The 56,658-nt window shown below is 62.0% G+C and carries 55 protein-coding genes (2 of these 55 only partly in view); 32 read left to right on the plus strand and 23 right to left on the minus strand.

All coding sequences use genetic code 11. The features are described from left to right. The 6 genes from ACR0DA_RS08885 to mdoH form a co-directional block, all read left to right on the plus strand. Positions 1-426: the 3' portion of a thiamine pyrophosphate-binding protein gene (locus ACR0DA_RS08885; protein WP_480753654.1), read on the plus strand. Its footprint begins 1,194 nt before the window's first position; the window shows 426 of its 1,620 coding nt (coding positions 1,195-1,620); its start codon lies beyond the left edge, outside the window; its stop codon occupies positions 424-426. After that, a complete protein-coding gene (locus tag ACR0DA_RS08890; protein WP_170599305.1) occupies positions 413-1,597 on the plus strand; it encodes a CaiB/BaiF CoA transferase family protein in 1,185 nt (394 codons plus the stop codon). The genes ACR0DA_RS08885 and ACR0DA_RS08890 overlap by 14 nt, the downstream gene beginning before the upstream one ends. Before the next feature lie 180 nt (positions 1,598-1,777). Beyond that, positions 1,778-3,148, plus strand: a complete 1,371-nt coding sequence (locus ACR0DA_RS08895; RefSeq protein ID WP_170599303.1) for a tetratricopeptide repeat protein — start codon at positions 1,778-1,780, stop codon at positions 3,146-3,148. A gap of 29 nt (positions 3,149-3,177) precedes the next feature. Continuing rightward, positions 3,178-4,395 (plus strand): OpgC family protein, encoded by a 1,218-nt coding sequence (locus ACR0DA_RS08900; RefSeq protein ID WP_480753656.1) that lies wholly within the window; start codon positions 3,178-3,180, stop codon positions 4,393-4,395. Continuing rightward, a complete protein-coding gene (locus tag ACR0DA_RS08905) occupies positions 4,392-5,891 on the plus strand; it encodes an OpgD/OpgG family glucan biosynthesis protein (protein ID WP_170390553.1) in 1,500 nt (499 codons plus the stop codon). The genes ACR0DA_RS08900 and ACR0DA_RS08905 overlap by 4 nt, the downstream gene beginning before the upstream one ends. Continuing rightward, entirely contained in the window at positions 5,888-7,759 is a 1,872-nt protein-coding gene (gene mdoH / locus ACR0DA_RS08910) for a glucans biosynthesis glucosyltransferase MdoH (protein WP_480753925.1), read from the plus strand. Before ACR0DA_RS08905 ends, mdoH begins: the two co-directional genes overlap by 4 nt. Here the strand turns inward: mdoH and ACR0DA_RS08915 are convergent, their stop codons facing one another. Together ACR0DA_RS08915 and ACR0DA_RS08920 are read right to left on the minus strand one after the other, a co-directional pair. Further along, the gene (locus ACR0DA_RS08915; protein WP_480753657.1) at positions 7,760-8,575 is read right to left on the minus strand and encodes a CE1 family esterase; all 816 of its coding nucleotides are present in this window, start codon (positions 8,573-8,575) and stop codon (positions 7,760-7,762) included. Then, on the minus strand, positions 8,575-9,045 hold the full coding sequence (locus tag ACR0DA_RS08920; protein WP_480753659.1) for a rhodanese-like domain-containing protein: 471 nt from the start codon (positions 9,043-9,045) through the stop codon (positions 8,575-8,577). Before ACR0DA_RS08920 ends, ACR0DA_RS08915 begins: the two co-directional genes overlap by 1 nt. 222 nt (positions 9,046-9,267) lie before the next feature. Here ACR0DA_RS08920 and ACR0DA_RS08925 point away from each other — a divergent pair, with 222 nt between their 5' ends. The 7 genes from ACR0DA_RS08925 to selD are packed head-to-tail and all read left to right on the plus strand — an operon-like array spanning position 9,268 to position 17,374. After that, positions 9,268-12,141 carry a monovalent cation/H+ antiporter subunit A gene (locus ACR0DA_RS08925; RefSeq protein WP_170417877.1) on the plus strand — a complete coding sequence of 958 codons (2,874 nt, stop codon included), beginning with the start codon at positions 9,268-9,270 and terminating at the stop codon, positions 12,139-12,141. Continuing rightward, positions 12,141-12,500 carry a Na+/H+ antiporter subunit C gene (locus tag ACR0DA_RS08930; RefSeq protein ID WP_170337694.1) on the plus strand — a complete coding sequence of 120 codons (360 nt, stop codon included), beginning with the start codon at positions 12,141-12,143 and terminating at the stop codon, positions 12,498-12,500. Before ACR0DA_RS08925 ends, ACR0DA_RS08930 begins: the two co-directional genes overlap by 1 nt. Beyond that, positions 12,497-14,053: a monovalent cation/H+ antiporter subunit D gene (locus tag ACR0DA_RS08935; RefSeq protein WP_170458473.1), complete on the plus strand. Its 1,557-nt coding sequence runs from the start codon at positions 12,497-12,499 to the stop codon at positions 14,051-14,053. Before ACR0DA_RS08930 ends, ACR0DA_RS08935 begins: the two co-directional genes overlap by 4 nt. Next, positions 14,053-14,550 carry a Na+/H+ antiporter subunit E gene (locus ACR0DA_RS08940; protein WP_093962616.1) on the plus strand — a complete coding sequence of 166 codons (498 nt, stop codon included), beginning with the start codon at positions 14,053-14,055 and terminating at the stop codon, positions 14,548-14,550. Before ACR0DA_RS08935 ends, ACR0DA_RS08940 begins: the two co-directional genes overlap by 1 nt. Further along, positions 14,547-14,816 carry a K+/H+ antiporter subunit F gene (locus ACR0DA_RS08945; protein WP_093962617.1) on the plus strand — a complete coding sequence of 90 codons (270 nt, stop codon included), beginning with the start codon at positions 14,547-14,549 and terminating at the stop codon, positions 14,814-14,816. Before ACR0DA_RS08940 ends, ACR0DA_RS08945 begins: the two co-directional genes overlap by 4 nt. Before the next feature lie 7 nt (positions 14,817-14,823). Further along, complete coding sequence (locus ACR0DA_RS08950; RefSeq protein ID WP_093962618.1) at positions 14,824-15,210, plus strand: Na+/H+ antiporter subunit G; 387 nt, start codon at positions 14,824-14,826, stop codon at positions 15,208-15,210. 4 nt (positions 15,211-15,214) lie between these two features. Then, positions 15,215-17,374: a selenide, water dikinase SelD gene (selD, locus tag ACR0DA_RS08955; RefSeq protein WP_480753660.1), complete on the plus strand. Its 2,160-nt coding sequence runs from the start codon at positions 15,215-15,217 to the stop codon at positions 17,372-17,374. Here the strand turns inward: selD and mnmH are convergent. Continuing rightward, entirely contained in the window at positions 17,365-18,417 is a 1,053-nt protein-coding gene (gene mnmH / locus ACR0DA_RS08960; protein ID WP_480753662.1) for a tRNA 2-selenouridine(34) synthase MnmH, read from the minus strand. The genes selD and mnmH overlap by 10 nt on opposite strands. A gap of 51 nt (positions 18,418-18,468) precedes the next feature. Next, on the minus strand, positions 18,469-19,137 hold the full coding sequence (locus tag ACR0DA_RS08965) for an SOS response-associated peptidase (protein ID WP_170599292.1): 669 nt from the start codon (positions 19,135-19,137) through the stop codon (positions 18,469-18,471). A gap of 55 nt (positions 19,138-19,192) precedes the next feature. On the opposite strand from ACR0DA_RS08965, the gene ACR0DA_RS08970 reads away from it, so the two are divergent. Then, positions 19,193-20,845, plus strand: coding sequence for a tetratricopeptide repeat-containing sulfotransferase family protein (locus ACR0DA_RS08970; RefSeq protein WP_480753664.1), 1,653 nt, complete (start codon positions 19,193-19,195; stop codon positions 20,843-20,845). A gap of 63 nt (positions 20,846-20,908) precedes the next feature. Here the strand turns inward: ACR0DA_RS08970 and ACR0DA_RS08975 are convergent, their stop codons facing one another. After that, positions 20,909-22,486, minus strand: coding sequence for a bifunctional metallophosphatase/5'-nucleotidase (locus tag ACR0DA_RS08975; RefSeq protein ID WP_480753666.1), 1,578 nt, complete (start codon positions 22,484-22,486; stop codon positions 20,909-20,911). Between the two features lie 107 nt (positions 22,487-22,593). On the opposite strand from ACR0DA_RS08975, the gene ACR0DA_RS08980 reads away from it, so the two are divergent. Genes ACR0DA_RS08980 through arsC form a run of 4 tightly spaced genes read left to right on the plus strand, consistent with a single transcriptional unit; the run spans position 22,594 to position 24,753 of the window. Further along, entirely contained in the window at positions 22,594-22,932 is a 339-nt protein-coding gene (locus tag ACR0DA_RS08980; protein ID WP_170359235.1) for a DUF952 domain-containing protein, read from the plus strand. Beyond that, the gene (locus ACR0DA_RS08985) at positions 22,929-23,360 is read left to right on the plus strand and encodes a DUF1330 domain-containing protein (protein WP_480753667.1); all 432 of its coding nucleotides are present in this window, start codon (positions 22,929-22,931) and stop codon (positions 23,358-23,360) included. The genes ACR0DA_RS08980 and ACR0DA_RS08985 overlap by 4 nt, the downstream gene beginning before the upstream one ends. Further along, a complete protein-coding gene (locus tag ACR0DA_RS08990) occupies positions 23,357-24,415 on the plus strand; it encodes a quinone-dependent dihydroorotate dehydrogenase (protein ID WP_480753669.1) in 1,059 nt (352 codons plus the stop codon). The genes ACR0DA_RS08985 and ACR0DA_RS08990 overlap by 4 nt, the downstream gene beginning before the upstream one ends. Next, positions 24,412-24,753, plus strand: a complete 342-nt coding sequence (gene arsC / locus ACR0DA_RS08995) for an arsenate reductase (glutaredoxin) (RefSeq protein WP_480753670.1) — start codon at positions 24,412-24,414, stop codon at positions 24,751-24,753. Before ACR0DA_RS08990 ends, arsC begins: the two co-directional genes overlap by 4 nt. Here arsC and ACR0DA_RS09000 read toward each other — a convergent pair. The 3 genes from ACR0DA_RS09000 to ACR0DA_RS09010 are packed head-to-tail and all read right to left on the minus strand — an operon-like array spanning position 24,750 to position 27,011. Then, positions 24,750-26,066 carry an MATE family efflux transporter gene (locus ACR0DA_RS09000; RefSeq protein ID WP_480694958.1) on the minus strand — a complete coding sequence of 439 codons (1,317 nt, stop codon included), beginning with the start codon at positions 26,064-26,066 and terminating at the stop codon, positions 24,750-24,752. The two genes, arsC and ACR0DA_RS09000, sit on opposite strands and share 4 nt — an antisense overlap. Positions 26,067-26,071: 5 nt before the next feature. Beyond that, positions 26,072-26,590, minus strand: a complete 519-nt coding sequence (locus ACR0DA_RS09005; protein ID WP_170337672.1) for a PaaI family thioesterase — start codon at positions 26,588-26,590, stop codon at positions 26,072-26,074. A 1-nt stretch (position 26,591) separates the two neighbouring features. Beyond that, positions 26,592-27,011 (minus strand): PaaI family thioesterase, encoded by a 420-nt coding sequence (locus ACR0DA_RS09010; protein WP_170358398.1) that lies wholly within the window; start codon positions 27,009-27,011, stop codon positions 26,592-26,594. A gap of 113 nt (positions 27,012-27,124) precedes the next feature. Between ACR0DA_RS09010 and ACR0DA_RS09015 the strand changes: the two genes are divergently transcribed. The 7 genes from ACR0DA_RS09015 to ACR0DA_RS09045 all read left to right on the plus strand — a co-directional run bounded on the left by ACR0DA_RS09015 (position 27,125) and on the right by ACR0DA_RS09045 (position 34,497). After that, a complete protein-coding gene (locus ACR0DA_RS09015; protein ID WP_170337669.1) occupies positions 27,125-27,493 on the plus strand; it encodes a MerR family transcriptional regulator in 369 nt (122 codons plus the stop codon). Positions 27,494-27,775: 282 nt separating this feature from the next. Next, entirely contained in the window at positions 27,776-28,177 is a 402-nt protein-coding gene (locus tag ACR0DA_RS09020) for a MerR family transcriptional regulator (protein WP_093962630.1), read from the plus strand. Positions 28,178-28,223: 46 nt separating this feature from the next. Then, on the plus strand, positions 28,224-30,005 hold the full coding sequence (locus tag ACR0DA_RS09025) for an acyl-CoA dehydrogenase C-terminal domain-containing protein (protein ID WP_480753672.1): 1,782 nt from the start codon (positions 28,224-28,226) through the stop codon (positions 30,003-30,005). Positions 30,006-30,061: 56 nt separating this feature from the next. Further along, on the plus strand, positions 30,062-30,274 hold the full coding sequence (locus ACR0DA_RS09030; RefSeq protein ID WP_480753673.1) for a hypothetical protein: 213 nt from the start codon (positions 30,062-30,064) through the stop codon (positions 30,272-30,274). 137 nt (positions 30,275-30,411) lie between these two features. After that, entirely contained in the window at positions 30,412-31,050 is a 639-nt protein-coding gene (locus ACR0DA_RS09035) for a glutathione S-transferase family protein (protein ID WP_170443344.1), read from the plus strand. Positions 31,051-31,060: 10 nt separating this feature from the next. Further along, the gene (locus ACR0DA_RS09040; RefSeq protein WP_170337662.1) at positions 31,061-32,272 is read left to right on the plus strand and encodes an acetyl-CoA C-acetyltransferase; all 1,212 of its coding nucleotides are present in this window, start codon (positions 31,061-31,063) and stop codon (positions 32,270-32,272) included. A gap of 23 nt (positions 32,273-32,295) precedes the next feature. Further along, on the plus strand, positions 32,296-34,497 hold the full coding sequence (locus ACR0DA_RS09045) for a 3-hydroxyacyl-CoA dehydrogenase NAD-binding domain-containing protein (RefSeq protein WP_480753675.1): 2,202 nt from the start codon (positions 32,296-32,298) through the stop codon (positions 34,495-34,497). Positions 34,498-34,552: 55 nt separating this feature from the next. On the opposite strand, the gene ACR0DA_RS09050 is transcribed toward ACR0DA_RS09045, so the two are convergent. The 3 genes from ACR0DA_RS09050 to ACR0DA_RS09060 all read right to left on the minus strand — a co-directional run bounded on the left by ACR0DA_RS09050 (position 34,553) and on the right by ACR0DA_RS09060 (position 37,083). Then, positions 34,553-35,317: a Hint domain-containing protein gene (locus tag ACR0DA_RS09050; RefSeq protein ID WP_480753676.1), complete on the minus strand. Its 765-nt coding sequence runs from the start codon at positions 35,315-35,317 to the stop codon at positions 34,553-34,555. A 186-nt stretch (positions 35,318-35,503) separates the two neighbouring features. After that, complete coding sequence (locus ACR0DA_RS09055; protein ID WP_480753677.1) at positions 35,504-36,151, minus strand: sulfotransferase family 2 domain-containing protein; 648 nt, start codon at positions 36,149-36,151, stop codon at positions 35,504-35,506. After that, entirely contained in the window at positions 36,148-37,083 is a 936-nt protein-coding gene (locus tag ACR0DA_RS09060; protein ID WP_170337656.1) for a DMT family transporter, read from the minus strand. Before ACR0DA_RS09060 ends, ACR0DA_RS09055 begins: the two co-directional genes overlap by 4 nt. Positions 37,084-37,228: 145 nt before the next feature. Between ACR0DA_RS09060 and ACR0DA_RS09065 the strand changes: the two genes are divergently transcribed. After that, on the plus strand, positions 37,229-38,242 hold the full coding sequence (locus ACR0DA_RS09065; protein WP_480753679.1) for a hypothetical protein: 1,014 nt from the start codon (positions 37,229-37,231) through the stop codon (positions 38,240-38,242). 6 nt (positions 38,243-38,248) lie between these two features. On the opposite strand, the gene upp is transcribed toward ACR0DA_RS09065, so the two are convergent. The 6 genes from upp to ACR0DA_RS09095 form a co-directional block, all read right to left on the minus strand. Then, positions 38,249-38,881 (minus strand): uracil phosphoribosyltransferase, encoded by a 633-nt coding sequence (gene upp / locus ACR0DA_RS09070; RefSeq protein ID WP_093962638.1) that lies wholly within the window; start codon positions 38,879-38,881, stop codon positions 38,249-38,251. Next, the gene (locus tag ACR0DA_RS09075) at positions 38,878-39,864 is read right to left on the minus strand and encodes an adenosine deaminase (protein ID WP_480753680.1); all 987 of its coding nucleotides are present in this window, start codon (positions 39,862-39,864) and stop codon (positions 38,878-38,880) included. The genes upp and ACR0DA_RS09075 overlap by 4 nt, the downstream gene beginning before the upstream one ends. Further along, on the minus strand, positions 39,861-41,072 hold the full coding sequence (locus ACR0DA_RS09080; protein WP_480753682.1) for a phosphopentomutase: 1,212 nt from the start codon (positions 41,070-41,072) through the stop codon (positions 39,861-39,863). The genes ACR0DA_RS09075 and ACR0DA_RS09080 overlap by 4 nt, the downstream gene beginning before the upstream one ends. After that, the gene (locus ACR0DA_RS09085) at positions 41,069-42,376 is read right to left on the minus strand and encodes a thymidine phosphorylase (protein ID WP_480753683.1); all 1,308 of its coding nucleotides are present in this window, start codon (positions 42,374-42,376) and stop codon (positions 41,069-41,071) included. The genes ACR0DA_RS09080 and ACR0DA_RS09085 overlap by 4 nt, the downstream gene beginning before the upstream one ends. 11 nt (positions 42,377-42,387) lie before the next feature. After that, positions 42,388-42,771, minus strand: coding sequence for a cytidine deaminase (locus ACR0DA_RS09090; protein ID WP_170337647.1), 384 nt, complete (start codon positions 42,769-42,771; stop codon positions 42,388-42,390). 98 nt (positions 42,772-42,869) lie between these two features. Then, a complete protein-coding gene (locus tag ACR0DA_RS09095; protein ID WP_170592285.1) occupies positions 42,870-43,955 on the minus strand; it encodes a cupin domain-containing protein in 1,086 nt (361 codons plus the stop codon). Between the two features lie 143 nt (positions 43,956-44,098). Between ACR0DA_RS09095 and ACR0DA_RS09100 the strand changes: the two genes are divergently transcribed. From ACR0DA_RS09100 to ACR0DA_RS09115, 4 genes are all read left to right on the plus strand, one after another. After that, a complete protein-coding gene (locus ACR0DA_RS09100; protein WP_480753684.1) occupies positions 44,099-46,372 on the plus strand; it encodes an NADP-dependent malic enzyme in 2,274 nt (757 codons plus the stop codon). Between the two features lie 46 nt (positions 46,373-46,418). Further along, the gene (locus tag ACR0DA_RS09105) at positions 46,419-46,808 is read left to right on the plus strand and encodes a GFA family protein (protein WP_170599280.1); all 390 of its coding nucleotides are present in this window, start codon (positions 46,419-46,421) and stop codon (positions 46,806-46,808) included. A 228-nt stretch (positions 46,809-47,036) separates the two neighbouring features. After that, positions 47,037-48,926, plus strand: a complete 1,890-nt coding sequence (prpE, locus tag ACR0DA_RS09110) for a propionate-CoA ligase PrpE (protein ID WP_480753686.1) — start codon at positions 47,037-47,039, stop codon at positions 48,924-48,926. A 90-nt stretch (positions 48,927-49,016) separates the two neighbouring features. After that, positions 49,017-50,456, plus strand: coding sequence for an amidase family protein (locus ACR0DA_RS09115; protein WP_480753687.1), 1,440 nt, complete (start codon positions 49,017-49,019; stop codon positions 50,454-50,456). 262 nt (positions 50,457-50,718) lie between these two features. Here the strand turns inward: ACR0DA_RS09115 and ACR0DA_RS09120 are convergent, their stop codons facing one another. Further along, positions 50,719-51,480, minus strand: coding sequence for an NAD kinase (locus ACR0DA_RS09120; RefSeq protein ID WP_170337641.1), 762 nt, complete (start codon positions 51,478-51,480; stop codon positions 50,719-50,721). Between the two features lie 168 nt (positions 51,481-51,648). Here ACR0DA_RS09120 and glyA point away from each other — a divergent pair, with 168 nt between their 5' ends. After that, the gene (glyA, locus tag ACR0DA_RS09125; RefSeq protein ID WP_170363029.1) at positions 51,649-52,944 is read left to right on the plus strand and encodes a serine hydroxymethyltransferase; all 1,296 of its coding nucleotides are present in this window, start codon (positions 51,649-51,651) and stop codon (positions 52,942-52,944) included. 72 nt (positions 52,945-53,016) lie between these two features. Here glyA and ACR0DA_RS09130 read toward each other — a convergent pair whose 3' ends face one another. Continuing rightward, complete coding sequence (locus ACR0DA_RS09130) at positions 53,017-53,391, minus strand: hypothetical protein (RefSeq protein ID WP_170363028.1); 375 nt, start codon at positions 53,389-53,391, stop codon at positions 53,017-53,019. Between the two features lie 47 nt (positions 53,392-53,438). On the opposite strand from ACR0DA_RS09130, the gene ACR0DA_RS09135 reads away from it, so the two are divergent. Further along, on the plus strand, positions 53,439-54,242 hold the full coding sequence (locus ACR0DA_RS09135) for an alpha/beta fold hydrolase (RefSeq protein WP_480753688.1): 804 nt from the start codon (positions 53,439-53,441) through the stop codon (positions 54,240-54,242). A 5-nt stretch (positions 54,243-54,247) separates the two neighbouring features. On the opposite strand, the gene ACR0DA_RS09140 is transcribed toward ACR0DA_RS09135, so the two are convergent. The 4 genes from ACR0DA_RS09140 to ACR0DA_RS09155 form a co-directional block, all read right to left on the minus strand. Beyond that, entirely contained in the window at positions 54,248-54,427 is a 180-nt protein-coding gene (locus ACR0DA_RS09140) for a hypothetical protein (protein ID WP_170363027.1), read from the minus strand. An 85-nt stretch (positions 54,428-54,512) separates the two neighbouring features. Continuing rightward, positions 54,513-54,905: a rhodanese-like domain-containing protein gene (locus tag ACR0DA_RS09145; protein WP_170358356.1), complete on the minus strand. Its 393-nt coding sequence runs from the start codon at positions 54,903-54,905 to the stop codon at positions 54,513-54,515. Between the two features lie 74 nt (positions 54,906-54,979). Beyond that, complete coding sequence (locus ACR0DA_RS09150; protein WP_170363025.1) at positions 54,980-56,320, minus strand: HlyD family type I secretion periplasmic adaptor subunit; 1,341 nt, start codon at positions 56,318-56,320, stop codon at positions 54,980-54,982. Between the two features lie 12 nt (positions 56,321-56,332). Continuing rightward, on the minus strand, positions 56,333-56,658 hold the 3' end of the coding sequence (locus ACR0DA_RS09155) for a type I secretion system permease/ATPase (RefSeq protein ID WP_170522848.1). It continues 1,966 nt past the right edge of the window; 326 of the gene's 2,292 nt are visible here — the last part of the coding sequence; its start codon lies beyond the right edge, outside the window — the gene reads right to left on this strand; the stop codon is at positions 56,333-56,335.

Raw genomic sequence — 56,658 nt, forward strand, 5'->3', positions numbered from 1 at the left:
GCGCGCGGCCTAATCCAGTCTTCGGCGCTGTGCACGATGGGTTGCGCCGTTCCGATGGCGATCGGCCTGAAACTGGCCGAACCCGGCCGCCCGGTCATCAGCTTTTCCGGCGATGCCGGGTTCCTGATGGTGGCCGGTGAGTTGTCGACCGCCGCAGAAATGGGCGGAAACCCGATCTTTCTGGTCTTTGTCGATGCCAGCCTGGCACTGATCGAACTGAAACAGCGCCAGCGCCAGATGGGCAACCGGGGCGTCGATTTCGACCGGCATGACTATGCCGCGATGGGCCGGGCGTTCGGCGGCAACGGCCACACCGTGCGCAACCGCGCCGAACTGCGCGCGGCGCTGCAGGCCGCGATGACCGCCGACACGTTCACGGTGATCGCCGCCGAGATCGACCGCGGAGGCTATGATGGCCGCATCTGAAGGGCCGCTGAAGGGCGTCAAGGTTCTGGATCTGTCGCGCATTCTGGCCGGGCCGACCTGCACGCAGCTGCTGGGCGATCTGGGCGCCAGCGTGATCAAGGTGGAAAACCCGGCCACCGGGGGCGACGATACCCGCCAATGGGGGCCGCCCTATGTCACCGACGCGGATGGCAACCCGACCGACCTGAGCGCCTATTTCATGGCCGCGAACCGCAATAAGAAGTCCGTCGCCATCGATATCGCCACGCCGGAGGGGCAGGCACAGATCCGGCGGCTGGCTTCCCACGCCGACATCCTCATCGAGAATTTCAAACCCGGCGGGCTGGCCAAATACGGGCTGGACCATGAAACCCTCTCGCGGGACTTTCCGGGGCTGATCTACTGTTCGATCTCGGGCTACGGCCAGACCGGCCCGAACGCTGCCAAGCCGGGCTATGACCTGATGGCGCAGGGCTATGGCGGGATCATGTCGCTGACGGGCGAACCGGACGGAGCCCCTATGAAAGTGGGCGTGGGCATCGCCGACGTGATGTGCGGCATGTACGCGACCGTCGGCATTCTGGCGGCGCTGCGCCACCGGGATCAGACCGGCGAAGGCCAGCAGATCGACATCGCGCTTGTCGACAGCCAGATTGCATGGCTGATCAACGAAGGCGTGAACTATCTGACCTCGGGCCAGGTTCCACAGCGGCGCGGCAATGGGCACCCCAACATCGTGCCCTACGATGTTTATGAAACCGCCGATGGACACGTCATTCTGGCCGTGGGAAATGACAGCCAGTTCCGGCGCTTCTGCGGTTTTCTGGAGTTGAGCCACCTTCCCGACGATACGCGGTTCGCCACCAACCCGGCCCGGCTGGAACACCGCGATGCATTGAACGCCGTTCTGCGGCCCGCGCTGCAGCAGTTGAAGACCAAGGCCGTCATCGACGGCCTCGAGGCGCTCAAAGTGCCGGTCGGCCCGGTTCAGACGCTGGATCAGGTCTTTGCCTCGGATCAGGTGGCCGCGCGGCAAATGCAAGTGGATATGCCAGCCCGGCCCGGCTCGGTGCGTCTGATCGGGAATCCATTGAAGTTGTCCCGCAGCCCGGTGACCTACCGCTCTGCTCCGCCCGAGTTCGGCGCTGACACGCAAGCGGTTCTGAACGTGGAAAACCCCTTCGAGGATTGAAACACTCTGCCTTTTTCGGCGGCAAGTCGCTGAAACATGTCATTGAATCGGCGATTTTTTTCGCTTTTTGCGAACACAAGCTTTCACCAATTCGAGAGCAGACCCGATACTGTTACGTCCCGTCTGCACACTCTGCTAAGTCCAAGAGTGTGAGTTTTTGCAACCAGATTGGACCCAAGCATGCAGCAAGATGTTTTCGGACAGATGAACACCCTGACCCACCCGGACAGCGCCGAAGCGTGGAATGGTGTTCTGCTTGGTTTCATGGCGCACGCAGCGGTTACACCTCAGCATCTGGGCAAGGTGCTTGAGCTTGAACCGGGCTTTGCGCTTGGACATGCCATCAAGGGGCTGTTCATGGTTCTGTTGGGTCGCAGGGAAATGATGGAGGTCGCCCATCAGGCCGCCGCCGCCGCAAAGAATGCGGCCGCTGAGCAGCCGATTTCGGCCCGCGAGACATTGTATCTTGAGGCCCTGGATCACTGGCTGGCAGGCCAGCCCACCCGCGCCGTGCAAATCTTCGAGGCAATTCTGCGCACTCACCCCGAGGACACGCTGGCCATGAAACTCAGCCACGCGACCCGTTTCGTGTTGGGTGACTCCGCAGGAATGCGACGCTCGATCGAACGGGTTCTGCCAGCCTATGCGCCCGATCACCCCGGTCGTGGATATCTGCTTGGGTGCCATTCGTTTGCGTTGGAAGAAACCGGTGCCTATGAAAAGGCCGAGATCGCAGGGCGGCAGGCTCTGTGGATGGTCTCGGACGATGCGTGGGGCCTACACGCAGTCGCCCACGTGCACGAAATGACGGGCAATGCGCAATCCGGTCTGGACTGGCTGGCCGGGCGCGAGGCTGCCTGGTCCCACTGCAACAACTTCCGGTATCATGTGTGGTGGCACAAAGCGTTGATGCATCTGGATCTGGGTCAGATCGACCAGGTGCTTGATCTGTACGACCACGAGATTCGCCAGGACAAGACAGATGACTATCGCGATATTTCGAATGCGACCTCGCTGTTGTCGCGGCTCGAGCTTGAAGGGGTGGACATTGGCACCCGATGGGAAGAACTGGCCGACCTGAGCGCCGCCCGCACCGAAGACGGCTGTCTGATTTTCGCCGATTTGCATTACCTTCTGGCACTGACTGGTGACAACAGGCCCGACTCGACCGCCAAGTTATTGGCCCGCATTCACAAGGACTCCCAACAGCCCGCAACCGACACGGCACGTCGCATGGCCGACCCGGGCTTGGCCGCCGCCATTGGCCTTGAGGCATTTGGAAAAGGCGATTATCTCCAAGCCTTCGAGCATCTTGCAAATGCGCGAAATTCGATGCAATTGGCCGGCGGCAGTCACGCCCAGAGGGATGTTTTTGAACGCATTACAATCGATTCCGGCCTGCGTGCCGGACGCCTCGATGATGTCGAGCGCATTTTGGACGACCGCAAGGCCAAACGGTCCGGCACCGAAGACAATTACGCCCTCGCGCGCCGCGCTCTAATCAGTTCGGCCCGCGACCAATCCGGTGTGCAAAGCGTACCGGCTGAATAACAAGACGACCACAAAGGACAGAGAAACGAATGGCGACCGCATCGCCCGCTTCTGATTTTGCGCCGGTGGCGGCATCCTCCGCCCCCGCTGCCACAACCCGCGACCCGCGGCTGGATTTCTATCGCGGTATTGCGATGTTCATCATCCTGATCGCGCACATCCCGAACGACCCTTGGGCCAGATGGATCCCGGCCCGTTTCGGATTCTCGGACGCGACTGAAATCTTTGTTTTCTGCTCGGGCATGGCTTCGGCGATCGCCTTTGGCGGCGCGTTCGAACGCAAGGGCTGGTGGATAGGTACCGCCCGGGTCAGCTTCCGCATCTGGCAGGTCTACTGGGCCCATATTTGCCTGTTTTTCTTTGTCGCCATGTCCATGGCGGCACTGGATTTGTCCGGAGCCTTCGACAAAAGCTATGTCTCGGGATTGAACCTGCAGCATTTCTTCAACGACCCGATGCCACAGATGGTGGGGCTGTTCACCCTGACTTATGTGCCGAACTATTTCGACATCCTGCCGATGTACCTGGTCGTTCTGGCAATGATGCCGATGTTCATGGGCCTGTCGCGCCTCAGCATCTGGGCGGTCGGGTTGGTCTCGGTCGCGATCTGGCTGGTGGCGCAGACCGGTATGTTGGCGCTTCCGGCCGAACCGTGGTCGGACCGCCAGTGGTTCTTCAACCCGTTTGGATGGCAGTTGCTGTTTTTCACCGGCTTTGCATTCATGCGGGGCTGGATTCCTGCGCCGCCGGTTTCCAAGACGCTGATCTGGGCCGCGGCATTGTTCCTTGTCCTCTCGGCCCCGTTCGGATCGTGGAAAGTGTTCTTGTGGGTCCAGGCGGCCGCACCGGATCTTGCCGAGAACATCCGAAAGGTCTGGCCCCTGACAAGCGAACTGCGCGAAAAAACCGATTTCGGTCTGTTCCGGTACATGCACTTCCTGTCGCTGGCCTACCTGGGATGGGTGGCTGCTGGGCAACATGGGCATCGCCTGATCGCCACCGGCAACACGATGGGCGCGCAGCTGTGGCGATGGATCCTGAAGCAGATCACCAAAGTGGGCCAGCAGTCCTTGGCGGTTTTTGTATTTTCCATGGCAGCAGCACGACTTATCGGCGTTTTCCTCGACGAATTTGGGCGGGATTTTGCCACCGTTCTGGCCGCAAATCTAATTGGATTTGCATTGATCATCGGCGTGGCTTATCTGGCCGCTTGGTTCAAATCACACCCATGGAAATCGAAGTCATGAAGTTCACGCGTCGTGCATTCCTTGCGTCGACTACGGCGCTGGCCTTCGCCCCGGCCACCTTTGCCACCGGTGGCGAGGTGCCATTCGACCGGGCCGACATCATCGCCCTTGCCCGCGATCTGGCCAGCCGCCCCTACGAGGCGCGCGAAACCGTTCCGCAGGCGTGGCAGGACCTCACTTACGAGCAGTACCGCTCCATCCGTTTCCGGCTGGACCGTGCACTCTGGTACGGGACCGATACGCCGTTCAACGTCGATTTCTTCACCCCCGGCCTCTACTTCCCGCGAACCGTTCAGGTCTCGGCAGTTGAGAACGGGATGACCGCGCCGGTTGCCTTCGACCTTGAGATGTTCGACCGGGCCGAGGATGTCCCCGATCTGCCCGTAGACGAAACGCTGGGTTTTTCGGGTTTCCGGCTGCGCACCGAGATGCATCGCCCTGGCAAGACGGACGAGTTCTGCGTCTTTCAGGGAGCCAGCTATTTCCGTGCCATCGGCCTGCACGAGGTCTATGGTCTGTCGGCCCGTGGTCTTGCACTAAAAACCGGGGATCCCGAGGGCGAAGAATTTCCGGATTTCATCCGATTTTGGCTGGAGCGCCCAAAGCCCGGCCAGCGCAACATGATCGTTCACGCCCTGATGGACAGCCCCAGTGTGACCGGCGCCTATCGGTTCGATATCTCGGCCGGCGCTGACTGCATCATGGAGGTGCAGGCAACCTTGTTTGCTCGGGAAGAACTTCCCCATGTTGGGATCGCTCCGGGGACGTCGATGTTCCTGTTCGATCAGACCAATCACAACCGGTTCGACGATTTCCGTCCGGCCGTGCACGACAGCGACGGGCTGATGATCCGAAACGGGGCGGGAGAAGTGATTTGGCGCCCGCTCGCCAATCCCAAGAGATTGCAGGTGTCCTCATTCGTCGACATGAATCCTCGCGGGTTCGGACTGATGCAGCGCAAACGCGCGTTTTCGGACTATGCCGACCTCGAGGCGCAATACCACAAGCGCCCCGGCCTTTGGGTCGAGCCGATGGGCGATTGGGGTAAAGGTACGGTCACTCTGGTCGAAATTCCGGCCGATCAGGAGATCTACGACAACATTGTCGCCTATTGGCGTCCTGCGGAACCGGTCGCCGCCGGTGCTCAGCTCGACTTGTCGTACCGCCTGATCTGGGGCGAGGAACCTCAGCGGACCGCCATGCCGCGGGTGATCAACACCGCAATGGGCGAGAACACTTTCGGCGAAGGGCGGCTTGCTGTGATCGACTTCGAAGCAAGCGAGTTGTTCGACGATCCGGACGCCCTCAGCGTGTTCGTGCAGTCGCCTCATGCGGAAACCTCGGACGGGGTTCTGCAACGCAACCCGGATACGGGCGGCTTGCGTCTGGCCTTTTCGTTTCAACCCGGCGACCGCGACCACGTCGAATTGCGCGCGCAGCTGAGGCTGGGTGACGAGCCCGCCTCGGAAGTCTGGATGTACAGATGGACAGCATGAACCCGGACCTGAAAATCATGCCGCCCGAAGCACCGCTGGCGATGCCGGAGCAGGACTTTGGCGCCGGGTTTCGGGACGCCCAAGCGCCTGCGGATGCCCGCCGGTCGTCGGCGGGCCTTTGGCGCGCATTGGCGTTTTCCCCGGCCATGGCCGCCTCGGTTGCTTTGTTGTGGGTCATGGCGGACTGGTTCGACGCCGAAGGGATAAACGTGGTCGAAGCCATCCTGTTGGCATTGATTTCGTTCAATTTCTTCTGGATTTCCTTCACGGTCTGCACAGTCCTACTGGGCATGGTCTCTCTGGCCCGGCAAGAGCGTCCGGTACGGCAAGGTCGTGCGCAGCCACTGCGGGTCGCTTTGCTGATGCCCGTCTACAACGAAGTGCCGTGGAACGTGTTGGGCAATGCCCGCACGATGCTGGAAGAACTGCGCGCCCGAGGGGGCAAGCATCACTATGCGATGTTCATCCTGTCCGACACCCGCGATCCGGAAATCGCGGCCCAGGAACAGGCCAGCATCGAGGCGCTGCGTACCACGCTCGCCCCGGGGCTTGAGCTATATTATCGACGCAGGGAACAGAATACGGACCGCAAGGTCGGCAATATCGCTGATTGGGTCAGCCGCTGGGGTGGCGCATGGGATGCAATGCTGGTTCTGGACGCCGACAGCCTGATGACCGGGCGTGCGATCGCGCGGCTGACCGACGCGCTGGCCCGCGATCCCGGCGCCGGCCTGATCCAAAGCTATCCGCAACTGATCGGTGCCCAGTCCGTCTTTGCACGGATGCAGCAGTTCGCCAATGGTGTTTACGGCATCGCATTTGCAGAGGGCCTGTCCCGTTGGTGTGGCCAGGAAGGCAACTATTGGGGCCACAACGCCATCATCCGCACCAAGGCATTTGCGACCTGTGCGGGTCTGCCCAAGCTGCGCTCGCTCTCGGGCCAGGAACAACTGATCATGAGCCACGACTTCGTCGAGGCCGGGTTGCTGCGCCGCGCCGGTTGGGGCGTTCGCTTTCTGCCGCGCATCCGAGGCTCGTACGAGGAAACACCGCCGACACTGATCGACCACGCCCTACGCGACCGCCGCTGGTGCCAGGGCAACTTGCAGCATCTGCGTCTGCTGGGGTCAATCGGCTTTCGGGCCGTGTCGCGGTTTCATCTGTTCCACGGTGCCGTCGGATACTTGATGTCACCCTTGTGGTTCGCACTGCTGGTCATGTGGGCGTTGATCGGTCAAGGCAAGGATGCTTCGGTGCTGCACTATTTCAGCCCGGACAATCCGATGTTCCCCCAGTGGCCGGAAATGACCGAAACGCGGCATGTTCTGATCATACTTGTCATGTACGCGATGCTGCTGGCCCCCAAGATTCTGGGTGCACTGGCATTGCCCCTCAGCGGTGTTCGCTATGAAGATTTCGGCGGCCGGACCCGGTTTCTTGCGTCATTCCTGTTCGAGGTCGTGCTGTCGATCCTGTACGCACCGATCCTGATGGTGCAGCAGATGATCGCCGTGTTCCGCACCGTTCTCGGTGTGCAAAAAGGCTGGACCCCGCAGGCACGGGATGGCGGCACTTATGGGCTGCGGACGCTGATTGTGTGTCACGCGCTCGAAACCATCAGCGGCTTCGCGCTGAGCGCGGGTATCCTGGCCGGGTTGGTCTCGGTCTGGTTGGCTCCGATCGCCATCAGCCTAACCTTTGCGGTACCGCTCTCCGCACTCAGCGGCGTATCTGCGGCAGCAGCGCGTCGCATGGTCGGCATGCCCGAGGATTTCCACGAGCCCGCCATCACGCGGGCGGCACGTTCGCATCGCAACGAGTTGAAACGCCTGATCGAGGGCAAAGGAACCATGACCCCGGCGGAATGATCACCCGCCGGGCAACCCTTCGTACCAATCCAGCATCATGTCGGCCCAGCCCCGCGGAACTGTATGACCGCCGGGAAACAGAGCGAACTCCAATGCGCTGCCGTCAGCACAGGCGGTCCACTTGCGGCGCATGAATTGGCCTGTCGTTGAATACCCGTCCGGACGGTTGTCGGCGCATTCGTTGGCCTGCCGCCAGATTTCAAGCCCGGCGAAGATGTCGCCCTGAAGGAACCGACCGCCGCCCAGTGCGCGCCCCTCCAGCGGCACCACGTTGTCTGTCCAGCCATGTGTGTGGAACAGGCGCACGGGCCCCGCACAACTTTCGGGATGCGGGCGCCAGAATCCGCCTGAGACCGGCACATAGGCCGAGAATGCCTCGGGATCGGCGCAGGCCAGATAGTTCACCATGAAGCCGCCGGCCGAGAATCCTCCCAGCACCACGCGATGGTCATCGATCCCGAACCGTTGGACCGCATCCGCAACAACCTCCTTCAGGAACGCGGCTTCGTCTCGCCCGTCCCACCCCGGATAGAAGTTCCAGCTCTTTCGCCCGTTGCGCTCGCCCCCCTCGGGTGCCATGACCGCATATCCCCGCGCCAGCAAGGGTTCGACCATGCCGCGGTTTTTCATGGTTCCCTGCGCGCTACCGCCATACCCGTGCAGGAACACGACCAACGGCGGGTTGGAGTCTTCCGGCAGCTCGATGCGATAGCTTCCGGTTTTAGCCTCGCAAACACCCTGATCCTGCCCACACGCGGCCAATGTCGGAGTTGCGGCGGTTGCGATCAACACAGCCAACAGATCCCTGAGCCTCATCACGCCCCCTCCGAATACGCCTGCACCGGCAGCCCGGCCCGCACCCAGCCCGGACCTGCGGCTGACCCCAGCATCCCTTCGGGCACGTCAAGAATGTTGCCGTAGCCTGCCTCGGTCAACCTGTTGCCAAGCCGCGCTGACCGCACACCACGGGCGCAGATCACGGCAATCGGCCGCCCCTTGTCACCGCCAGACAGGCGATCCAACGCATCCAGAAAGTCTTCACGGCGCATGTCCAGCGGTTGGGCGCCCTGCCCGATGCCTGAGGCACGCCATTCGCGCGGGGTTCGGATGTCGAGCAACAGGATGTCCCCGGCAACAGCCTTTTCGTGCGCCTGAGCGACGGTCAACGTACCGCCAGAAAAGTCTTCGGGGATCAGACGGTATTCACGGATCGCAAAACCCGCGAGAACAGCGGCCGCGCCCCCAAGGAACACGCCTCTGCGGCTGAGCTTGGTTGTGATCGCCAATGTGCACCCTCCGGTTTCTCCAAGCCGGTTTTATCACGGGTCCGCCTCCGACGCTGCGCCGAAAAGCCGGGTACGGATCAAGTTCGCGTCATTTTCGCGCAGGCTTTGGCCAAAAATTCGCGGGGAGTAGTGCAAGGTGAAAAACTTGCAATAGCTGGACAGTCAATAAATTATCCTTACAAAATCAACAGCACCCTGACCGCTCAGCCCGGAGTATCGCAGTTGTCCCTATTCCTTATCGCGGCCCTTCCCTTCCTCGGAGCTGTCTTTCCCGCCCTGCTGATCCGCGCCGGGCGCAACGCAGCCGCGTCGGCAGCGGGATTGACCACGTTTCTGGCCTTGATGGGGCTGCTGATTCATATCCCGGACGTCATGAACGGCACGGTGGTCACCGCGCGGTTCGACTGGATTCCAGGGCTGGGGTTGAATGCCAATTTCATGCTGGACGGGCTGGGATTTCTGTTCGCGCTGCTGATCCTTGGCATTGGTCTGCTGATCATCCTGTACGCGCGGTTCTACCTGTCGCGTGAAGACCCAATGGGGCAATTCTATACCTATCTCCTGCTGTTCCAGGGCGCGATGGTCGGTATCGTTCTGTCCGACAACATACTGCTTTTGCTGGTTTTCTGGGAATTGACCTCGCTCAGTTCGTTCTTGCTCATCGGCTATTGGAAACACCTGCCCGAAGGCCGCCAAGGCGCGCGGATGGCGCTGGCGGTCACCGGGTCCGGCGGGCTGGCGATGATCGCGGGGATGCTGATCCTGGGCAATATCGTCGGGTCCTATGACCTGAGCGTGATCCTCCAGAACCGGGAACTGATCCAGTCTTCGCCCTACTACCTGCCAGCGTTAATACTGATCCTGCTGGGGTGTTTCACCAAGTCGGCCCAGTTCCCGTTCCATTTCTGGCTGCCGCATGCCATGGCCGCGCCAACGCCGGTTTCGGCCTATCTGCACTCGGCCACGATGGTGAAGGCTGGCCTGTTTCTGATGGCGCGCATGTGGCCGGTTCTGGCCGGAACCGAGGCGTGGTTCTACATCGTCGCCACCACCGGCCTGGTGACCATGCTGATCGGCGCGGTGATCGCGCTGTTCAAGGATGACCTAAAGGCGTTGCTGGCCTTTTCGACGGTGTCGCATCTGGGGCTGGTCACGATGCTGCTGGGCTTTGGCACCAAGATCGCGGTCGTGGCCGCCATCTTTCACATCATCAACCACGCCACCTTCAAGGCCGCCCTGTTCATGACCGCCGGGATCGTGGACCACGAAACCGGCACCCGGGACATCAAGCGCCTGGGCGGCCTGCGCCATTTGATGCCGATCACCTTTTCGATTGGAACAATCGCCGCATTGTCCATGGCAGGGATTCCACCTTTGAACGGATTCCTGTCGAAGGAAATGATGCTGGAAGAAACCGTGCACACGGTCTGGCGAAACTCGCACTATCTGGTGCCAGCCCTTGCCCTGGTAGCCGCGATCTTCTCTGCCGCATATTCCTTCCGGTTCGTGTCCCACGTCTTCCTGGGCCCTGAACGCGAGGATTACCCTGCGCACCCGCATGACCCGCCGGTGGGGCTGTGGCTGGCTCCGGCATTCCTGGTCGTGCTGGTCGTGCTGATCGGCCTGAACTCGGCCGCCATCGTCGGCCCCTTGGTTGCGGTTGTGTCTTCCGCGGTGATCGGCGGCGAGAAGCTGCCCTATTACTCACTGAAGCTGTGGCACGGGTTCACGCCTGCCTTGTACATGTCGATCGTCGCAACTTTTGGCGGCCTCTTCCTGTTGGCTTTGCACCGCCGCGGCGAGCAGGTCTGGAATATCCTGCCCCGCCCCGAGGCCAAGACCATCTTCGACGCCGTGATCGGCGGATTGACCGCCGCCAGCCGGTGGATCACGGACGAGCTGCACAACGGTGTCATCAGCCGCTATGCGATCATCCTGATCGCCTTTACGGTCGGCCTTGGATACTATGCCTATTCGACCGGCACGATTGGCGTGGAAACGCGGGTTCCGCTGCCGGCTCCAATCATTCCGATCATCGGCTGGCTGTGCCTGATCGTGGCGACGATGGGCATCATGTGGTTCCACCGGAACCGTTTGCTGTCGCTTGTTTTGATCGGTGTCGTCGGCCTGATCGTGTCGATGGCCTTCAACTATCTGTCCGCGCCTGATCTAGCCCTGACGCAGATCTCGGTCGAAGTCGTCACGATGATCCTGCTGCTGCTGTCGCTGAACTTCCTGCCGACCGAGACCCCATGGGACAGCAGCGCGGCGCGGCGCTGGCGAGACGCGGCCATTTCGGTGGTTGCCGGCATCGGCGCCGGGGGCTTGATCTATGCGCTCATGCTGCGCGATTTCGCCTTCCCGACGATTTCGGAGTTCCACCTGGCCAATTCCTACAAGGGTGGCGGAGGCACCAACGTGGTCAACGTGATCCTGGTGGACTTCCGGGGATTTGATACCTTCGGCGAGATCATCGTGCTGGGGATCGCGGCCTTGATCATCTTTGCCCTGACCGAGGCCGTGCTGGGCACCAGTGTCCGCGCCTACCTGCTGAACCGCAAACCGCACTGGCCCCAGTCAGGTGACTCACACCCGCTGATGATGGTTGTTGCCACACGTGTGATGATGCCGATCGCCCTTATGGTGGGCGCCTACATCTTCTTCCGGGGGCACAACCAGCCCGGAGGCGGGTTCATCGCCGGTCTGGTGGTCGCGATCGCCTTCCTGATGCAGTACATGGCCAGTGGCTATACCTGGGCGATCGAGCGGCAGCGGTTCTACTACCATGGCACAATCGGCTGGGGCGTTTTGATCGCTGCAGCCACGGGTTTGGGCGCCTGGTTCAACGAGCGGCCCTTCCTGACCAGCGATTTCGGCTATCTGCATTGGCCACCGCTGGAAGAGTTCGAATGGGCCACGGCCATGCTGTTCGACACAGGCGTGTTCCTGGCCGTTCTGGGCGCCGTGATGCTGGCTCTGGACAGCCTGTCGCGCTTTGCGTGGCGGCCGGGCATGGCACAGGAATTCCCGATGGACATCAACCCGTTGCGGGATGATCTGGCCGAAGAGCAAGAAAAAGCGAAGGAGCAGGGCTGATGGAAGCACTCGTCGCATCGGCCGTTGGCGTTCTGACCGCCGCAGGGATCTTTCTGATCCTGCGCCGTCGGACCTTTCCGGTCATCCTGGGCCTGTCTCTGCTGACCTATGCGGTCAACGTGTTCCTGTTCGCCACGGGACGGCTGGCCGTGAACGCGCCTGCAGTTCTGAACAAATACGAAGAGGTTCCCTACACCGACCCGCTGCCGCAGGCGCTGGTGCTGACGGCCATCGTGATCTCGTTCGGGATGACGGCGGTGATCGTGATGATCGCGTTGGGCGCCTACCTGTCTTCGAAGGATGACCATATAGACATGGCCGCGCAGGACAGCGTGGATGACGCAGGAGAAGACGCATGAACCACTGGATCGTTGCGCCGATCGTCCTGCCCGCGATCCTGGCCCCCTTCATCATCATGGTTCTGCGGTACCATCTGGACCTGCAGCGTATCTTTTCGGTCGCCGGTGTGGTGGGCCTGCTCGGCATCGCGCTGACCATCACTGCGCAGGCGGCGGGCGGCGAAATTCATGTCTACGAGCTGGGTGATTGGCCGGCTCCGTTTGGCATTGTTCTGGTCCTTGACCGGTTGTCCGCGATGATGGTGTTGCTGACGGCGTTGCTGGCCTTGCCTGTCGTGCTGTACGCCATCGCGTCCGGATGGGACGAACGCGGCAATCACTTTCACCCGTTGTTCCAATTCCAGCTGATGGGTGTCTGCGGCGCCTTCCTGACCGGCGACGCGTTCAACCTGTTCGTGTTTTTTGAGGTCTTGCTGATCGCCTCCTACGGCTTGATGACCCATGGCGGCGGCGCGGTACGCCTGAAGGCCGGGGTGCAATACGTCACCTACAACCTCTTGGGGTCAACTCTGTTCCTGTTTGCATTGGGCACGATCTATTCGGTTACCGGTACCCTGAACATGGCCGACCTCGCCGTGCGCGTCGCGGAAATTCCGGCCGAAGACACCGCCCTGTTGCGCGTGGGTGCGGTTCTTCTGCTGCTGGTCTTCTGCATCAAGGCCGCTGTCCTGCCGCTGCATTTCTGGCTGCCGGCCAGCTATGCCAACGCGCCACTGCCAGTGGCCGCGCTGTTTGCGATCATGACCAAGGTGGGAGCCTATTCGATCCTGCGGGTCTATACTTTGGCATTCGGCCCGGATGTTGCCGTCACCGAAGGACTGGTTGGTGACTGGCTACAACCTGCCGCGCTGTTGACCCTTGCCATCGGCTCGATCGGTATTCTGGGCACGCGGCACATCGCGCGCATGGTTGCGTTTTGCGCCATCGCCTCGATGGGAACGCTGCTGGTGGCTATTTCCTTGTTCACCGAGACGGCCACAGCCGCCGCTCTGTATTACGTCTACCATTCAACACTTGCGACCGCGCTGCTGTTCCTGGTGGCCGATCTGGTGATGGAACGTCGAGGAGGGGCCATTGCGCCCCGCCCGCCGATGCCGCAAAGCGGGCTAATCTCGGCGCTATTCTTCGTAGGAGCCATAGCGATGGCGGGCATGCCGCCGCTGTCGGGGTTCATCGGTAAGCTTCTGGTGCTGGATGCGTCTTGGTATGCGCCGGATGCCACCGCAGTCTGGGCGGTCGTTCTGATCGGATCCTTTGTCACCATCGTGGGTCTGGCTCGCGCTGGGTCCCTGATCTTCTGGAAAAGCTATGACGCCAGCACCCAGATCGAACCGGAACCCGAAACCGAGGCCACCAACGATGATGAACCCCCGCACCGGCCCGCGCCTGAACCGCAGCCGGGGCTGGCGTTCACCTCGGTGTTCGGAGTGGTTCTGGGCCTCGTCCTGCTGACCCTGTTCGCCGGACCCTCGCTGGACTACACTCGCAAGACCGCCGCGCAACTGTTCGCGCCGGAACAGTACATCTCGGCCGTATTGGGAAGGGAAGACTGATGAAACTGCTGCGCCGGATATTTCCCCACCCTCATCTGAGCTTCCTGCTGACTCTGGTCTGGGTGTTGTTGGCCAACGCGCCCTCGCTGAACTCGTTGGTGTTTGGGTTGCTTCTGGGGATCATCATTCCCTTCATCACACAACCCTACTGGCCCGACCGGCCCGTCCTGCGGAACTGGCCCATGGTCGTTGAGTACATGATCGTGGTTCTGTGGGACATCGTGGTGGCCAACGTGACCGTGGCCCGCATCATCCTGTTCAAACGCGACGCGGACAGACAACCGAACTGGATCTCGATCCCGCTGGAACTGCGCACACCCGAAGCGATCACGGTACTGGCTGGAACCATCACCATGACTCCGGGCACCGTCAGTTGCGACCTCTCGGCCCAAGGGCATTGTCTGCTGGTCCATTGCCTGGACGCTCCGGATCCGGGCGCGGTACGAGACCAGATCAAGCAGCGTTACGAGCGCCGCCTGAAGGAGATTTTCGAATGATCGAATATGCAATCTATTTTGCCTTTGCCTGCTTTGGGGCCGCGATCATGATGTGCCTGTGGCGGATCATCACCGCCGACGGTGTGGGAACGCGAGTGCTCGCCCTTGATACGATGGTGATCAACACCATCGCCCTGATGATCCTGTACGGCCTGCATCTGGGCACCGAGATCTTTTTCGAAGCCGCTATGATCATTGCCATGCTGGGCTTTGTTTCGACCGTGGCCTATGCGCGCTTTATGCTGCGCGGCAACATCATCGAGTGAGGCCGCCATGGAATTCATCTTCGAGCTTCTGATTGCATTTTTCCTGATCGTTTCAGGGATTTTCGGCTTTGTCGGGTCTTTTGGCATGATCAAGCTGAAGGATCCGATGTCGCGGCTGCACGCCCCGACCAAAGCCACCACGCTGGGCGTGGGCGGTGTGTTGCTGGCCTCGATCTTTCATTCGATCCTGATCGAACAGCGCCTTTCCATGCATGAACTGCTGATCACGCTGTTCCTGTTTCTGACGGCTCCGATCACGGCTCTGTTCATTGCCAAGTGGCACATTCACCGCCATGAAGCCCCCGAGGATCTGCCGGACGCGGGCGAAGACAAGCTTTGGGCCACCCACGCGGTCGAGCAGGTCGAAGACGTCCCGGATCACAGCGCGAACTGACTTCATGAAGACACCTTCGTTGCCACTTACCCGCGATCTGGTTCTGGTGGGCGGAGGTCATACGCACGCGCTTTTCCTTCGGAAATGGGGGATGAACCCCCTACCCGGCGCGCGGTTGACCGTGATCAATCCTGGCCCGACCGCGCCCTATTCCGGGATGTTGCCCGGATATGTCGCGGGGCACTATGCCCGCCGCGACCTGGACATCGATCTGATCCGGCTGGCACGGTTTGCAGGGGCCCGGATCATTCTGGGTGCCGCGATCGGCCTGGACCTGAACCGGCGGCTGGTGAATGTGGCGGTTCACCCGGATGTCGCTTTCGATGTCGCCTCGATCAATGTCGGAATAACATCGAACATGCCGTCTTTGCCCGGGTTCACGGAACATGCCATCCCGGCAAAACCTCTTGGTCCCTTTGCCTCAAAATGGGCTCAGTACCTGGAGACAACCGACCCTGCTTCGGCGGCGGTCATTGGCGGCGGCGTCGCGGGCGTTGAACTGGCGATGGCCATGGCTCATGCCCTGCGCGCCAAGGGTAGGCAATCAACGGTCACTCTGATCGACAAGGCGCAAATCTTGACCGCGATAAACCCCAAAGCCGCCCAGACCATTCGGCGGACGATGGAACAGCTTGGCATCGACTGCATCGAACAGGCCGAAATTGCGCAGATCACACCAAAAGGCGTGCAACTGACCGATGGGCGTCACATCACGGCTGATTTCACAACCGGCGCGGCGGGCGCCCGTCCCTATGACTGGATCGGCCAGACCGGACTGGACCTGCACGACGGCTTTATCCGAGTGAACGGGTATTTGCAGTCCAGCGATCCATCGGTCTTCGCAGTCGGCGACTGCGCTCATCTGGATGACACGCCGCGCCCCAAGGCCGGTGTCTTTGCCGTGCGAGAGGCTCCTGTTCTCTTCAACAACCTGCGCGCAGCTCTCGGCGCTGGAACCATGCGCCGGTACAAGCCGCAGAAGGATTACCTGAAGCTGGTCTCGCTGGGGGAACGCTCGGCACTGGCCGAGCGCTTTGGGACGTCATTCAGCGGACCTGTGATGTGGCGGTGGAAAAACCATATCGACCAGAAGTTCATGCGTCGCTTTCGTGAGCTGCCCCAGATGCCAGGCCCCGCGCTTCCCCGTCATCATGCGGATGGCCTGCGCGATGCTCTGGGCGACAAGCCCATGTGCGGCGGTTGCGGCGCCAAGGTAGGTCGCGGCGCCTTGCAGGCCGCGCTGTCCGCAGTACAGAGATCCGATCGTCCGGATATCACGCCCCTGTCCGGGGATGATGCCGCAATGCTGACCTTTGGAGGCGTCCGGCAGGTGCTGACGTCAGATCATTTGCGCAGCTTCGTTCCGGACCCTGTTCTGATGACCCGCATCGCGGCCATTCACGCACTGGGGGACATCTGGGCGATGGGTGCGACCCCACAGGCCGCGACGGCCACACTGATCCTGCCGCGCATGTCCTCCCAGCTGCAACACCGCACCATGGCTGAAATCATGCAAACCGCGACCGAAGTCATGCGCGGCGCCGGGGCTGAGATCGTCGGCGGCCATAGCTCGATGGGCGATGAGCTTACCATCGGCTTCACCATCACAGGTTTGTGCCAGTCTGATCCGATCACCCTGTCCGGCGGGCGGCCCGGTGATGTGTTGATCCTGACCAAACCGATTGGCAGCGGCGTCCTGATGGCCGCGGAAATGGTAGGGCAAGCCAACGGCGAGTGGGTAGTGGCCGCCTATGACCACATGACGCGGCCGCAGGGTGACGCCGCACGCATTCTGGCCCAGGCCCAAGCCATGACTGACGTCACCGGGTTCGGACTGGCCGGGCATCTTGTTGGCCTGTGCGAGGCATCCAACTGTGGCGCAGTCCTGAACATGGACGCAGTCCCGGTCATGGAGGGCGCGCTCGAGCTTAGCCAGCAAGGTGTCCGGTCCAGCTTGTTCAACGACAATCGTTCCATCGCGCCCGAAGTTCCAATCGGCGGCAAAGCCGATCTGCTGTTCGATCCTCAGACCGCGGGTGGGTTGCTGGCTGCCGTTTCGGCCGACGACGCACGAAATATCTGCGACCATTTGCGTGCCGCTGGTTACCCGGCTGCAGTCATCGGTGTATTGAGCGACACACCCGGCCTGCGCCTTCAGAGCTGAGCTACAATCCCTTCGATTTCCGACGCGACCTGATCCAGCCCGTCCGTGGTCAAGGACACGGCATGCACGCGCGCAATCACATCAAACTGGTGGTTTTTCCGCGACTTTTCGTAAGCCGGGTCATAGTGCTGCTCCATCAAGGCACGCGTCAGAGCTTTCTTGTTGCCCTCGGCAATCTGAGCCATCCACGCATCCACGACATCATGCCCCCGGTGAAACCGCAGCGGCGACAGGCGGTCCTGCAAACGCTCGGCATCAGACAGGATGTCGTCATAGGCAGCGACCAGATAGTCCGTTCGCGCCTCGATATCTGCCGTGACAAGTATTCGCGGCGCTTGGCCAAGGCTCTGCCAGACCGCTGGGGGCAAAATCAACGAACCGATTTTTGACGACTCGGCCTCGACCAACACGGGCCGTGCCGGATCAAGGGCGCACATGGCCGAGGCCAAGGCAGATTCGAACGCTTTCTGGCTGGGTTGTCCGCCGGGTTGCTCGCCCAGCAGCGAACCGCGGTGATTGGCCAACGCTTCGAGATCCAGAACCTGCACCCCACGTGTTTGCAACTGGGCCAGAAGTTCCGTTTTTGCAGTGCCGGTGTAGCCGTCCAACGCCACCAGCTTGAACGGCAGCGGGTCATCGTAGAGGTACTGCTTCACCAGACGCCGATAGCTGCGGTATCCGCCCTCGATGACCTCGGCTCGCCAGCCGATCTGCTGCAGCATCCAGGTGAAGGATCCCGACCGCTGACCGCCACGCCAGCAATAGACCAAAGGGCGCCAACCGCCCTCGTGGTGGCTGAGTTGCGTCTCGATATGGGTGGCGGCGTTGCGAAACACCAACGCGGCCCCCAGCTTGCGCGCCAGAAACGGGCTCTGCTGAACGTAGATCGTGCCGACACGTGCGCGTTCCTCATTGTCCAGAACCGGGAGGTTGATGGCGCCGGGCAGATGGTCTTCGGCAAACTCTGCCGGGCTGCGCACATCGATGATCGTATCGAACGGATGCGCGTACAGCTGCGACAGGTTTGAGAATTTCAGGGCCATGACAGGGGTTTAGCGCGCAGGATGGCAAAAGAAAAGAAGGCCCCGCTGATGTCATTCATCGGCTTCGGGCGCGATAAGGTCCGGCCCACTGGCCCGGTTGGAGTTTACGGCCGTGCCGACCCTGTGAAACTGCAACACATCCTCGGCGCCGGGTTTCATCAGGCGGGCTGCCCCCTTGCCGACCTCGCCCAGCCACAAGGCCCAATCCGCCTGTTCGATGATCAACGGCATCCGGTGATGAACCGCACGCACATTGTCGTTGGCTGCGGTCGTGACGATCGCGCAGGTCGCCTGCCGCGCCTCACCCTCGCCCCAGTTCTGCCAGATGCCGGCAAAGGCGATGGGCGCACCATTGCTGCGGTGGAAGTACCAAGGCAGCCGCGCACCGTCTTGGGTCTTGGTCCATTCGTAGAAACCCGTGGCCACGATCAGACAGCGCCGATCGCGGCAGGCTGCGCGAAAGGCCGGTTTCTGGGCCAGGGTTTCGGCGCGGGCGTTGATCAGCAGCGGACCGTCGTTTTGGGTTTTGTACCAATGTGGTAAGAAACCCCATCGCAGCGGGTCCAACTGCCGCCCTCCCTCTCTGGCGCGCACGACATGCACCTGATTTGTCGGGCAGATGTTGTAGTTGGGCACCGCCGGCAACGCGTTTGAAGGCCGCGCAGCAAACAGCTGCGCCATGGCATCGTTGGGAAGAGTTATTGCAAACCGTCCGCACATGGGTAATGAACCAACAACAAAAGTTTCAATCAGGCACAGGGTCTCGCGCAGTCAGATGACAAATCAAGCACCAAATTCCCTCAAGGCCAAGGCGGTGGCGGATCTGGACTCCGGCAAGCTTCCTCAGGCTCTGAAGAAAGCTACCCTCGGCATCAAGAAATTCCCGAAAGACGCGGACTACCACGCGATTGCCGGGTTCGTTCTGACCGAGATGAAGCAGTACAAGAAATCGCTGCCGCATTTCCAGGAAGCCGCCCGCCTGAAACCGGACGACCCGCAATTCGTCGAAAACATCGCGAATGCCCTGATGCAGACCGGCCAGATCGCGCGAGCGTTGGCCTATGCCGAAAAGATGGCCGAAAAGATGCCCGGCAACCGCGAGATCGTCCGGGTGATCGATGAAATCACGCTCAAGGGCAAGAACTGGCGCAGCATCATCGAGAACGCCACCAAGCGCCTGATGACAGATCCAGACAACCCCAAGCTGCTGTCCACCCGCAGCAGGGCCTATGGGCGCGTCGGCTTCGTGGATGCGGCCTCGGCCGATATTGCGCGCGCATACGAGCTGGATCCCGACAACATCGAAATCGCCTTCCGCCGAGCGGTGGACCTGCACCAAGCCGGCGACAAGAAGGGCTGTACTGACCTTTTGTGGCGTGTTTTGGACAAGGATCCGTATCACGCCTCGGCGTTGTTCCAATTGTCGTCGATGGTAGACGCCGAACAGGCCGAAGCATTGTTGCCCCGGGTCGAGGCCGCGATCGCAAAGCGGAAACACCCCAACTCGACTCTGGAATTCACGCTGGCACAGCTTCAATCAAAGATCGGTGGGCTGGAGGCCGCCCTTGCGCAGTTTGCAGTCGCAAACAGGGTGCAGCACGACGAAAACCCATACGATTTCGAAGAAGAAGAGCGCAAACTACGCCGCATCTGCGGCCTGTTTCCCGACAGCACGTCGGTTCCAAGTTCCGGGATCGAGGAGATGCCCCTGCCGATTTTCGTGATCGGACAGCCTCGGTCGGGCACCACCTTGATGGAAATGATGCTGAGTTCCGCCCCCGATATCGCGGGATGTGGAGAACTGAACCTCGGGTCCGACCTTTCGGCGCCATACTCGAACGAAAATAAGGCATTCTCGGACGCAGAAGCTGCGGAGTTCGCCAAGCATTTCCGCGAGTTGATGCCCCCGATCCCCGAGGGCTCGATCGCTTTCGTCGACAAGATGCCGCACAACTACCAGCGGGTTGGTTTTCTTTTGGCAGCCTTCCCCAACGCAAAGATCATCAACATGCTGCGCGACCCGCGGGACGTCGGCCTGTCGAAATGGATCCGGCGTTTTCCTGCCGGAGGAATGCGTTACGCATCGAACCTGAACTCGATCGCGCACTCGGCCAACATGTATCGCCGCTACATGCAGCATTGGGATGCCATCTTCGGTGATCGCATCCTGACGGTGCCCTACGAAAAACTGGTGGCCGATCCCGAGACCTACAGCAAGCAGGTTGCTGAATTCTGCGGGATCGAATGGCGCGAAAGCATGATGCACCCGGAAGAAAACAAGAAACAGGTGCGTACGGCCAGTATCGACCAAGTGCGCAACAAAATCTCGACCAAATCGGTTGGCGGCTGGCGTCAGGTTGCGGATTATATCCGGCCCATGTTGGACGGTTTCGACCCCGAACTGTGGCCCGAGTACGAATTCGATTAAGCCGAAACCCAACAAAAAAGGCCGCATCCGGGGATGCGGCCTTTTCTTTTTCTGTGTCAGCAATCACTTCTGCTGGATACGTCCGTCCAGATAGGGCGTGTAGGGCGCATTGGCCGCAAGGTATTCAGCGGTCACATCCGCAAGATCGGGACCGAAGTCGTAGGCATTCTTGTCCTCGCCAGAGAACATCTTGTACCCGTCGCCACCGTTGCGGACATAGTTGTTGGTCACCACCAAATAGGTCTTGGCCGGATCGATCGGCACATACCCATCACCTTCGGCCACCATGACCTCGGTCACGCGGCCTTCGTTGGGAGCAACCGACGGATCCCAGGTGAATTTCAACCCTGCCACCTGCGGGAAGCGACCCTTGACCTCTTCCACTTGGCTTACGCCGTTTTCCAGCGCATCGATGATGCCCTGCCCACTGATCTCAAAGGTCGAGAGCGTGTTCTGGAAGGGCAGAACAGTCAGCACCTCGCCCATGGTCACGTCGCCCGCGTCGATCGAGGCACGCAGGCCACCCGAGTTGGCGATGGCTATCTGAACGCCCTGATCGGCGACCCGCGCCAGCATGGCATCGGCCACCAGGTTACCCATCTCGCATTCCTGCACGCGGCAGATCGACCGGTCGCCTTCGATCGGAGCCGCGGTGTTGGCCACGACCTTGTTGCGGATCTCATCCAGCGGCTTGGCCAGTTCAGCGATGCGATCAAGGGCAGCCTGATCCTCGGTCACGGTGTTGTCCATGATCAGCGGTTCACCCACCGCCTCGACCACGTTGCCGTCGTCATCGAAGGTCACGTTCAGCTCGCCCAGGAACTTGCCATAGGCATAGGCCTGAACGATCTGCACCCCGTTCACCACGGTCGGGTACGGCCCGACCGCCTTGTCCGATGTATTCGACAGGTAGGTGTTGGAATGTCCGCCCACGATCACGTCGACGCCCGTTGTTTCCTGCGCGACCCGCTGGTCGACGCCATAGCCCGAGTGGCTGAGCACGATGATCTTGTTGATGCCTTCCGCCGTCAGCTTGTCCACCTCGGCCTGAACCGCCGGAACAGGATCAGAGAACACGACATTCGGCCCGGGTGAAGCCAACTCGTCGGTGTCTTCGGGGGTCAGGCCGATCAGGCCGATCTTTTCGCCCCCCACTTCGATCACGGTCGATTTCTTGATCCGGTCGGTCAGAAGTTCCTCGTTCTCGATGTTCGCATTCGACATCAGAATCGGAAATTCGACCGCATCAACGAAACCGGCCAGAACCTCGGGGCCATCATCGAATTCGTGGTTGCCCACGGTCATCGCATCATAGCCCAGCTTGTTCATGAACTCGGCCGCGACCTTGCCCTTGTAATAGGTATAGAACAACGACCCCTGAAACTGGTCACCGCCGTCCACGAGGATCGAGTTTTCGGCCCGCGCGCGGGCGTCGTTGACCGCGGTCACCAAACGCGCCGAACCGCCGAAGCATTTGCCCTCGGCATTGTCCTCGGCGCCACAGCCGCTGTCATATTTGTTGATCGGCTCGAACCGGGAATGGAAGTCGTTGGTGTGCAGAATGGTCAGCTTGTAATCGGCCGCCGCCATGCCTGCAGTCAGGCCAAGGGCCGCCACGGATGTCAGGAAACGGGTAATCATTTGAAACTCCCTGTTATTGATTGTCAGGATCGTGCGCCGAGGGCGGCAAAGAGTCAAAGGGGGAAATGCGGCTTGATTCTACCCCGCGCGCGGGGCATCACGGCGCCATGCTGATCTACAAGATATTCCGGGCCGAGGAATGGGCGGCCCTGCAGGCACAGGGCGAAACCCGGGGCGCGCCCATCGATGTGGCGGATGGGTTTGTGCATTTCTCCACCGCAGAACAGGCGGCCGAGACCGCGGCCAAACACTTTGCCGGGGTCGAAAACCTGACCCTCGTGGCCTGCGATGCCCAGAAAATGGGCGATGATCTGAGATGGGAGGTCTCGCGCGGCGGGGCCTTGTTCCCGCATCTCTATCGCAACATGCGCATGGCGGATGTGGTCTGGGCCAAGCCGCTGTCGCTGGAAAACGGCGCGCACCGCTTCCCCAAGGAGATGCAATGACCGGCCATATCGACCCCGACCGCGCCGAGTTCGAGGCGTTCAAAGCGCTGGACCGCGATCACCCGATCGAGATGCTGAACCTTGTGCAGTTCCGCGCCAAGGCCGTCTATCCCGCAGGCCACGACCTGGCCGGCGCGGGGCTGAGCGGCGCAGAAGCCTATCGCCGGTATGGTGCCGAAACCGCCCCGATCATCGCGCGGCTGGGGGCCTCGATCATCTGGCGCGGCACGTTCCAGACAACGCTGATCGGCCCGAAGGGCGAAGCGTGGGACGAGATGTTCATCGCCCGTTACCCCTCGGCCCATGCGTTTCTGGAGATGGTGACCGACCCGGCCTATCGCGCGGCGGTCATTCACCGGCAGGCGGCGATGGCCGACTCGCGCCTGATCCGCACCGCCCCTACCCCAACCGGAGCGTCCTTCGGATGAAACTGACCGAGAAACTGGCCCTGGCCGCGCTACATCGCCTGGACCCAGAAACCGCGCACGGCCTGTCGATCAAGGCGCTGAAAACGGGTTCGACCCCGGCGCCCGGTCCCGTCACCTCGACGCGCTTGCGCACGCAACTTGCCGGGCTGGACCTGCCCAACCCGGTGGGGCTGGCCGCCGGGTTCGACAAGAATGGCGAGGTTCTGGGCCCACTGTCGCGCGCGGGCTTCGGATTCATTGAGGTGGGCGCCGTGACCCCGCGCCCGCAGCCGGGCAACCCCAAGCCGCGACTGTTCCGCCTGACCGAGGACCGCGCCGCCATCAACCGGTTCGGCTTCAACAACGAAGGGATGGAGGCGATGGCCCGGCGTCTGGCGCACCGCCCCAAGGACGCGGTGATCGGCCTGAACTTGGGCGCCAACAAGGACAGCAGCGACCGGGCGCGGGATTTTGCGCAGGTGCTGGCCCATTGCGGGCAATGGCTGGATTTCGCCACGGTGAATGTCTCGTCGCCCAACACCGAAAAGCTGCGCGACCTGCAGGGGAAAGAAGCGCTGAGCGCCCTGCTGGCAAGTGCGCTGGACACCCGCGACGCCTTGGCACGGCCGATCCCGGTGTTTCTGAAGATCGCCCCCGACCTGACGGATGACGAACTGCGGGACATCGCCGATGTTGCCCGTGACACGGGCATCGACGGTGTCATCGCCACCAACACGACCTTGTCGCGCGAAGGGCTGCGCAGCCCGCACAAGGATCAGGCCGGCGGATTGTCAGGCGCGCCCCTGTTCGAAAAATCGACCCGTGTTCTGGCCCGGTTGAGCCAGTTGACCGACGGGCAGATTCCGTTGATCGGCGTCGGCGGCATCAGCACCGCCGAACAGGCCTATGCCAAGATCTGCGCCGGGGCCTCGGCCGTGCAGTTCTATACCGCGATGGTCTATGGCGGCCTGTCGCTGGCGGCCGAGATCACGTGGGGGCTGGACGCCCTGCTGGCGCGGGACGGGTTCAAATCGGTGGCCGACGCCGTCGGCAGCAAACGAGAGGATTGGCTGTGATCGAATACTGGCACAACCCACGCTGTTCAAAATCGCGCGCCGGGCTGGCCCTGCTGCAGGACCGCGGCGCCGAGGTTACCGTTCGCAAATATCTCCAGGACGCGCCCAGCGCGGATGAGCTGCGCGCGGTGCTGTCCCGGCTGAGCATCCCGGCGATCGAGATGATGCGCCGAGGCGAGGCGCGGTTCAAGGAACTGGGGCTGAGCAGGGAAACACCCGAAGAGGCCCTGGTTCAGGCCATGGCCGAGAACCCGATCCTCATCGAACGCCCCGTCGGGATCACCGCCGACAAGGCCGCAATCGGTCGCCCGCCCGAGACCCTGCTGACCCTGCTCTAGGCCACCTGCGCCTCGAGCCGGGGATAGCGCAGGCCCAGCGTCACCGCGCGGGCGGTGTTCAGCACCATCAGCGCGGCCCACAGCCCGTGATTGCCCATGGTCGGCACCAGCAGGAACAGCGCCACCACATAGATTGCCACCGACTGGATCATGGCGATGCGCATGGCGCGGGTCCAGGTGGCGCCGATGTAGATGCCGTCGAACATCCAGCTGGCAACGCCGACCACCGGGGCCAGCGCCGCCCAGATCAGGTATTCGCGCGCCGTGATCCGCACCTCAGGCGCGGTGGCCATCAGGTCGATCAATGCGGGCCCTGCCACAAAAAACGTGGCCCCCAGCACCAAAGCCCCACCGACGCCCCATTGCGACGCCATGACCGAGGCGCGCCGGACCTGGTATCGGTCCTTGGCTCCGACGGCGCTGCCTACCAATGCCTCGGCAGAAAAGGCGAACCCGTCCAGTGCAAAGGCGGTGATTTCCAGGAACTGCAGCAGCACCTGGTTGGCGGCCAGCGTCACGTCGCCCAGATCGGCGCCCACGAACAGAAAGGTGGTGAAGGACCCGGTCAGCAGGACCGACCGGATCATGATGTCGCCATTGACCTGCATCATCCGGCGCAGGCGGGCGGGGTCGAAGATCCGCGCCCAATCGCGCCATTGATTACCCCCGAACGCATCGCGGCACAGCCACAGACCCAGCGCCAGACCCGTCCATTCGGCAATCAGCGTGGCCACCGCCACCCCTTCGACGCCCCAGCCCAGCCCCAGCACGAACCACAGATCCAGCAGGATGTTCAGCCCGTTCATCCAAACCTGCAGGACGAACACGCCGCGCGTGCGCTCGACCGCGATCAGCCAGCCGGTCACGGCATAAAGCGCAATGGTCGCGGGCGCGCCCCAGATGCGAATCTCGAGGTATTTGCGCGTCAACGCCTCGACCTCGGGGCTGGCGGGCGACAGCGCGAAGGCCCCTGCGAACACCGCCGCCTGCGCCACGATAAAGAACAGCCCCGCCGTGCCGCCCAAGAGCAGGCCGCGCATGAGCAGCGCACCGGTTTCGGCCGTGTCTCCCGCGCCTCGGGCCTGCGCCGCCAATCCGGTCGTGCCCATGCGCAGAAAGCCGAACACCCAGTAGATCGTGGCCAGAATGACCGCGCCAATGCCAACCGCGCCGATCGGGGCGGCCTGCCCCATCTGGCCGACCACGCCGGTATCTACCGCGCCCAGAATCGGCACCGTCGCGTTGGACAGCACGATCGGCACCGCGATCTTCAGCACCCGTCTGTGCGTGATGGGTGCCGAGGCGTCCCGCATTTTGCTCAGCCCTTGGCCGAAGGCTCTTGCGGCATCAGGAAATGCCCTGTGGCCTGTGCGAACAGCTTGGCGTGGTTGTCCTGCCAAGCCTCGACGCGCACCGAGGCATACCGCCGCCCTGCCCGGCTGATGAAGGCGCGTGCATAGGCATCGCGCGGCAGGCCCGAGCGCAGGTAATCCACCGTGAAATCGATGGTCTTGGGAAAGCGGATACTGTGATCGGAGATGATGTCCTCGGCATCGATCTCACCGCTTTCGATGCGCGGGAACAGGTGCTCCCAGCTGAGCGTGATCACCGCCGTCACCTCGAGAAAGGCCGCCGTGACGCCCCCATGAATCGCCGGCAGGAACGGGTTGCCGATCAGCTTTTCGTCGAAATTCAGAACTCCGGTCAGTTCGTCTCCGCGCCGGTCGAAGCTGATATTGAGGAACCGGATATACGGAACCCCCTCGACCAGCGCCTTGAGGGCCGCGTCGCGGCGCTGTTTCACCACCTGCATCGGTTCGGGACGGGGTCTTGCCATCTCACTTCCCCTCGACTGTGAAGGCGCCCGAGGCGGTGGCCACCGGGCGATCCTGATCGTCGTCCATGGCAGTTGCGCGCACGAAGGCCACATTGCGCGTGATGTGATAGCAGGTCGCGCGGGTGGTGATCGTCTGGCCGGGCGTTGCGGCGCGCATGTAGTCGATGCGCAGATCGATGGTTGCTGTGCCGCCCGGCGCCGCCGGATGGCTCATGACCGCAGCCCCGCAGCAAGTATCCAGGCTGGCCGACACAGCCCCGCCGTGAATCACGCCAGTGCGGGGATCGCCGATCAGATCCTCGTTGTAAGGCATGGTGATCTCGGCCTCACCCTCGCCGATATGGGTCAGCGTCAGGCCCAGGGCCCGCGCATGGGGGATCGCCTCGATGAACTGGCGGGCGAGTACTGTCTTGTCGACCATGAGGTTCAGTCCTGTTGTCCTGCCCCTTTATGATCTGCTCTGCGCGCAAAGGGCAAGCCCGCCTGTTGCGCTTGTCCGCACAACGCCCTAGGTTGCAACCGAGGAGAACAGGAATGTCCGACAAGCGTTTGTCATTCAAAGAGATGTGCGCCGAGTTCGACGTGACTCCGCGCACCCTGCGCTACTACGAGTATATCGAGCTGCTGCAGCCAGACCGGGAAGGACGGTCCCGGTTTTACGGTCCGCGCGAGCGTGCGCGGATGAAGCTGATCATGCGTGGCCGAAAGTTCGGGTTTCCACTTGAGGAAATTCGGCAGTGGTTGTTGATCTACGAAGATCAAGGCAACAAGGCCCAGATGGCTACCTTTATCGAAATGGCCGACCGCCAGATGGAAGAGCTGCGTCAGCAGCGTCAGCAACTGGACGAAGCCATGGACGAGTTGCAGCGCCTTCGCGATCAAACGGCCAACTCGCTGACCTAAATCGGCCAGTTCGAGCCCCCAAATCCATCCTTCATTACACCGGAAATCCGAATTTTTCGGCTGGCGCCCTGCCGCCTGCCCGTCGGATTCGAACCGCGCGGGTACAGTGGATTTGGCTGACCTAACGGAAAGAAAATTGCCAACCCGTCGCTTTACGCGACCGGAAGTTACGTCAATTTCTTTGTGACGCAGCGTCTGGATTACGTAAACGTCAATCTCATGTTGTAAAGCGGCCATCGACTGCGCAACTTTCTCATGACGCCAGCGACGAGAGGGTGACCAATGACCGAAGATCTTATGACCATCCGCGAGATGTGCGAGACCTATGACGTCACGCCGCGGACCTTGCGGTTCTACGAAGCCAAAGAGCTTCTGTTTCCGATCCGTGAGGGCCAGAAACGGCTGTTCACCAAACGTGACAGGGCGCGGCTCAAGCTGATCCTGCGCGGCAAACGCTTTGGTTTCAGCCTGGAAGAGATTCGACAGCTTCTGGATCTGTACCATGTCGGCGACCAGCAACTGACCCAGATGACCCGCACCTATGAAATCGCGTGCGAGCGTCTGGCGGACATGGAAGCCCGCCGCGAGGAACTGACTCAGGCCATTGACGATCTGAAGGAGCAGTTGCGCTGGGGCGAGAAGGTCATCGCCTCGATGAAACAGGAAAAGAAGGCGGCCGAGTAACTCCGCGCCGCCTGCCACCCGGACATCTGAATTAAGGGAGCTTCAAATGCCCGTTTACAACGCGCCTACCAAAGATACGCAATTCGTTCTGCATGACGTTCTGAAAATCTCGGCCTCGGATATTCCGGGCTACGATGAGCTGGAGCCCGAGTTCACGGGCGCCGTTCTGGAGGAGGCCGGCAAGGTCGCCGTCAACCTGCTTCACCCGCTGAACGTGGTCGGCGACACCGAAGGCTGCCGGCTGGAAAACGGCGTCGTCTACACCCCGACCGGGTTCAAGGACGCGTTCGAGCAGGTCAAGGAAGGCGGCTGGACCGGTCTGGATATGCCCGAGGAATATGGCGGCCAGAACATGCCTTATGTTCTTGGCACGGCCGTGGGCGAGATGTTCTCGGCCGCAAACCAGGCCTTCACCATGTATCAGGGCCTGACCCACGGCGCGGCCTCGGCCATCCTGGCGCACGGCACCGATGCGCAGAAAGACACATATCTGCCCAAGATGGTCAGCTGTGAATGGACCGGCACCATGAACCTGACCGAGCCGCATTGCGGCACCGATCTGGGCCTGATGCGCACCAAGGCCGAGCCGCAGGGCGATGGCAGCTACAAGATCACCGGCCAAAAGATCTTTATCTCGTCCGGCGATCACGACATGGCCGACAACATCATCCACCTGGTGCTGGCCAAGATCCCCGGCGGCCCCGAGGGCATCAAGGGAGTGTCGCTGTTCATCGTGCCCAAGTTCCTGGTGAACGAAGACGGCAGCCTGGGCGAGCGCAATGGTGTTTCGGTCGGCAAGATCGAAGAAAAGATGGGCATCCACGGCAACTCGACCTGCGTGATGAACTATGACGGCGCAACCGGTTACCTGCTGGGTCAGGAACACAAGGGCATGCGCGCCATGTTCACCATGATGAACGAAGCGCGTCTGGGTGTCGGCATGCAAGGTCTGGCTCAAGCCGAGGCCGCCTATCAGAACGCGCTGGAATACGCCAAGGACCGTCTGCAAGGCCGCGACGTGACCGGCGTCAAGAATCCCGACGGCCCGGCCGATCCGCTGATCGTACATCCCGACATCCGCCGCAGCCTGATGGACCAGAAAAGCTTTGTGGAAGGCGCGCGGGCCTTCATCCTGTGGGGCGCGACCCTGATCGACAAGGCGCACCGTTCGGGTGACAAGGATGCCGACGGGCTGATCTCGCTGATGACCCCGGTCATCAAGGGCTTCCTAACCGACGAAGGTTACGACATGACCGTTCAGGCCCAGCAGGTCTATGGCGGCCATGGCTACATCGAGGAATGGGGCATGTCGCAATACACCCGCGACGCCCGCATCGCCATGATCTACGAAGGGGCCAACGGCGTTCAGGCGCTGGACCTGGTCGGCCGCAAGCTCGCGCAGGACGGCGGCAAGCATGTCATGGCCTTTTTCGACATGGTCAAAACCTTCTGCAAGGAAAACAGCGGCAAAGACGAATCCTATGACAAGGCGTTCATCGAACCGCTCAAGGCCGCCTCGAAAGACCTGCAGGCCGCCGGCATGTATTTCATGCAGAACGGCATGACCAACCCGAACAACGCTCTGTCGGGCTCGTATGACTTCATGCACATGTTCGGTCATGTCTGCCTGGGCCTGATGTGGGCGCAGATGGCCAAGGCCGCGCAGGAAGCACTGGATGCCGGCGCGTCCGACAAGGACTTCTACGAGACCAAGATCGCCACCGGCCGCTACTACATGGCGCGCCGTCTGCCGGCCACAGGCATGCACCTGGCTCGGATCCAGACCGGCGCCGACACGGTGATGGCACTGGACGCGGCGAACTTCTGATCCCAGTCTGGTTCCGGGCGACCCCGCCCGGAACCAGCGCTCATGGAGGAGATGACATGCCCAAACGCTTTCGCCTGACCCGCCGCTTTCCCGTCGCCATGACCGAGGACGGGTATCGAAAACTCAAGGGGTTTGCCCGCGACGCCGGGCTGGACGAAGGAGAGGCGCTGTCATTCCTGTTCGAGAATTTCAACAGCGTGATCGACGAGGAGAACCTGACCCACCGGCTGCGCATTTTCAATTCCGAGCTTGAGGCGCGCAAACGCTAGACGACCCCGATGCCTGGCCCAGGCCCGGCGTGTTTTCAGCAAGACAAGTCCGAACGCGGCTGCTGCCCGCGAGACAGGTCTTTCTTGAAACACGTGCGTGATGAAACCGTACAAACCGCCTTGGGAGGGGTGAGTGCATGACGATAAAACTGCATTGCTTCGGAGAAAGCGGAAACTCATACAAGGCTGCCTTGGCACTTGAGATGTCGGGGCTGGAATGGGAGCCGGTCTTTGTCGATTTCTTCAACGGCCAGACCCGAACCCCTGAATACCGCGCCGAAGTCAACGAAATGGGCGAAGCGCCGGTGCTGATCGACGGAGATTTCCGGACCAGCCAGTCGGGCGCGATTCAGGCCTATGTCACCGAAAAATCAGGGAAATTCGGCGGCAAGACGCGGGAAGAGAACTATAACATCCTGCGCTGGGTGCTGTGGGACAACCACAAACTCAGTTCGATGGCGGGCCTGACCCGTTTCCTGATGAACTTCCTGCCCGAAGAGCACCGCAACCCGGATGTGATCGCCTTCAACCAGGGCCGATTGAAGGCCGCCTATCAGGTGCTGAACGCGCATCTGGAAGGCCGCGACTGGATCGTCGGCGACAGTGTGACCAACGCCGATCTCAGCTGCGGCGGCTACCTGTATTACCCTGAACCCTTCGGCTTTGACCGCGCCGAATGGCCCCATATCGACGCCTGGCTGACCCGCCTGTCCGAGCAGCCCGGATGGAAACACCCCTATGACCTGATGCCCGGCAACCCGTCGGATCGAGCTTGAGGAGAGAAGTATGACCGAAGCTTACATTTATGATGCCCTGCGCACCCCGCGCGGCAAGGGCCGCAAGGACGGCAGCCTGCACGAGGTGACCTCGGTGCGCCTGTCGGCGGTGGCCCTGAACGCCATCAAGGAACGCAACAACCTGGAAGGCCACGCCGTCGAGGACGTGATCTGGGGCAACGTCACCCAGGTAATGGAACAGGGCGGCTGCCTGGCGCGATCCGCGGTTCTGGCCTCGGACCTGGATGAATCGATCCCCGGCCTGGCCATCAACCGGTTCTGCGCCTCCGGGATGGAGGCCGTGAACCTGGCCGCCAACCAGGTCAAAGGCGGCGCGGGCGAGGCCTATATCGCCGGTGGCGTCGAGATGATGGGCCGCGTGCCCATGGGCAGCGACGGCGCCGCCATCGCGGTCGACCCGTCGCTGGCGATGGAGACCTATTTCGTCCCGCAGGGCATCTCGGCCGACATCATCGCCACCGAATACGGTTTCAGCCGTGACGATGCCGACGCGCTGGCCGTCGAGTCTCAGAAGCGTGCGGCCAAGGCGTGGGAAGAGAACCGCTTTGCCAAGTCGGTGATCTCGGTGAAGGACCGCAACGGCCTGACTATTCTGGACCGCGACGAATACATGCGCCCCGGCACCGACATGCAGAGCCTCGGCGCGCTGAACCCGTCCTTCCAGATGATGGGCGAGCAGATGCCCGGTTTCGACAAGGTGGCGATGCTGAAATACCCGCATCTGGAAAAGATCAACCACATCCACCACGCCGGCAACAGCTCGGGCATCGTGGATGGCGCGGCGGCCGTTCTGATCGGCAACAAGGAATTCGGCGAGAAATACGGCCTGAAGCCGCGCGCCCGCATCAAGGCCACCGCCAAGATCGGGACCGATCCGACCATCATGCTGACTGGCCCGGTTCCGGTGACCGAAAAGATCCTGGCCGAAACCGGCATGAAGATCAGCGATCTGGACCTGTTCGAGGTCAACGAGGCCTTCGCCTCGGTCGTGCTGCGGTTCCAGCAGGCGTTTGACGTCGATCCGGCGCTGGTCAACGTCAATGGCGGTTCGATCGCCATGGGCCACCCGCTGGGCGCCACCGGCGCGATCATCATCGGCACCCTGTTGGACGAGCTGGAGCGCCAGGACAAGGAAACCGGTCTGGCCACCTTGTGCATCGCATCCGGCATGGGCGCGGCAACCATCATCGAACGTGTGTAACGGCGGGGATCAGGAGAAGAAAAATGGCTGATTTTACACTGACCAAAGACGCCGACGGCGTTGGCATCATCACCTGGGACGTCCCCGGCAAGACCATGAACGTGATGTCGTTCGACGGCCTGTCCGAACTGAACGACTGCATCGATCAGGCCCTGGCCGATGACGAGATCAAAGGCATCGTGATCACCAGCGGCAAGGTAGGCTCGTTCGCCGGCGGCATGGACCTGAATCTGCTGGCGGTTATGAAGGAACAGGCGGGCGACGACCCGGCCAAGGGCCTGTTCGAAGGCACGATGAAGATGCACGCCCTGCTGCGCAAGATCGAGCTGGCCGGCATGGACCCCAAGACCAAGAAAGGTGGCAAACCGATCGCGGCCGCCCTGCCCGGCACGGCCGCCGGCATCGGCATGGAGCTGCCGCTGGCGACCCATCGCATCTTTGCCGCCGAGAACCCCAAGGCCAAATACGGCCTGCCGGAAATCATGGTCGGCATCTTCCCCGGCGCGGGCGGCACCACCCGGATGGTCCGCAAGGTGGGCGCCATCGCGGCGGCTCCGCTGCTGCTGGAAGGCAAGATGCTGGACGTGAAAAAGGCCAAGGGCGCAGGCTACATCGACGAAATCGCAGCCGATCCGCTGGCCGCGGCCAAGGAATGGGTGCTGAACGCCAAGGAGGCCGATCTGGTCAAGCCGTGGGACGCGAAGGGCTACAAGATGCCCGGCGGCGCGCCCTATCACCCGGCGGGCTTCATGAACTTCGTGGGTGCCTCGGCCATGGTGAACGGCAAGACCCAAGGCGCCTTCCCGGCAGCCAAAGCCCTGCTGAGCGCGGTCTATGAGGGCGCACTGGTCGATTTCGACACCGCGTTGAAGATCGAGGCGCGCTGGTTCACCTCGGTGCTGATGAACCCGTCCTCGGGCGCGATGATCCGTTCGCTGTTCCTGAACAAGGAAGCGCTGGAAAAAGGCGCCGTTCGTCCCAAGGGCATCCCGGACCAGTCGGTCAAGAAGATCGGCGTTCTGGGTGCCGGCATGATGGGCGCGGGCATCGCGCTGGTCTCGGCGCAGGCCGGCATGGAGGTCGTGCTGATCGACCGCGATCAGGCCGCCGCCGACAAAGGCAAGGCCTATACCGAAGCCTATCTGGACAAGGGCATGAAACGTGGCAAGGTCACGGGCGAGAAGAAAGAGGCCATGCTGGCCCGCATCACCGCCACGCCGGATCTTGAAAAGCTGGCGGGCTGCGACCTGATCATCGAAGCCGTGTTCGAGGATCCCAAGGTCAAGGCCGAGATGACCCAGAAGGTCGAGGCGATCATTCCCGAGGACTGCATCTTTGCCTCGAACACCTCGACCCTGCCGATCACCGAACTGGCCAAGGCCAGCAAGCGGCCCGATCAGTTCATCGGCATCCACTTCTTCTCGCCGGTCGAGAAGATGTTCCTGGTCGAGATCATCAAGGGCAAGGAAACCGGTGACCGGGCCGTGGCCAAGGCGCTGGACTATGTCCGCCAGATCCGCAAGACGCCGATCGTGGTCAATGACGCGCGGTTCTTCTACTGCAACCGCTGCATCATCCCCTACATCAACGAAGGGGCGCGGATGATCACCGAAGGCGTCAGCCCGGTTCTGGTCGACAACGCCGCCCGTCAACTGGGCTTCCCGGTGGGTCCGGTTCAGCTAACCGACGAAACTTCGATCGACCTGGGCGCCAAGATTGCCCGGGCGACCAAGGCGGCAATGGGCGACGCCTACCCGGAAAGCCCGGCGGACGATCTGATCTTCTGGATGGAAGAACAGGGTCGCCTGGGCCGCAAGTCCAAGGCCGGGTTCTTCGATTATGACGAAAACGGCAAGCGCATCGGCTACTGGAAAGGTCTGCAGGACAAGTATCCGCTGGCCGAGCAGCAGCCCGACTTGATCGAGGTACAGGAACGCCTGATGTTCGCACAGGTTCTTGAAGCCGTGCGCGCGCTTGAAGAAGGTGTTCTGGAAGACATCCGCGAAGGCGATGTCGGCGCCATCCTGGCCTGGGGCTTTGCGCCGTGGTCGGGCGGTCCGTTCAGTTGGCTTGATATCATCGGTGCGCCTTACGCGGCCGAGCGTTGTGACCAGCTGTCGGAGAAATACGGTGACCGCTTCGCCTGCCCGCCGCTGCTGCGCGAGATGGCCGAAAAAGGTCAGACCTTCTACGGCCGCTTCGACCCCGAAGCCAAGGCTGCCTGAACAAGTGATGCTGGCGCATGATCCCATGCGCCAGCATCTTTCTTAGAGTGTTTGGTCAGGTCTGCCATTCAGGCCGCAGAAACAAGGCCGGCACGTTGGGCCGCCCCGGACGTCCCGGACGCCGCACCCCCGATGGGGGACGTATCGGAAAGATCGGTTCCTGCGGGATGGGTGCAGGCAGTGCACCCAACGGGTTTGCAAGGGCCGACAGTTCGCCGGCCTCTGCGATAGATGTGACGAGGCTCCGCGCCTCGGATTCTTCCAGCACCGCGTAGGATCGTCGGGACGGGCCAGACAGCGAACGGATGCGGCACGAGGAACAGAAGGCTTGAAAGCCACCCTCGATGAAGACCACTTCGTCCTGCTCAAAAAACAGCGATGTGACCTGGAATTCCTCTGCCGGTGTCCGAGAGGAAAAGCTGAAGTGCCCGCTCAGCAGACGCGCCGGAATGATCGCCAGCCCCTCGTCTCTGTTGAAATCAGAAGACAAGGCTACGGCCATTCCCTGCTCGGGCATCAGCCAGACCGCACGACCGTTATATGCCGCGCGGGACGGCACGCGCACGGGCAAAAAGTCAGGTCGAACCTCGCCAGCCGGTACGGCTATTCTGTCGTGGGACACGCGTTTCACTTCCTGAAACCCGTTGTCCATCGTTCTGACCAGATCGCCGGCAACCAATGCCTCGGCCAGTTTCCAGCCATTGGTGGTGGCAACCTTCGTCCCGCGCAGCAATCCGCCACGCCTGACCGAAACGGCGTCACCCGGTACGGTCTGGATATTATTTTCGGAAAACCCCGAAACACTCACTACTTCCAACACGTGCCTACCCCCTTTTGGCACTTTCAAACTATCCCATTGTGCTAGCACGAAGTTTTCGGGAGTGACTTAGTTTTGCCATATTTAGGGCCAATTTGGGCCTTTTTCGCCCCATTAGTCGCGTTTTTTTATAAACAAAAGCCTGTATTTGTCAGCGTTTCGCGCAATTCGGGAAATAATCGACCAGCCTTATTCGAACCGATATTCGAATCTCTCTATGTCTTCGCGACAGGCGTCAAACACAGCCTTTTTTGCCTGGACCCAGTAGTAGTTGGCGTATTCCGCCCCCCGGGCTGACCGGTTTTCATGCGGAAGGTCCAGACGAAACCCCAGATGATCGAACAGTGGGGCCGCATCCCGCTGAAAGCTTTCGATCCGAATGTATGCGCGACAAAGATCGGTTCCGGTGGCGTCTCTGACATAGGATGGGAACGGGTTTTCCCGAAAGGACTGCTGGATTTTAGGGTGCAGAACAAAGGCCTCAAAATCCAGCCGCCCGGCCAGATGGACTGCTGGGTGATCAAAGGACTGATCCCTCAGCCAGTAGTAATAGCTGACCATCCGGTCCCACGGGTTGCGGATCAGCGTGAACACGAACATCTCTTGCATCTGCTGGTCGGGCAAAAGCCCCCGCAAATCGGTCAGACGGGAGTGTTTCCACAGCCTTCCCGCCGTCTTCAGTGACCTGTTGCGTTTGTTTCTGCGCTGCGCCTTGGGGGTGTCGCCCACCAGGATATCGTCCTTCATGGCCCGCTGCTCGAGCGCCAGCGCCAGTGATGTTCCCCCGGTCTTGGGAATATGTATGAAGATGTAGGTCCGCCCTGTTGATAGAATCATTGCGCCGGTTCCCGTTGGGGAACCACGCTCGCCCGCCACGCCAGCACTGCGCCGGCCGCGGCGATCAGGGCGATGCCCGCAATCTGCAGCGGTCCGATCCCCTGCCCCATCACCACCCAGGCAAAAACCGGCCCGAAGATCATGACCGAATACTCGAACACCGCGACATATGACGGCTCGCCCAGTTGGTAGGCCTTGATCAGCATGAATACCGCAGCCGTGGACCCAACCGCCTGCAATGCGACCCACGGCAGAGCGGCCTCCATCGGCCAGACCCAGCCCCGGGTCACAAAACCGGCCGGGCCGTCAGACTCCACAACCGGCAAAACCGAAAACACGGCGAGGCCAAGGGCGCCGGCCAGCCCAAGCGTGACAATCATCGCAGCCAGCAAGGCGACGGTGCTTTCGTTTGCACAATGCGTTCGGGTCAGGATCGCACTGAGCGCATAGAAAAAGCCGCCTGCCACCGGCAATAGGCTGGTCGCATCAAAGGCATTGGGGTCAGGCTGCAAAACACAGAGGATTCCGACAAACCCCATAAGCACAGCCAAGACCCGCCAGGGGCCGATCTTCTGGTCCAGCAACAGCGCGGAAATCAACAGAACGAAGATCGGTGATGTGAACAGCCCCGCAAGGGCCTGAGCAATTGGCATCAAAGCCAGTGAGCTGAAATAGAACAACATCGCCAGGGTGATCAGAACACTGCGCAGCAGGACCGCCCAAAACCTCTGAGGTCGCAGCCCTCCAAACCCAAGAAACGACAGTCCAACGATAAGAGGCAGCATCATCACGGCCCGGCTTAGGTGGAATTGCCACAAACCGATCGTTTCGGCCAGCCGAATGACGAAATTGTCCACGACGCCGATGATTGCCATGGCCGAGACCATCAGAACCGATGCAAGAACCGGTGAAGAAGGATGTGCTGTCTGCATGTGGCCTTGGCCTCCGGGCCCTTTGGCCGAAACTACGCGTCCCGGTTATCGAGCACATTTCCAAATCACCACGCAACAGGTTTGCGCGGATTAATCTCTCCGTGCTAGGAATCGACAAAAGAAAAAACGAGCAGACCTCATCGAAATGACGGCACTGAAACAATACCAGCGGATCGAGGCTACCGGTCTGTGGCGCCCGTCGCCCGACGAGCAGCGGCGCGAAGTGGTTGTTTCGATCGGCGAGGCAACGTTGACCATCACCGATTTCAACGATCGCGCGCTGACGCACTGGTCGCTTGCCGCACTTGAAAGGCAGAACCCGGGCAAGTTCCCCGCAATATTCAATCCAGACGGCGACCCGGATGAGACACTGGAGCTGGAGCAGTCCGAAACCACCATGATCGAGGCAATCGACCGCTTGCAACGCGCCATCGAACGGGCGCGCCCGCATCCCGGACGCCTGCGGTGGGCCAGCGTCGGCGGCGTGGTTGCGGCTGTCGCGGCGGTCTTGCTGTTCTGGCTGCCCGGCGCCCTGCAAAGCCATGTCGAAAAGGTCGTGCCCGAGATCAAACGGCAGGACATCGGGAACACGATTCTGCAACGGATCGAACGGGTTTCGGGCCGGGCCTGCGCCTCGGCGGACGCGCAGCCGGCGCTGCAGAGGCTGGCCCAGAGAACAGGCGTGCGACGGATCGTTGTGTTGCCGGCCGGGGTGCGGGAAAGCCTGTCACTTCCCGGAGGGATCGTGCTGCTGAACCGAGCGCTGGTTGAAGACAGTGAAGATCCCGCAGTTGCCGCCGGTTACGTGATAGCTGAACGCACGCGGGCCAGCCTGCATGATCCGTTGGATGATCTCCTGGACAAAACTGGGACCGTCGCAGCGTTTCGCCTGCTGACGACGGGCGAACTAACACCCCAGATCGTGGACACCTATACCGAACAGGTTCTGGCCGAACCCCGCCCCGCAGTTCCGGAAGACGACCTGCTGGAGGAGTTTGCGTCCGCCTATTTGCCCTCAACCCCATATGCCTATGCGGTTGACATAACCGGCGAAACGGTTCTGGGTTTGATCGAGGCCGACCCGATGGCGGGTCAGCCTTTGGATCAGGTTATGCCCGACCGGGACTGGGTACGGCTGCAGAACATCTGCAGCGACTAGGCGCGCCTATTTGGTGCCGAACATCCGGTCTCCGGCATCGCCCAGACCGGGCATGATGTAGCCCTTGGAATTCAGCTCGCGATCCAGTGCAGCAGTCACGATCTTGACGTCGGGATGCGCTTCTTTCATGCGGGCCACGCCTTCGGGGGCGGCCAGCAGGCACAGGAACCGGATGTCGGTGGCACCGGCCTGTTTCAGAAGGTCGATCGCAGCGGCCGAGCTGTTGCCGGTGGCCAGCATCGGGTCAACCGCAATCACCAGCCGATCTTTAAGGCCTTCGGGGGCCTTGAAGTAGTACTGCACCGGCTGTAGCGTTTCTTCATCGCGATACAGCCCCACAAATCCGACCCGGGCCGAGGGCACCAGTTCCAGAACGCCGTCAAGCATCCCGTTGCCCGCACGCAGGATCGACACCAGCGCCAGTTTCTTGCCCGCCAGGATCGGCGCGTCCATCTCCTCCATCGGGGTCTCGATGTGGCGCGTGGTCAGGGGCATCTCGCGCGTGACTTCATAGGCCAGCAGCAGCGTGATCTCGCGCAGCAATTGCCGGAACGAGGCGGTCGAGGTGCCCTTGTCCCTCATGAGCGTCAGTTTGTGCTGAACCAGCGGGTGGTCGACGACGGTCAGATGTTCGCTCATGTGTTCTCCAGTCTTTTTCTGACCCTTGCGCGGGTCTCTTCATCGCAGAATGCGGCATTCAGGGCGGTGTCGTTCAGCGCGGCGAAATCCTCGGCGTCCCAGCCGAAGGCCTGGGCCAGCATGTCATATTCGCGGCGCAGGGTGGTATGAAAAAACGGCGGGTCATCGGTGGATACCGTGACCTTCACACCCGCCTCGCGCAGCCGCGCGATCGGGTGGGCGGCAAAATCAGGATACAGGCCCAGCACCACGTTCGAGCCCGGGCAGACCTCGAGCGTGACGCCCCGGTCGGCCAGTTCATGTACCAAATCGGGGTCTTCGATGGCACGAACCCCATGGCCCACACGTTCGACCCCCAGCGCGCGGACCGCATCGCGGACGCTTTCAGGGCCGCCGAATTCGCCGGCATGGGTAGTCAGGCGCAATCCGGCCTCGCGCGCGCAGTCGAAGGCCCATTTGAAATCGGCCTGCTGGCCCATGGCCTCGTTCCCGCCCATACCGAACCCGGTGATCCAGTCACCCGCGGTTTCGGCGGCGCAGCGCGCGCTGCGCTTGGCCTTGTCGGGTCCGAAATGGCGCACGCAGGTCACCACGCCGCGCAGGGTGATGTCGAACTTGTGCTCGGCCTCGTCAGCGGCGTCCTGAATGGCGGCCAGATAGTCGCGCCAGGCATACAGATCGCCCCCGCCGCAGAAATCGGGGCTGAGGAAGGTTTCGGAATAGACCACCCCGTTCGCCGCGCTTTCCTCCAGGATCGCCAGCGTCAGGCGGCGGAAATCCTCAGGGGTTTTCAACACTTCGCAAGCGGCCTCGTAGACGCTGAGGAAATGCGCGAAATCGCGAAAGTCATAGCTGCCGTCGGGTTTGAAAATGCCGCTCAGGTCAACCTTCTTTTCATGCGCCAGCTGGCGGATGAAGGCGGGCGGGGCCGCGCCTTCGTGATGCAGGTGCAGTTCGATCTTGGGCAGGTCTGCGACGGTCATAGAAAGGTCCTTCCCGGCCCTTGCGCCGGAATGTTCAGGTGATGGGCGATGCTGGCGGCCACGTCGGCGAAATTGACTTGCCCGATCTGTCCGGCCCCCAGGCCGGCGGTCAGCACCGGCACCTGCTCGCGGGTGTGGTCGGTGCCGATCCAGCTTGGGTCGTTGCCGTGATCGGCGGTCAGCAGAAACAGGTCGCCCGGGCGCAGCCGGGGCAGGATACGGCCGATCTCGGCGTCGAACCACTCGAGCGCGCGGGCATAGCCCGAGATGTCGCGCCGGTGGCCGTACTGGCTGTCAAACTCGACGAAATTTGCGAATGTCAGGCTGCCGTCCTCGGCGCTGTCGACAAGGCGCGAGAGGTGACCCATCAGATCGGCGTCCGAACCCTTGTCAAGCGTATCGATCCCCTGCATCGAGAAGATGTCGCCGATCTTGCCCACGCCATGCACGCGGCGGCCTGCGTCCTGCGCCCAGTTGGTCAGCACCGGCGCGGGCGGCGTGATGGCAAAATCCTTGCGATTGGTGGTGCGGGCAAACCCCTGTTCGGGCGATCCAACGAAGGGGCGCGCGATAACCCGGCCCACCTTCATCTCGTGCAGCATGGGGGCCAGGCTCCGACACATCTCGTACAGGCGCTCCAACCCGAACGTCTCCTCGTGTGCGGCAATCTGGAACACGCTGTCGGCCGAGGTATAGCAGATCGGCCAACCCGTGCTCATGTGTTCAGCACCCAGTTCGGCAATGATCGCGGTGCCCGAGGCATGGCAATTGCCCAGAATGCCCTCGGTTCCGGCGGCCTGCGCGGCGGCGCGGGTCACATCATCAGGGAACGCGGGGACCGTGTCGGGGAAATAGTGCCAGTCCCATGGCACCGGCAGCCCGGCCAGTTCCCAATGACCCGAAGGCGTGTCCTTGCCCGGCGAATGTTCGCGCGCGCACCCCCACAGGCCGGTCGGGTCGGCCTCCAACCCCGGCACATCCGCGCCCGACGCCAGCCGCACCGCCGCCCCCAGCCCCAGCGCATCGAGGTTGGGCAGGCGCAACGGCCCGAACCGGCCATCCTCGGCCCGCCCTGCGGCGCAGGCCTGCGCGATATGGGCCACCGTGTTCGCGCCCGTGTCCGGCACGTCGCCGTTGAAGAACCGGTCAGCATCCGGCGCACCGCCGATACCCACCGAATCCATCACCACAAGGAACGCGCGGCTCATGCGAGGATCCTTTCGTGCACCAACTCCGGCACCGGAACGGGCGCCGGGCCGATGGTGATTGCGGCGCGCACGGTTTGCGCGGCCCTCTGCGCGGCGTCCTCGCGCGCTGCATGGACCACGGCCAGCGGCGTTCCTGCCGAGACCTTGTCGCCCAGCCGCGCCAGCCCCGACAGCCCCACTGCCGGGTCGATCACATCGCTTTCCACCTGTCGGCCACCGCCCAGCGCCACGACGGCAAGGCCCAGCGCCTCGCCGTCCAACGCGGTGACATAGCCTTCCTCCTGCGCCGTGACCTCAAGGATCACGCTGGCCTCGGGCAGATAACGCGCCCAGTCCTCGACCAGACCCAGCGGCCCGCCCACCGCGGCCATCATCCGTCCGAACCGTTCGGCCGCACGGCCATCGCGGATCACCTCGGCGATCATGTCTCGCCCGGCCCGCGCATCGCCGACCATACCGGCGTCAGACAGCAGAACACCGCCCAACTCGGCCGAAATCTCGGCAAGGGGCGAGGGCTGCCCACCGGTCAGCACCTTCATCACTTCGGCGATTTCCAGGGCGTTGCCCAAGGCGGGCGCCAGCGGCTGATTCATGTCGGTGATCAGGGCCGAGGTCCGGCACCCGGCCGTATTGGCCGTTTCCGTCAGGGCCTGCGCCAGCTTGCGCGCCTCGTCCAGCGTTTTCATGAAGGCCCCGCTGCCCACTTTGACGTCCAGCACCAGCGCATCCGGGCTGGCCGCCAGTTTCTTGGATAGGATCGAGGCGGTGATCAGATCGAGGCTTTCAACCGTGGCGGTCACGTCGCGGATGGCATAGAGCCGTTTGTCCGCTGGGGCGATCTGTGCCGTTGCGCCAACGATTGCGGCGCCAGTCTCGGCCAAGATCTGGGCCAGCCGGTCCTGACTGATCTGGGTCGACACGCCGGGGATCGCCTCGAGCTTGTCGAGTGTCCCGCCGGTATGGCCCAGACCGCGGCCCGAGATCATCGGCACATAGGCCCCGCATTCCGCCAGCGCCGGGGCCAGCACAAGGCTGACGCAATCCCCCACCCCGCCGGTCGAATGCTTATCGATCACCGGGCCGTCCAGGTTCCAGGTCAGAACCTCACCGCTGTCGCGCATGGCCAGCGTCAGCGCGGCGCGGCCCTCGGGACCCAGCCCGCCCATGCAGACGGCCATGGCGAAGGCTCCGGCCTGGGCGTCGCTGACGCTGCCATCGGCCAGACCCTGGGCGAACCACGCCAGCTCGCCGGCATCCGGCACTTCGCGGCGGCGCAGTTTCGCGATGATCGAACGGGCGTCCATGGGCGCGGCCCTTACATGAACGAGGCGTCGAAGGCGCCGGGCAGCAGCTCGCCGATGGTCGTGCGGGTCTCAATCCCGTCCACCGTCGCCATGGTGACCACCACATCCTTGTCCCCGAACTCGGCCAGTTTCTGCCGGCATCCGCCGCAGGGTGGCACCGGTTGCGGGCTGGAGGCCACCACATAGACATCGGCCAGCTTGTTTTCTCCGGCGGCGACCATCGCGGCGATCGCCCCGGCCTCGGCGCAGGTGCCTTCGGGATAGGCCACGTTTTCCACGTTGCAGCCCGCGAACACTGCGCCCGACGGGGTGCGGACCGCGGCACCCACCTTGAAATTCGAATAGGGCGCATAGGCGTTTTCACGCACCTTGAGGGCTGCTTCTTTCAACGACATGGCGATTCCCCGATTTTTGATCATCTGGTCAGAATGCCATACCCTACTGGAAATCCGCGGGGGAATTGAAGCCCCCTCTGCACCCGAATGTCCGCGCCTCAGCCCAGATCGGTCTTGAAATACCCCGGCAGCGTGACCTCGAGCAGTTCGACATCGTCGCTGGGGTCGGCCAGCCGCGTGCGCATTCCGGGCGGGATGACAAAGGCATCACCCTGCTCCAGACGAAACGGATCACGTCCTTCACCTTCCAGGGTGACGGCCCCGTTCATCACGAAGGTAAAGTGGATATCGGCATCATGGCTGGCCCAGACCGGGTCGCCCTGCCCCCGGCGCACCACCTGAACGCCCGCCACGCCCTTGGTGTTTTCAGCAATCGTCGTGTCGCGGCATTGATAGCCCGGCAGGCGGAACGGCTGCCACGCTGCCCCTTCGGCCCGGTTGTAGACGAACCGCTGGCCCTGCCATTCCCGCTCGGGGCGGTAATGCGGCGTGGGCAGCTGCATTTCGTGGTCGATCTCGGTGACATGCTCGGCCGGAACGCCGATTTCGATCACCTGAACGTTGTCCGACGCTTCGAGCACGCGGTGCCGGATCTCGGGTGGCTGGATGAAACAGTCGCCAGCGGTCAGGCGCATCTTGTCGCCCTGATCCTCATAGACCACATCCACCCAGCCGTGGATGCAGAAGATCAGCTGGAACCCGACCTTGTGAAAATGCACCATGTCCGGGACCGGACCGCCGTCGGGAATGCGGATATGGCTGGCGATGATCGACCCGCCCAGTCGGTCCGGCACCAGGTCACGATAGTGCATGCCCGCGCGCCCGATGATCCAGGGCGCCTGATCCTTGAGCCTGCGGACGACGAAGGAATGAACCGTCTCGGGCATCACCAGGGGCGGGTTGCGCTCTTCGATCTCGATGCGGGTGCCGTTGGGGGCGACCAGGCTGCGCTGACCGCCGGCAAACCCGTCCGGATCATCAGTGAGGATGCGCAAGGTGCCCGGCGCCTCGGGCGCGTCCTTTTCCACCCGCAGGCGCAGGCCGTGCCCGGAAAACACCGCGACCCGAGGGTCATCCGCCGGATAGATCATGTCCATCCGCATGCCCAGAACCTTGGTGTAGAACGGAATGTCGTCGCGCAACTCTTGGGTCGGAATGCGGAATTCGGCTATGGTGTCGGTCATGCTGGTCTCCTCTGCGCGGGACTGTGAGGGGCCGCTGGGGGATTTGCAAGTCGGGGTCGGATCCGCCTTCATGCGATTTCGAGGTTTCCCCTGCGTCAGAAATAGTTTAGCACTAAACTAAATTCCAAACGGGAAGTTTTGACATGTCCGACACACCCAGCCTGCGCCAGGCCGCACTTGATTACCACGCGCATCCGAAGCCTGGGAAACTGGAGATCAAGGCGACCAAACCCATGGCCAACGGGCGCGACCTTGCGCGCGCCTATTCGCCCGGCGTGGCCGAGGCGAGCCTTGAGATCAAGGCCGACCCGGCGACCGCCGAGATGTATACCGCGCGCGGAAATCTGGTGGCCGTGGTTTCGAATGGCACCGCGGTGCTGGGGCTGGGCAATATCGGCGCGCTGGCCTCCAAGCCGGTGATGGAGGGCAAGGCCGTCCTGTTCAAGAAATTCGCCGGCATCGACTGTTTCGACATCGAGGTGAACGAACCCGATCCCGAGAAGCTGGCCGATATCGTCTGCGCGCTGGAACCCACCTTCGGCGCGATCAACCTCGAGGACATCAAGGCACCCGATTGCTTTGTCGTCGAGAAACTGTGCCGCGAGCGGATGAACATCCCGGTGTTCCACGACGACCAGCACGGCACCGCCATCGTGGTGGGGGCCGCTGCACGCAACGCGCTGCACGTGGCCGGCAAACGGTTCGAGGACACCAAGGTCGTGTCCACCGGCGGCGGTGCGGCGGGGATCGCCTGCCTGAACATGCTGGTCAAGCTGGGCGTCAAGCGCGAGAACATCTGGCTGTGCGACATTCACGGGCTGGTCTATGAGGGTCGCGTCGAAGACATGAACCCGCACAAGGACCAATTCGCCCAGAAAACCGACCTGCGCACGCTGGATCAGGTGATCGACGGGGCCGACCTGTTTCTGGGCCTCAGCGGGCCGAACGTGCTCAAGCCCGAGATGGTCGCGCGCATGGCCAAACAGCCGATCATCTTTGCGCTGGCGAATCCGACCCCGGAGATCCTGCCCGACGCCGCGCGCGAAGTGGCCCCCGACGCCATCATCGCCACCGGGCGCAGCGACTTCCCGAACCAGGTGAACAACGTCCTGTGTTTCCCGTTCATCTTCCGCGGAGCGCTGGATGTGGGCGCGACCGAGATCAACGATGCCATGCAGATCGCCTGTGTCGAAGGCATCGCCGAGATGGCCCGCGCCACCACCAGCGCCGAGGCCGCAGCCGCCTACAAGGGCGAACAGCTGACCTTCGGCCCCGACTACCTGATCCCGAAACCGTTCGACCCACGGCTGGTGGGTGTGGTGTCTTCGGCCGTGGCCCGGGCCGCGATGGAAAGCGGCGTTGCCAGGCGCCCGATCGAGGACATCGAAGCCTACAAGGAAAAGCTGAACCAGACGGTCTTCAAGTCCGCCCTACTGATGCGACCCGTCTTCGAGGCCGCCGCCGCTGCCTCGCGCCGCATCGTCTTTGCCGAAGGCGAAGACGAACGCGTGCTGCGCGCCGCTCAGGCGATTCTTGAGGAAACCACCGAAACCCCGATCCTGATCGGCCGTCCCGAGGTGATCGAGGCGCGCTGCGAACGTCTGGGCCTGTCGGTCCGCCCCGGGCAGGACTTCCAGATCGTAAACCCGGAAAACGACCCGCGCTATTATGACTATTGGAACTCGTACCACCAAATCATGCAGCGCCGGGGGGTGACGCCTGATCTGGCCAAGGCGATCATGCGGACCAATTCCACCGCGATCGGCGCAATCATGGTGCACAGGGGCGAAGCCGACAGCATGATCTGTGGCACCTTCGGCGAGTATCGGTGGCACCTGAACTATGTTGAGCAGGTGCTGAATGACGGCGACCTTCGCCCGCATGGCGCATTGTCCCTCATGATCCTTGAAGACGGCCCGCTGTTCATCGCCGACACTCATGTCCGGCAATTGCCCAGCCCGGAAGAACTGGCTGAGATCACCGTGGGCGCCGCGCGGCATGTGCGGCGGTTCGGGCTGGCGCCAAAGATCGCGTTCTGCTCGCAATCGCAGTTCGGCAATCAGGCCGAGGGCTCGGGCAAGCGCCTGCGCGAAGCGATCGCGATTCTGGACAGCAAGCCCCGAGATTTTATCTATGAAGGCGAAATGAACCTGGACGTGGCTCTGGACCCCGAACTGCGCGAGCGGATTTTCCCCAGTTCACGCCTCGAGGGGGCCGCCAACGTTCTGATCTTTGCCCATGCGGACGCGGCCAGCGGTGTGCGCAACATTCTGAAGATGAAGGCCGACGGTATCGAGGTCGGACCCATCCTGATGGGCATGGGCAACAAGGCGCATATCGTGACACCTTCGATCACCGCGCGCGGGCTGCTGAACATGGCGGCAATTGCCGGAACGCCCGTCGCGCATTACGGTTGACCACGGCGGCCCGACCGGCCTGGCCGCCCTGCCGAGGGAGGTCATCATGAAAGGTCACTGCCACTGCAGCGCCGTGCGATGGGCCAGCGATGCCGAGATCGCCTGGAGCTGTTACTGCCACTGCGCGGATTGCCGTCGCAATTGCGCTGCCCCGGTCACTGCGTTCATCGGGCTGCCCCACGGTTCGGTGACGTGGTCGGGGGAAGCGCCGCGCGTGTACAACTCGTCTAAGGATGTCGAACGCCTGTTCTGCGGGACCTGCGGCACGCCGATGGCTTATCGCAATGCCCGCGACCGGGTGAACATTCACCTCTATACCGCCACGCTGGACAATCCCGAGGATGCCGCGCCCCGGTTTCACGTTTTTCACGCCGAGCATCTGCATTGGCTGAACATCCAAGACAGTCTGCCCCGATATGCCGGAACGGCGACCTGATCCGAATCTGGCAAAGCCACTTTTGCACCAAACGCTTCGCAAATTTGCAAGTTCCGAAATAATTTCCCGTCTAGGCGCGAAAACAAGGATCATTTGCAAAACTTTGCAAGACAAATGGGGCAGTTCTGCAAATATTTCGCGATAAACTGACGCGCCGTCACGCGCGCCGCTTGCTCGGTCAGCCGTCCGCGCCTAACACAATGCGAGCAATTTTTGGGAGGAGGACCCATGGCATACCAGGACGTTTACGAGAGCTGGCAAAAAGATCCAGAGGCTTTCTGGATGGACGCGGCCAAGGGGATCGACTGGTTCCAACCGCCAAGCAAGGCCCTGTTTGACGACAACGCCCCTCTCTATGAATGGTTCTGCGATGCCAAGGTGAACACCTGCTGGAATGCCGTGGACCGCCACGTTGAAAACGGCCGGGGCGAGCAAACCGCCATCATCTATGATAGCCCGATCACCCACACCAAGCGCGAAATCTCCTACATGGAGCTGCGCAATCGCGTAGCCACCCTGGCCGGCGCGCTGCGCGCCAAGGGGGTCGAAAAGGGCGACCGCGTCATCATCTACATGCCGATGATCCCCGAGGCGCTCGAGGCGATGCTGGCCTGCGCGCGGCTGGGTGCGGTGCATTCGGTGGTCTTTGGCGGGTTTGCCAGCAACGAACTGGCGGTGCGGATCGACGACGCCAAACCCAAGGCGATCATCGCGGCGTCCTGCGGGCTGGAGCCCGGTCGTGTGGTACATTACAAGCCGCTGCTGGACGGCGCCATCGACATGGCCAGCCACAAGCCCGAGTTCTGCGTGATCTTCCAGCGCGAACAGGAAGTGGCCAAGCTGATCGAAGGGCGCGACTTCAACTGGCACGGCTTTCAGTACGGCGTTGAGCCGGCCGAGTGTGTGCCGGTCGCAGGCAATGATCCCGCCTACATCCTTTACACCTCGGGCACCACGGGGGCGCCCAAAGGCGTCGTGCGGCCCACGGCGGGGCACCTTGTGGCGCTGAACTGGACGATGAAAAACATCTACAACGTCGACCCCGGCGACGTGTTCTGGGCGGCCTCGGACGTGGGCTGGGTCGTGGGGCATTCCTACATCTGCTATGGCCCGCTGATCCACGGCAACACCACCATCGTGTTCGAGGGCAAGCCCGTCGGCACACCCGATGCCGCTACCTTCTGGCGGGTGATTTCCGAGCACAAGGTCAAAAGCTTTTTCACCGCCCCAACGGCGATCCGCGCAGTCAAGCGCGAGGACCCCAAGGGCGAGATGCTGGCGAAATACGACCTGTCCTGCCTCAAGGCCCTGTTCCTGGCCGGTGAACGCGCCGACCCGGACACGATCACCTGGGCGCAGGACGCGCTGAAGGTTCCGGTCGTCGACCACTGGTGGCAGACCGAAACCGGCTGGACCATCGCCGGCAACCCGCTGGGGATCGAGGAACTGCCGATCAAGCTGGGCTCGCCCGCCAAGCCGATGCCCGGCTATGACGTGCAGATCCTGGACGAAGGCGGCCACCCGATGAAACCGGGCGAGCTGGGCGCGATCGCGGTCAAGCTGCCACTGCCGCCGGGAACGCTGCCGACCTTGTGGAATGCCGAGCAGCGGTTCAAGAAATCTTATCTCGAGCATTTCCCGGGCTACTATGAAACCGGCGATGCCGGGATGATCGACGAGGACGGTTACCTGTACATCATGGCCCGCACCGATGACGTGATCAACGTGGCCGGCCACCGCCTGTCCACCGGCGCGATGGAGGAGGTTCTGGCAGCCCATCCCGACGTGGCCGAATGCGCAGTCATCGGTGTATCGGACCAGTTGAAGGGTCAGGCCCCGGTTGGCTTCCTGTGCCTGAACGCGGGTTGCAATCGTGACCATGCCGAGATCGCGAAAGAGGTCGTGCAGATGGTGCGCGACAAAATCGGGCCCGTTGCGGCATTCAAACTGGCCGTCGTAGTGGATCGTCTGCCAAAGACACGGTCTGGCAAGATCCTGCGTGGAACGATGGTGTCGATCGCCGATGGCAAAGATTACAAAATGCCCGCCACGATCGACGATCCGGCCATTCTGGACGAAATTACCGAAGCCCTGAAATCAATCGGTTACGCCCAGTAACCGGGCATCGGGCGGCCCCGGGCCGCCCGCCCTGCCCTGCGGGGTTGCAACCATTGGCAGACCGCCTACTGTGCCCTTGACGGAGGGCACATGGCAAATGACGACATCTGGCGCCTGAGCGCCACAGTACTCGCAAAACTGACCCGCTCCGGCGAATTGAGCGCGACCGAAGCCGTCCAAAGCGCAATCGACCGGATGCACGCGCTGAACCCGGCGCTGAATGCCGTCGTCGAAGACCTCAGCGCCGAGGCGCGGGAGCGCGCCCGCGCCCTCGATGCCCAGCGGGCCCGCGGCGAACCGACCGGCCCGCTGCACGGCGTTCCCGTCACGATCAAAGTCAATGTCGACCAGAAGGGCCATGCCACGACCAACGGTGTGACCGCTCTGAAAGACGTAATTGCCCCCGACGATGCGCCCGTCGTGTCGAACCTGCTGAAGGCTGGGGCGGTGGTGATTGGCCGGACCAACACGCCCGAGTTCTCATTCCGTGCCGACACCGACAACCCGCTTTATGGACGCACCCACAACCCTTGGGGCCGACATATTTCTCCCGGGGGCTCCTCGGGCGGGGCCGGTGTGGCGGTGATGACGGGCATGGGGGCGCTGGCGCATGGCAACGACATCGGCGGCAGCCTGCGGTTTCCGGCCGCGGCCCTTGGCGCGGTGACCGTGAAGCCGGGCTTGGGGCGCGTTCCCGCATGGAACCCCAGCCAAACCGCCGAACGTGGACTGCTTGCGCAATCCATGTCGGTGCAAGGCCTGATCACCCGCAGCGCGGCTGACCTGCACCTGGCCATGCCCAGCCTGATCGCGCCGGATCCGCGCGATCCGTTTCACGTTCCGCTGCCCTGGCGCGTGACCGAGCCTGACCAGCAGCCGCGGGCAGCTTTCACCAAGAACACTTTCGGTTACGATCTCCACCCCGAGGTCGACAAGGCGCTGGACACGGCCCGTGATGCACTGGTTGATGCCGGGTACACCGTTGACGAGATCGACCCTCCGAACGTTTTTGAATGTGGACGGCTGGGTTATCGCGCATTGATGGGCGAGGTTCTGACCCTGATGAAAGCCGATGTCGAGGCGGCCGGGTCCGAGACAATCCAGCGCATCTTTGCCACTTACTTCCAGGAATTTCCCCCGATCACCGGCCCGGACCTGATCCGAGCACTGGCGCAGCGCAGCCACTATGCGCGGGAATGGTCCCTGTTCTTGGAGGACTACCCGCTGGTGCTGTCGCCTTTCCTGCCGCAGCCCTTTTTCAGACCCGACCGTGATACAGAAGGCTCGGAAGGCGTACACGAAGTGCTGGGCTGCGCGGTCTATTCCTATGCGATGAACTTTCTGGGCCTGCCCGCCGCCTGCGTTCCGGCGCGTTTGGCCGAATTGCCGAGCGGGCGCCAGCCAATCAACGTTCAGATCGCAGCGCAGCGCTGGCGCGAGGACCTGGCGTTGGACGCCGCCATCGCGATTGAAGCCCGGGTTGATCGTATGGCTGATCACCTGTGGGCCGATCTGGCAAGCACGGGCTGAAACACCAACCGCTTTCAACTGCCCAAAATAATTGACCCCGGGACTGAGAGCCCGGGGTCCACGTGCTAAAATATGCCCGGATTGTGATGACGAGCGTAGCACCACCCACCCTCGCCAGCGCGAAAACTGCGCAATCATCCGAAAACACCATTTGGTGGCCACTCACTCCCACCGCGGCGTGTTCTCCGGGCAGGATCAGCTTAGCTGAGAGGTGGTCAGCTTCCTGTGAACTGCTTCACATAAGTCCGAGAATCTCGGGAATTTATGTAAATTGTTCAATCGTTAGACGCTCTTCCAGGCCATGACCGGGATCAAACAGGATCCTGTGACGGATCTTGGGTTCCGACCGAATCTCGACCCAATCGATATCCGGAAAGGATATGGAATCAGCGTCTGCCATCACCGGGCGCTTGTCGGCCTCAAGCACGTCAAAGCGCACATGCGCCGTGCTGGGCAGCAAAGCACCGCGCCACCGCCGAGGACGAAAGGCCGCAATGGCCGTCAGTGCCAGAACATCCGACCCAATGGGCAGAATCGGACCATGTGCCGAATAGTTGTAGGCGGTCGACCCGGCGGGCGTGGACAACAGCGCCCCGTCACAGACCAGTTCGGCCAACCGCACCCGGCCATTCACGCTGATCTTCAGGCGCGCGGCTTGCGGACCGGCGCGCAGCAACGAAACCTCGTTAATCGCAAGGGCTTCGTGCACCTGTCCCGATTGGTCCATGGCCTTCATCGTCAAGGGGTTGATGACCTCTTCCTCGGCGGCTCTCAGACGCTCCATCAGATCGGCTTCGTGGAACTCGTTCATCAGAAACCCGATGGTCCCGCGGTTCATACCATAGACCGGCACATCCAGATGCTGCGTGTTGTGCAGCGTCCGCAACATGAACCCGTCGCCGCCCAGCGCCACGATGACATCCGCATCTCGGGGGGCCGCATTGCCATAGCGTGCAACCAGTTTGTTGCGGGCCGACTGCGCGACATCCACGTCGCTGGCGAGAAAAGCGATTCTCTTTGTCATGTTTTCCGGTTTCCGGTGCTGCGCATTTGGTTCCGAAACAAACATACCTTTCCCCATTAGGCCAGACGTGACGCCGCAGCTGGCCATTTCGTCGCTTTAAAGTCTTTTTCATCCGTACAGTTTCCTATAGGAAATCCGCCAAACCAACCTCAGCCATGCGGAGCGCCCATGAACGCCAATCTTCGTGATACCGGTTTCTTCACCCAGTCCCTCGCGGATCGCGACCCTGAACTTTTTGGGGCAATCACGTCCGAACTGGGACGTCAGCGCGACGAGATCGAGCTGATCGCTTCGGAAAACATCGTCAGCGCAGCCGTCATGGAGGCGCAGGGCTCGGTCATGACCAACAAGTACGCCGAAGGTTATCCCGGGCGGCGTTACTATGGCGGTTGCCAGTTCGTCGACATCGCCGAGAACCTGGCCATCGACCGCGCCAAGCAACTTTTCGGTTGCGAATTCGCCAACGTGCAGCCGAATTCGGGATCACAAGCCAACCAAGGCGTGTTCCAGGCGCTGATCCAGCCGGGCGACACCATTCTGGGAATGAGCCTGGATGCTGGCGGTCACCTGACCCATGGCGCCAAGCCCAACCAGTCGGGCAAGTGGTTCAATGCGGTTCAGTACGGCGTGCGCAAGCAGGACAACATGCTGGACTACGATCAGGTCGAGGCGCTGGCCAAAGAACACCAGCCCAAGCTGATCATCGCCGGCGGCTCCGCCATTCCGCGCCAGATCGACTTTGCTCGCATTCGCGAGATCGCCGACATGGTGGACGCCTATCTGCACGTGGACATGGCGCATTTCGCCGGTCTTGTCGCCGCGGGTGAGCATCCCAGCCCCTTCCCGCACGCGCATGTGGCCACGACCACCACGCACAAAACCCTGCGCGGCCCGCGTGGCGGCATGATCCTGACCAATGACGAGACGATCGCCAAGAAAGTGAATTCGGCCATCTTCCCGGGCATCCAGGGCGGCCCACTGATGCATGTGATCGCGGCAAAGGCCGTGGCATTTGGCGAGGCGCTGCAGCCTTCGTTCAAAGACTACATCAAACAGGTCGTCGTCAACGCTCAGGCGTTGTCGGATCAGCTGATCAAGGGCGGCCTGGACACGGTGACCCACGGCACTGACACCCATGTTGTTCTGGTCGACCTGCGCCCAAAAGGCGTCAAGGGCAACGCGACCGAAAAGGCGCTGGGCCGTGCGCACATCACCTGCAACAAGAACGGCGTGCCGTTTGATCCTGAAAAGCCGACCGTGACCAGCGGCATTCGTCTGGGTTCGCCCGCCGGTACGACCCGAGGTTTTGGAGAGCCCGAGTTCCGCCAGATCGCGGACTGGATCATCGAAGTGGTCGATGGACTGGCCGCCAATGGTGAAGACAACAACGGTGAGGTCGAGGCGCGGGTCAAAGCGCAGGTCGCGGATCTGTGCGCAAAGTTCCCGATCTACCCGAACCTCTGACGCCACAAGTTCAGAAACAACAAAATGGCGCCTTTAGCGGGCGCCATTTTTCTTTGCTGTCAGATGCCCTGATCAGATCAGATCGCGCCACCACAGCACGACCAGAAACAGCGCGACCAAGGCCAGGATATTGAAGGCCAGCCCCCCGAGCATGCCCAGAAACCAACCCCAGCGGCGATCCGCCAGATTGATGGCGCGCAAATGCGACTGAACATCCTTTGCCGCCTTTTCCAGGGTCGGCGAGTCCAGGGTCAGCCGGAGCTTGGGATGCTCGACCAACGGCTCGGCACGGGCCAGTTCCATTGCCTGTTTGTAGACCTTGCGCGGCAAGCGGCGCTTGGCACGGCGCACCGACTCGGCCAGGGTCTTGCCCTTTGCGCCCAGTTTTTTGCGCAACAGAAATATCGTCTGCGCGATCTGGGTCTGAATTTCTGTTTCCTGAGCCATGCGCCCCTCCTGATGGGGCAATCTAACGGTCTGCGCAGGCGGTCACAATGGGGCTGGTTGTCCGGGGCGCCGGAGGCTATCAGAAAGACATGCTGAACACGATCACACATGGCGAACCGACGTCCCGCACACCGCTGCTGATTGCCCATGGGCTATACGGATCGGCCCGAAACTGGGGGGTAATCGCGCGTCGGCTGTCAGACGAACGTCAGGTGGTGGCGGTCGACATGCGCAACCACGCCCACAGCTTCTGGGACGACCGGCACGACTATCCGGCGTTGGCGGATGATTTGGCTGAGGTCATCGAAAGTATGGGCGGCATGGCTGACGTGATCGGACATTCGATGGGTGGCAAGTCGGCAATGACATTGGCGCTCGAGCATGGCGAAATGGTCCAAAGGCTGGTCGTGGCGGACATTGCTCCGGTTCGGTACAGCCACACGCAAATGCCATATATCGAGGCCATGCGCGCCGTGGACATGACACAGGTCGCGTGCCGCTCGGACGTGGAACAGCAACTGGCCGATCTTGGAGTCGAGAAGGCGTTGCAGAGCTTCTTCACTCAGTCGCTGGACGTTCCCGGCAAACGCTGGCGGCTGAACCTGGACGTTTTGGCCAAAGAGATGCCGAATATCATGGGTTTTCCGGACTTTACCTCACACTGGGACGGCCCGGCGCTGTTTCTCGCCGGTGCGGAGTCGGACTATGTTCAGGCAAGTCACCGCGAAATCATCAAATCTTTGTTCCCGAACGCCCGTTTCGCCAAGATTCCGGGCGCAGGCCATTGGCTGCACGCCGAAAAACCGCGTGAGTTCGAAGCTGCTGTCCGGACATTTCTGAACGCCGCCTAAGCTCGCTATTGGTACAGGCGCTTGGCGACCAGCCAGGAAGCGGGCAAGGCCGCGACCGCTCCGACGGCTGCGGCACCCACGATGGCCAGGGTCGAAACCATCCCCGCGGTCAGCACGGCGATAACGGCCGTCCCCGCGAGGGCGGTCGCGATCAGGGAATACAGTAGCGCTGCAAGTCTCATCATGGCCAGTCGTCCTTGTTGATGGCGTCTGACGCGCAGATTGCCGAAGCGTAATACAATCGGCTTTGATGCAGATCAGGCTGGGTCCCTACATCCCAGAATCAACCGGGCCGACGTAGTCGCCCCCGCCGTTTACCCAGTCCGAGAACCCACCCAGGTTGTAGACATGCTGATACCCCATGTCCTTGAGCAACTTGCCCGCAAGTGCCGCCCGTCCGCCCGAAGCGCAATGCAGAATGATCGGGCGATCCTTCCGCAGCTCGGGGTCATGCGATTGCAGCGCAGGATCGGCACGAAACTCGAGCATACCGCGTGAGATATGGTGAGATCCGACGGCGCGACCGGTCTTTTCCAGTTCAGGCGCATCGCGAATGTCCAGCAGCAGCGCACCCTGCTGCAATAGCTCCCTAGCTTGCGCGGCGCTGATACGTTGAACAACGGAATTCGCGGTCTCAAGCATCTCTTGAACGGTCAATGGCATTCGTGCGGTCCCTCCCGGATTTTCACGAATGCTAGCACGGGGCCTTTTGTATTTGTAAGCGCTATGGTGGTCGCCTATTGCTCGCGAAAGGCCCGAGACATGCTGTCGACGATCGGCTTGGCGATATAGGCGGCAAAGGTGCGTTCCTCGGTCTGGATCATGATCTCGGCCGGCATGCCGGGGGTCGGAATGAAACCCCGTACCCGGTCCATCTCGTCAGGCTCCAACGACACCCGGGCCAGATAGACCTCTTGAGGTATTCCGCTGGCTTCTTCCAGAACCGCGTCCGCCGAGACGTAAAAGACTTCGCCAGTCAGAACCGGTGTCGTGCGCTGATTCAAAGCTACCAACCGCACGGTCGCGGTCTGGCCGGTCACAACGCTGTCGATATCGGTGCGCGGGATCTGGGCCTCGATGATCAGCGGGGCATCAGCTGGCAGGATTTCGGCAATCGGCTTGCCGGTCTCGATGACGCCGCCCGGCGTGTAATAGTGCAGTCGCACAACCGTGCCATCGACCGGGGCGCGAACCACCGCGCGGGCAAGAACACTGCTGGCCTGGCGCGATTTTTCCCGCACGCTTTCCAGATCCGCCTCGATTACACCCAGTTCGTCCAGCGCCGCTTCCCGATAGGCGGACCGGGTCCGGGTGATCTGCTCTTCGTATTTCAGCAGCATCTGGCTGGTTTCCGAAGCCTCGGCCGCCAGTCGGGCCAATTGCCCGTCCGCTTCGGCCTGGACTCGTCGGATAGTGTTCAACTCACCCTTTCGGACAAGCCCTTTTTCGAACAACGCGTTTTTGGTTTCGTATTCTTCCTGAAGGATCGCCTTGCGGCGCTCCATGCTTTCCAATTGCGCCTCGAAGCCGCTGGCCCTGATCTTCAGCGCCTCGATATTGCGTTCGAGAAGGGCAATGTCATTCAGGAGCGTCTTGCGCGAGACTTCGAAACTGAGCCGCTGGTTGTCGAGAATGGTCATCACTTCAACGTCGTCGGACGCCTCGATCAGGGCGGGTGAAAACTCCAGATTGTCCTTTTCGGCGTATTCGGCCAGCAAGCGCTCGACCATCGCCTGAAGGCGGATCTTGCGGATGAACAATTCGCGCTCATTTGCCTCGGCCGAGGTCTGGTCGAGTGTCATCAAGACCTGCCCCTCCTGCACGGTCTGGCCTTCGGTGACCAGGATCTGTTCGATGATCCCTCCTTCAAGATGCTGAACGATCTTGTTGCGCCCGGTGGCCACAAAGCTGCCCTGCGCAATCACTGCGGCCGCGAGAGGCGCCTGAAACGACCACAGGCCGAACCCGCCGAAACAGGCGACCAGCAGCACGGTACCCACGACTATGAACTTGGTTATCGATCTCGGAACCTCGGCGTACCAAAGGGCGGGATCGTCTACTTGTACCAACTCGTTCATCTTTACCCCCGTCTACCCTTTCAACTCGGGCTGCTGGCGCGGCCCGTTCAGTTGCTGCAGCACCTGCTCACGCTGACCGAACAGGGCGACCCGCCCGTCCGTCAGCAGCATGATCTTGTCCACCACGTTCAAGAGCGTCGGTTTTTGGGTGATCACGACCACGGTAATCTTGTTTTCCCTCGCCTGCTCGATTGCCCGGGCCAGCGCCTTGTCGCCCGCGACATCCAGGTTCGAGTTCGGCTCGTCCAGAACCACCATCCGCGGATTGCCAAAGAAGGCGCGCGCCAGCGCGATCCGCTGTTTCTGACCGCCAGACAGGGGCGAGCCATCGGCAGCGA

Source organism: Ruegeria sp. CI8 (genome assembly GCF_056536865.1).

Bases quoted from the DNA above. Each gene is read 5' to 3' on its own strand.
- mdoH (WP_480753925.1), top strand. From the start codon at position 5,888: ATGAACCCGGACCTGAAAATCATGCCGCCCGAAGCACCGCTGGCGATG.
- ACR0DA_RS08980 (WP_170359235.1), top strand. From the start codon at position 22,594: ATGCTGATCTACAAGATATTCCGGGCCGAGGAATGGGCGGCCCTGCAG.
- ACR0DA_RS09015 (WP_170337669.1), top strand. From the start codon at position 27,125: ATGTCCGACAAGCGTTTGTCATTCAAAGAGATGTGCGCCGAGTTCGAC.
- upp (WP_093962638.1), bottom strand. From the start codon at position 38,881: ATGAGCGAACATCTGACCGTCGTCGACCACCCGCTGGTTCAGCACAAA.
- ACR0DA_RS09145 (WP_170358356.1), bottom strand. From the start codon at position 54,905: ATGCCATTGACCGTTCAAGAGATGCTTGAGACCGCGAATTCCGTTGTT.
- ACR0DA_RS09120 (WP_170337641.1), bottom strand. From the start codon at position 51,480: ATGACAAAGAGAATCGCTTTTCTCGCCAGCGACGTGGATGTCGCGCAG.
- ACR0DA_RS08985 (WP_480753667.1), top strand. From the start codon at position 22,929: ATGACCGGCCATATCGACCCCGACCGCGCCGAGTTCGAGGCGTTCAAA.
- ACR0DA_RS08930 (WP_170337694.1), top strand. From the start codon at position 12,141: ATGGAAGCACTCGTCGCATCGGCCGTTGGCGTTCTGACCGCCGCAGGG.
- ACR0DA_RS09000 (WP_480694958.1), bottom strand. From the start codon at position 26,066: ATGCGGGACGCCTCGGCACCCATCACGCACAGACGGGTGCTGAAGATC.
- ACR0DA_RS09075 (WP_480753680.1), bottom strand. From the start codon at position 39,864: ATGACCGTCGCAGACCTGCCCAAGATCGAACTGCACCTGCATCACGAA.
- ACR0DA_RS08975 (WP_480753666.1), bottom strand. From the start codon at position 22,486: ATGATTACCCGTTTCCTGACATCCGTGGCGGCCCTTGGCCTGACTGCA.
- ACR0DA_RS09035 (WP_170443344.1), top strand. From the start codon at position 30,412: ATGACGATAAAACTGCATTGCTTCGGAGAAAGCGGAAACTCATACAAG.
- selD (WP_480753660.1), top strand. From the start codon at position 15,215: ATGAAGACACCTTCGTTGCCACTTACCCGCGATCTGGTTCTGGTGGGC.
- ACR0DA_RS09135 (WP_480753688.1), top strand. From the start codon at position 53,439: ATGGGGCTGGTTGTCCGGGGCGCCGGAGGCTATCAGAAAGACATGCTG.
- ACR0DA_RS08900 (WP_480753656.1), top strand. From the start codon at position 3,178: ATGGCGACCGCATCGCCCGCTTCTGATTTTGCGCCGGTGGCGGCATCC.
- ACR0DA_RS09085 (WP_480753683.1), bottom strand. From the start codon at position 42,376: ATGGACGCCCGTTCGATCATCGCGAAACTGCGCCGCCGCGAAGTGCCG.
- ACR0DA_RS08935 (WP_170458473.1), top strand. From the start codon at position 12,497: ATGAACCACTGGATCGTTGCGCCGATCGTCCTGCCCGCGATCCTGGCC.
- ACR0DA_RS08890 (WP_170599305.1), top strand. From the start codon at position 413: ATGGCCGCATCTGAAGGGCCGCTGAAGGGCGTCAAGGTTCTGGATCTG.
- ACR0DA_RS08990 (WP_480753669.1), top strand. From the start codon at position 23,357: ATGAAACTGACCGAGAAACTGGCCCTGGCCGCGCTACATCGCCTGGAC.
- ACR0DA_RS09100 (WP_480753684.1), top strand. From the start codon at position 44,099: ATGTCCGACACACCCAGCCTGCGCCAGGCCGCACTTGATTACCACGCG.
- ACR0DA_RS09115 (WP_480753687.1), top strand. From the start codon at position 49,017: ATGGCAAATGACGACATCTGGCGCCTGAGCGCCACAGTACTCGCAAAA.
- ACR0DA_RS09045 (WP_480753675.1), top strand. From the start codon at position 32,296: ATGGCTGATTTTACACTGACCAAAGACGCCGACGGCGTTGGCATCATC.
- ACR0DA_RS09065 (WP_480753679.1), top strand. From the start codon at position 37,229: ATGACGGCACTGAAACAATACCAGCGGATCGAGGCTACCGGTCTGTGG.
- ACR0DA_RS08950 (WP_093962618.1), top strand. From the start codon at position 14,824: ATGGAATTCATCTTCGAGCTTCTGATTGCATTTTTCCTGATCGTTTCA.
- ACR0DA_RS09005 (WP_170337672.1), bottom strand. From the start codon at position 26,590: ATGGCAAGACCCCGTCCCGAACCGATGCAGGTGGTGAAACAGCGCCGC.
- ACR0DA_RS09090 (WP_170337647.1), bottom strand. From the start codon at position 42,771: ATGTCGTTGAAAGAAGCAGCCCTCAAGGTGCGTGAAAACGCCTATGCG.
- ACR0DA_RS09010 (WP_170358398.1), bottom strand. From the start codon at position 27,011: ATGGTCGACAAGACAGTACTCGCCCGCCAGTTCATCGAGGCGATCCCC.
- ACR0DA_RS09130 (WP_170363028.1), bottom strand. From the start codon at position 53,391: ATGGCTCAGGAAACAGAAATTCAGACCCAGATCGCGCAGACGATATTT.
- mnmH (WP_480753662.1), bottom strand. From the start codon at position 18,417: ATGGCCCTGAAATTCTCAAACCTGTCGCAGCTGTACGCGCATCCGTTC.
- ACR0DA_RS09030 (WP_480753673.1), top strand. From the start codon at position 30,062: ATGCCCAAACGCTTTCGCCTGACCCGCCGCTTTCCCGTCGCCATGACC.
- ACR0DA_RS09150 (WP_170363025.1), bottom strand. From the start codon at position 56,320: ATGAACGAGTTGGTACAAGTAGACGATCCCGCCCTTTGGTACGCCGAG.
- ACR0DA_RS09095 (WP_170592285.1), bottom strand. From the start codon at position 43,955: ATGACCGACACCATAGCCGAATTCCGCATTCCGACCCAAGAGTTGCGC.
- ACR0DA_RS08895 (WP_170599303.1), top strand. From the start codon at position 1,778: ATGCAGCAAGATGTTTTCGGACAGATGAACACCCTGACCCACCCGGAC.
- ACR0DA_RS09055 (WP_480753677.1), bottom strand. From the start codon at position 36,151: ATGATTCTATCAACAGGGCGGACCTACATCTTCATACATATTCCCAAG.
- ACR0DA_RS08970 (WP_480753664.1), top strand. From the start codon at position 19,193: ATGACAAATCAAGCACCAAATTCCCTCAAGGCCAAGGCGGTGGCGGAT.
- ACR0DA_RS08965 (WP_170599292.1), bottom strand. From the start codon at position 19,137: ATGTGCGGACGGTTTGCAATAACTCTTCCCAACGATGCCATGGCGCAG.
- ACR0DA_RS09080 (WP_480753682.1), bottom strand. From the start codon at position 41,072: ATGAGCCGCGCGTTCCTTGTGGTGATGGATTCGGTGGGTATCGGCGGT.
- ACR0DA_RS09105 (WP_170599280.1), top strand. From the start codon at position 46,419: ATGAAAGGTCACTGCCACTGCAGCGCCGTGCGATGGGCCAGCGATGCC.
- ACR0DA_RS09040 (WP_170337662.1), top strand. From the start codon at position 31,061: ATGACCGAAGCTTACATTTATGATGCCCTGCGCACCCCGCGCGGCAAG.
- ACR0DA_RS09060 (WP_170337656.1), bottom strand. From the start codon at position 37,083: ATGCAGACAGCACATCCTTCTTCACCGGTTCTTGCATCGGTTCTGATG.
- ACR0DA_RS08905 (WP_170390553.1), top strand. From the start codon at position 4,392: ATGAAGTTCACGCGTCGTGCATTCCTTGCGTCGACTACGGCGCTGGCC.
- glyA (WP_170363029.1), top strand. From the start codon at position 51,649: ATGAACGCCAATCTTCGTGATACCGGTTTCTTCACCCAGTCCCTCGCG.
- ACR0DA_RS08915 (WP_480753657.1), bottom strand. From the start codon at position 8,575: ATGAGGCTCAGGGATCTGTTGGCTGTGTTGATCGCAACCGCCGCAACT.
- ACR0DA_RS09020 (WP_093962630.1), top strand. From the start codon at position 27,776: ATGACCGAAGATCTTATGACCATCCGCGAGATGTGCGAGACCTATGAC.
- ACR0DA_RS08945 (WP_093962617.1), top strand. From the start codon at position 14,547: ATGATCGAATATGCAATCTATTTTGCCTTTGCCTGCTTTGGGGCCGCG.
- prpE (WP_480753686.1), top strand. From the start codon at position 47,037: ATGGCATACCAGGACGTTTACGAGAGCTGGCAAAAAGATCCAGAGGCT.
- ACR0DA_RS08940 (WP_093962616.1), top strand. From the start codon at position 14,053: ATGAAACTGCTGCGCCGGATATTTCCCCACCCTCATCTGAGCTTCCTG.
- ACR0DA_RS09025 (WP_480753672.1), top strand. From the start codon at position 28,224: ATGCCCGTTTACAACGCGCCTACCAAAGATACGCAATTCGTTCTGCAT.
- ACR0DA_RS09140 (WP_170363027.1), bottom strand. From the start codon at position 54,427: ATGATGAGACTTGCAGCGCTACTGTATTCCCTGATCGCGACCGCCCTC.